Source organism: Bacteroides graminisolvens DSM 19988 = JCM 15093 (genome assembly GCF_000428125.1).
Lineage (GTDB): Bacteria > Bacteroidota > Bacteroidia > Bacteroidales > Bacteroidaceae > Bacteroides > Bacteroides graminisolvens.
This window is the reverse complement of the sequence record NZ_ATZI01000005.1, coordinates 1-57671: the sequence shown is the minus strand read 5'-3', so window position 1 is coordinate 57671 and position 57671 is coordinate 1. Positions and strand designations below refer to the sequence as shown.

Annotated in this window: 56 protein-coding genes, 1 tRNA gene and 5 pseudogenes (1 of these 62 running past the window's edge); 21 read left to right on the top strand and 41 right to left on the bottom strand. The window is 41.5% G+C overall.

From position 1 onward, the window contains the following. Window positions 1-1727, top strand: the 3' portion of a protein-coding gene (locus tag C511_RS0105760; protein WP_024996164.1) for a S46 family peptidase. The gene continues 439 nt to the left of window position 1, outside the view; the window shows 1727 of its 2166 coding nt (coding positions 440-2166); its start codon lies off the left edge, out of view; the stop codon is at window positions 1725-1727. A 23-nt stretch (window positions 1728-1750) separates the two neighbouring features. Further along, entirely contained in the window at window positions 1751-3919 is a 2169-nt protein-coding gene (locus C511_RS0105755) for a S46 family peptidase (protein WP_024996165.1), read from the top strand. A gap of 25 nt (window positions 3920-3944) precedes the next feature. Here the strand turns inward: C511_RS0105755 and C511_RS0105750 are convergent, their stop codons facing one another. From C511_RS0105750 to C511_RS0105740, 3 genes are read right to left on the bottom strand one after another with little or no spacing between them, the layout of a single operon-like run. After that, on the bottom strand, window positions 3945-4127 hold the full coding sequence (locus tag C511_RS0105750) for a type II toxin-antitoxin system HicB family antitoxin (protein WP_024996166.1): 183 nt from the start codon (window positions 4125-4127) through the stop codon (window positions 3945-3947). Then, a complete protein-coding gene (locus C511_RS0105745; protein WP_027317920.1) occupies window positions 4124-5248 on the bottom strand; it encodes a glycosyltransferase family protein in 1125 nt (374 codons plus the stop codon). The genes C511_RS0105750 and C511_RS0105745 overlap by 4 nt, the downstream gene beginning before the upstream one ends. Further along, window positions 5245-6060 carry a UDP-2,3-diacylglucosamine diphosphatase gene (locus C511_RS0105740; RefSeq protein WP_024996167.1) on the bottom strand — a complete coding sequence of 272 codons (816 nt, stop codon included), beginning with the start codon at window positions 6058-6060 and terminating at the stop codon, window positions 5245-5247. The genes C511_RS0105745 and C511_RS0105740 overlap by 4 nt, the downstream gene beginning before the upstream one ends. A 156-nt stretch (window positions 6061-6216) precedes the next feature. Between C511_RS0105740 and trxA the strand changes: the two genes are divergently transcribed. Then, complete coding sequence (gene trxA / locus C511_RS0105735; protein ID WP_024996168.1) at window positions 6217-6513, top strand: thioredoxin; 297 nt, start codon at window positions 6217-6219, stop codon at window positions 6511-6513. Window positions 6514-6522: 9 nt separating this feature from the next. Next, complete coding sequence (locus C511_RS0105730) at window positions 6523-6984, top strand: thioredoxin family protein (RefSeq protein ID WP_027317919.1); 462 nt, start codon at window positions 6523-6525, stop codon at window positions 6982-6984. A gap of 8 nt (window positions 6985-6992) precedes the next feature. Here C511_RS0105730 and C511_RS0105725 read toward each other — a convergent pair whose 3' ends face one another. The 15 genes and pseudogenes from C511_RS0105725 to C511_RS0105665 all read right to left on the bottom strand — a co-directional run bounded on the left by C511_RS0105725 (window position 6993) and on the right by C511_RS0105665 (window position 20343). Beyond that, a complete protein-coding gene (locus tag C511_RS0105725; RefSeq protein WP_024996170.1) occupies window positions 6993-7337 on the bottom strand; it encodes a winged helix-turn-helix transcriptional regulator in 345 nt (114 codons plus the stop codon). A 53-nt stretch (window positions 7338-7390) separates the two neighbouring features. Continuing rightward, complete coding sequence (locus tag C511_RS0105720; protein ID WP_024996171.1) at window positions 7391-8122, bottom strand: HAD family hydrolase; 732 nt, start codon at window positions 8120-8122, stop codon at window positions 7391-7393. A 3-nt stretch (window positions 8123-8125) separates the two neighbouring features. After that, a complete protein-coding gene (locus C511_RS0105715; protein WP_024996172.1) occupies window positions 8126-9124 on the bottom strand; it encodes a lysylphosphatidylglycerol synthase transmembrane domain-containing protein in 999 nt (332 codons plus the stop codon). A 3-nt stretch (window positions 9125-9127) separates the two neighbouring features. Next, window positions 9128-10051 carry a CDP-alcohol phosphatidyltransferase family protein gene (locus C511_RS0105710; protein ID WP_024996173.1) on the bottom strand — a complete coding sequence of 308 codons (924 nt, stop codon included), beginning with the start codon at window positions 10049-10051 and terminating at the stop codon, window positions 9128-9130. Beyond that, a complete protein-coding gene (locus C511_RS0105705; RefSeq protein WP_027317918.1) occupies window positions 10038-10904 on the bottom strand; it encodes an ATP-grasp domain-containing protein in 867 nt (288 codons plus the stop codon). The genes C511_RS0105710 and C511_RS0105705 overlap by 14 nt, the downstream gene beginning before the upstream one ends. A 2-nt stretch (window positions 10905-10906) precedes the next feature. After that, window positions 10907-11614 (bottom strand): sugar phosphate nucleotidyltransferase, encoded by a 708-nt coding sequence (locus tag C511_RS0105700; protein WP_024996174.1) that lies wholly within the window; start codon window positions 11612-11614, stop codon window positions 10907-10909. Window positions 11615-11732: 118 nt separating this feature from the next. Then, on the bottom strand, window positions 11733-13031 hold the full coding sequence (locus tag C511_RS0105695) for an inositol-3-phosphate synthase (RefSeq protein ID WP_024996175.1): 1299 nt from the start codon (window positions 13029-13031) through the stop codon (window positions 11733-11735). A gap of 184 nt (window positions 13032-13215) precedes the next feature. Beyond that, window positions 13216-14652 carry an ATP-binding protein gene (locus C511_RS17460; RefSeq protein ID WP_081698272.1) on the bottom strand — a complete coding sequence of 479 codons (1437 nt, stop codon included), beginning with the start codon at window positions 14650-14652 and terminating at the stop codon, window positions 13216-13218. Window positions 14653-14779: 127 nt separating this feature from the next. Next, the gene (locus C511_RS0105685) at window positions 14780-17386 is read right to left on the bottom strand and encodes a sensor histidine kinase (protein ID WP_024996176.1); all 2607 of its coding nucleotides are present in this window, start codon (window positions 17384-17386) and stop codon (window positions 14780-14782) included. 600 nt (window positions 17387-17986) lie between these two features. Further along, on the bottom strand, window positions 17987-18250 hold the full coding sequence (locus C511_RS17200; RefSeq protein WP_024996177.1) for a hypothetical protein: 264 nt from the start codon (window positions 18248-18250) through the stop codon (window positions 17987-17989). Window positions 18251-18254: 4 nt separating this feature from the next. Beyond that, a complete protein-coding gene (locus C511_RS17815; protein WP_148297706.1) occupies window positions 18255-18509 on the bottom strand; it encodes a hypothetical protein in 255 nt (84 codons plus the stop codon). A gap of 11 nt (window positions 18510-18520) precedes the next feature. Next, window positions 18521-18829: pseudogene (locus tag C511_RS0105675) on the bottom strand (ABC transporter permease); the annotation flags it as partial. Next, window positions 18830-18954 (bottom strand): annotated as a pseudogene (locus tag C511_RS18545) (ABC transporter ATP-binding protein); the annotation flags it as partial. It lies immediately after the preceding pseudogene. A 30-nt stretch (window positions 18955-18984) separates the two neighbouring features. Then, window positions 18985-19152 (bottom strand): annotated as a pseudogene (locus C511_RS17455) (efflux RND transporter periplasmic adaptor subunit); the annotation flags it as partial. Window positions 19153-19431: 279 nt separating this feature from the next. Beyond that, a complete protein-coding gene (locus C511_RS0105665; protein WP_024996180.1) occupies window positions 19432-20343 on the bottom strand; it encodes a glucosaminidase domain-containing protein in 912 nt (303 codons plus the stop codon). Window positions 20344-20440: 97 nt separating this feature from the next. On the opposite strand from C511_RS0105665, the gene cdd reads away from it, so the two are divergent. Next, window positions 20441-20920 carry a cytidine deaminase gene (cdd, locus tag C511_RS0105660; protein WP_024996181.1) on the top strand — a complete coding sequence of 160 codons (480 nt, stop codon included), beginning with the start codon at window positions 20441-20443 and terminating at the stop codon, window positions 20918-20920. A gap of 13 nt (window positions 20921-20933) precedes the next feature. After that, window positions 20934-21719 (top strand): NAD(+) diphosphatase, encoded by a 786-nt coding sequence (gene nudC, locus C511_RS0105655; protein WP_024996182.1) that lies wholly within the window; start codon window positions 20934-20936, stop codon window positions 21717-21719. Window positions 21720-21780: 61 nt separating this feature from the next. On the opposite strand, the gene C511_RS0105650 is transcribed toward nudC, so the two are convergent. The 4 genes from C511_RS0105650 to C511_RS0105635 all read right to left on the bottom strand — a co-directional run bounded on the left by C511_RS0105650 (window position 21781) and on the right by C511_RS0105635 (window position 28462). Next, window positions 21781-23526: a phospho-sugar mutase gene (locus C511_RS0105650; RefSeq protein ID WP_024996183.1), complete on the bottom strand. Its 1746-nt coding sequence runs from the start codon at window positions 23524-23526 to the stop codon at window positions 21781-21783. Between the two features lie 81 nt (window positions 23527-23607). After that, entirely contained in the window at window positions 23608-25248 is a 1641-nt protein-coding gene (locus C511_RS0105645; protein ID WP_024996184.1) for a C69 family dipeptidase, read from the bottom strand. An 88-nt stretch (window positions 25249-25336) separates the two neighbouring features. Beyond that, entirely contained in the window at window positions 25337-26977 is a 1641-nt protein-coding gene (locus tag C511_RS0105640; protein ID WP_027317916.1) for a M23 family metallopeptidase, read from the bottom strand. 138 nt (window positions 26978-27115) lie between these two features. Then, entirely contained in the window at window positions 27116-28462 is a 1347-nt protein-coding gene (locus C511_RS0105635; RefSeq protein WP_024996185.1) for an ammonium transporter, read from the bottom strand. A 336-nt stretch (window positions 28463-28798) separates the two neighbouring features. On the opposite strand from C511_RS0105635, the gene ald reads away from it, so the two are divergent. Next, complete coding sequence (ald, locus tag C511_RS0105630; protein WP_027317915.1) at window positions 28799-29905, top strand: alanine dehydrogenase; 1107 nt, start codon at window positions 28799-28801, stop codon at window positions 29903-29905. A 101-nt stretch (window positions 29906-30006) separates the two neighbouring features. Here the strand turns inward: ald and C511_RS0105625 are convergent, their stop codons facing one another. The 7 genes from C511_RS0105625 to C511_RS0105595 form a co-directional block, all read right to left on the bottom strand. Beyond that, window positions 30007-30945 (bottom strand): NAD(P)H-dependent flavin oxidoreductase, encoded by a 939-nt coding sequence (locus C511_RS0105625; protein WP_027317914.1) that lies wholly within the window; start codon window positions 30943-30945, stop codon window positions 30007-30009. 96 nt (window positions 30946-31041) lie between these two features. Continuing rightward, entirely contained in the window at window positions 31042-31713 is a 672-nt protein-coding gene (locus C511_RS0105620) for a DUF4858 domain-containing protein (RefSeq protein ID WP_024996186.1), read from the bottom strand. A gap of 21 nt (window positions 31714-31734) precedes the next feature. Then, on the bottom strand, window positions 31735-32262 hold the full coding sequence (locus C511_RS0105615; protein WP_034781753.1) for a DUF4943 family protein: 528 nt from the start codon (window positions 32260-32262) through the stop codon (window positions 31735-31737). Window positions 32263-32287: 25 nt separating this feature from the next. Further along, complete coding sequence (locus tag C511_RS0105610; protein WP_024996188.1) at window positions 32288-33343, bottom strand: porin family protein; 1056 nt, start codon at window positions 33341-33343, stop codon at window positions 32288-32290. Further along, window positions 33327-33881: an RNA polymerase sigma factor gene (locus C511_RS0105605; RefSeq protein ID WP_024996189.1), complete on the bottom strand. Its 555-nt coding sequence runs from the start codon at window positions 33879-33881 to the stop codon at window positions 33327-33329. The genes C511_RS0105610 and C511_RS0105605 overlap by 17 nt, the downstream gene beginning before the upstream one ends. A 100-nt stretch (window positions 33882-33981) precedes the next feature. Next, window positions 33982-34821 (bottom strand): carboxylating nicotinate-nucleotide diphosphorylase, encoded by an 840-nt coding sequence (nadC, locus tag C511_RS0105600; protein ID WP_024996190.1) that lies wholly within the window; start codon window positions 34819-34821, stop codon window positions 33982-33984. After that, complete coding sequence (locus C511_RS0105595) at window positions 34814-35206, bottom strand: DUF4783 domain-containing protein (RefSeq protein WP_024996191.1); 393 nt, start codon at window positions 35204-35206, stop codon at window positions 34814-34816. The genes nadC and C511_RS0105595 overlap by 8 nt, the downstream gene beginning before the upstream one ends. 111 nt (window positions 35207-35317) lie before the next feature. Between C511_RS0105595 and rlmH the strand changes: the two genes are divergently transcribed. Further along, a complete protein-coding gene (rlmH, locus tag C511_RS0105590; RefSeq protein WP_024996192.1) occupies window positions 35318-35791 on the top strand; it encodes a 23S rRNA (pseudouridine(1915)-N(3))-methyltransferase RlmH in 474 nt (157 codons plus the stop codon). A 3-nt stretch (window positions 35792-35794) separates the two neighbouring features. On the opposite strand, the gene queF is transcribed toward rlmH, so the two are convergent. The 4 genes from queF to C511_RS0105570 form a co-directional block, all read right to left on the bottom strand. Beyond that, on the bottom strand, window positions 35795-36259 hold the full coding sequence (queF, locus tag C511_RS0105585) for a preQ(1) synthase (protein ID WP_027317912.1): 465 nt from the start codon (window positions 36257-36259) through the stop codon (window positions 35795-35797). 1 nt (window position 36260) lies between these two features. Continuing rightward, window positions 36261-36923 carry a 7-cyano-7-deazaguanine synthase QueC gene (queC, locus tag C511_RS0105580; protein WP_024996194.1) on the bottom strand — a complete coding sequence of 221 codons (663 nt, stop codon included), beginning with the start codon at window positions 36921-36923 and terminating at the stop codon, window positions 36261-36263. Next, a complete protein-coding gene (locus tag C511_RS0105575) occupies window positions 36920-37600 on the bottom strand; it encodes a queuosine precursor transporter (RefSeq protein ID WP_024996195.1) in 681 nt (226 codons plus the stop codon). The genes queC and C511_RS0105575 overlap by 4 nt, the downstream gene beginning before the upstream one ends. A 254-nt stretch (window positions 37601-37854) precedes the next feature. Continuing rightward, window positions 37855-39195 (bottom strand): OmpP1/FadL family transporter, encoded by a 1341-nt coding sequence (locus tag C511_RS0105570; RefSeq protein ID WP_024996196.1) that lies wholly within the window; start codon window positions 39193-39195, stop codon window positions 37855-37857. A 282-nt stretch (window positions 39196-39477) separates the two neighbouring features. Here C511_RS0105570 and C511_RS0105565 point away from each other — a divergent pair, with 282 nt between their 5' ends. From C511_RS0105565 to C511_RS0105540, 6 genes are read left to right on the top strand one after another with little or no spacing between them, the layout of a single operon-like run. Beyond that, window positions 39478-40479, top strand: coding sequence for a 2-hydroxyacid dehydrogenase (locus C511_RS0105565; RefSeq protein WP_024996197.1), 1002 nt, complete (start codon window positions 39478-39480; stop codon window positions 40477-40479). A gap of 4 nt (window positions 40480-40483) precedes the next feature. Further along, on the top strand, window positions 40484-41188 hold the full coding sequence (locus C511_RS0105560; protein ID WP_027317911.1) for a pirin family protein: 705 nt from the start codon (window positions 40484-40486) through the stop codon (window positions 41186-41188). Between the two features lie 11 nt (window positions 41189-41199). Further along, on the top strand, window positions 41200-41847 hold the full coding sequence (gene pdxH, locus C511_RS0105555; RefSeq protein WP_024996198.1) for a pyridoxamine 5'-phosphate oxidase: 648 nt from the start codon (window positions 41200-41202) through the stop codon (window positions 41845-41847). A 12-nt stretch (window positions 41848-41859) separates the two neighbouring features. After that, complete coding sequence (locus tag C511_RS0105550) at window positions 41860-42591, top strand: MBL fold metallo-hydrolase (RefSeq protein ID WP_024996199.1); 732 nt, start codon at window positions 41860-41862, stop codon at window positions 42589-42591. A gap of 8 nt (window positions 42592-42599) precedes the next feature. Beyond that, window positions 42600-43820, top strand: coding sequence for a DUF4468 domain-containing protein (locus tag C511_RS0105545; RefSeq protein ID WP_024996200.1), 1221 nt, complete (start codon window positions 42600-42602; stop codon window positions 43818-43820). A gap of 19 nt (window positions 43821-43839) precedes the next feature. Next, window positions 43840-44217, top strand: coding sequence for a VOC family protein (locus C511_RS0105540; protein WP_024996201.1), 378 nt, complete (start codon window positions 43840-43842; stop codon window positions 44215-44217). A 64-nt stretch (window positions 44218-44281) separates the two neighbouring features. Here C511_RS0105540 and C511_RS0105535 read toward each other — a convergent pair whose 3' ends face one another. Next, window positions 44282-44470 carry a hypothetical protein gene (locus C511_RS0105535; RefSeq protein ID WP_027317910.1) on the bottom strand — a complete coding sequence of 63 codons (189 nt, stop codon included), beginning with the start codon at window positions 44468-44470 and terminating at the stop codon, window positions 44282-44284. Between the two features lie 101 nt (window positions 44471-44571). Here C511_RS0105535 and C511_RS0105530 point away from each other — a divergent pair, with 101 nt between their 5' ends. Beyond that, entirely contained in the window at window positions 44572-45300 is a 729-nt protein-coding gene (locus tag C511_RS0105530; RefSeq protein ID WP_024996202.1) for a class I SAM-dependent methyltransferase, read from the top strand. On the opposite strand, the gene C511_RS0105525 is transcribed toward C511_RS0105530, so the two are convergent. Further along, window positions 45293-45853 (bottom strand): TlpA family protein disulfide reductase, encoded by a 561-nt coding sequence (locus tag C511_RS0105525; RefSeq protein ID WP_024996203.1) that lies wholly within the window; start codon window positions 45851-45853, stop codon window positions 45293-45295. The genes C511_RS0105530 and C511_RS0105525 overlap by 8 nt on opposite strands. Before the next feature lie 130 nt (window positions 45854-45983). Here C511_RS0105525 and C511_RS0105520 point away from each other — a divergent pair. Then, window positions 45984-46057, top strand: a tRNA-Thr gene (locus C511_RS0105520). Between the two features lie 67 nt (window positions 46058-46124). Here C511_RS0105520 and C511_RS0105515 read toward each other — a convergent pair. After that, window positions 46125-48437, bottom strand: a complete 2313-nt coding sequence (locus C511_RS0105515) for a TonB-dependent receptor (RefSeq protein WP_024996204.1) — start codon at window positions 48435-48437, stop codon at window positions 46125-46127. Between the two features lie 1466 nt (window positions 48438-49903). Further along, window positions 49904-50011 (bottom strand): annotated as a pseudogene (locus C511_RS17810) (IS982 family transposase); the annotation flags it as partial. On the opposite strand from C511_RS17810, the gene C511_RS18540 reads away from it, so the two are divergent. The 5 genes from C511_RS18540 (at window position 49961) to C511_RS0105485 (ending at window position 54182) form a co-directional block, all read left to right on the top strand. Then, entirely contained in the window at window positions 49961-50212 is a 252-nt protein-coding gene (locus tag C511_RS18540; protein WP_024996206.1) for a cupin domain-containing protein, read from the top strand. The pseudogene C511_RS17810 and the gene C511_RS18540 overlap by 51 nt on opposite strands. A 75-nt stretch (window positions 50213-50287) precedes the next feature. Beyond that, window positions 50288-50833 carry a D-glycero-alpha-D-manno-heptose-1,7-bisphosphate 7-phosphatase gene (locus C511_RS0105500; RefSeq protein WP_024996207.1) on the top strand — a complete coding sequence of 182 codons (546 nt, stop codon included), beginning with the start codon at window positions 50288-50290 and terminating at the stop codon, window positions 50831-50833. After that, a complete protein-coding gene (locus C511_RS0105495) occupies window positions 50830-52785 on the top strand; it encodes a DUF4914 family protein (RefSeq protein WP_024996208.1) in 1956 nt (651 codons plus the stop codon). The genes C511_RS0105500 and C511_RS0105495 overlap by 4 nt, the downstream gene beginning before the upstream one ends. Beyond that, on the top strand, window positions 52754-53230 hold the full coding sequence (locus tag C511_RS0105490) for an AIR carboxylase family protein (protein WP_024996209.1): 477 nt from the start codon (window positions 52754-52756) through the stop codon (window positions 53228-53230). Before C511_RS0105495 ends, C511_RS0105490 begins: the two co-directional genes overlap by 32 nt. Then, window positions 53220-54182, top strand: coding sequence for an L-threonylcarbamoyladenylate synthase (locus C511_RS0105485; RefSeq protein WP_024996210.1), 963 nt, complete (start codon window positions 53220-53222; stop codon window positions 54180-54182). Before C511_RS0105490 ends, C511_RS0105485 begins: the two co-directional genes overlap by 11 nt. A gap of 275 nt (window positions 54183-54457) precedes the next feature. On the opposite strand, the gene C511_RS16275 is transcribed toward C511_RS0105485, so the two are convergent. The 4 genes and pseudogenes from C511_RS16275 to C511_RS16270 form a co-directional block, all read right to left on the bottom strand. Beyond that, complete coding sequence (locus C511_RS16275) at window positions 54458-55495, bottom strand: reverse transcriptase domain-containing protein (RefSeq protein WP_226992466.1); 1038 nt, start codon at window positions 55493-55495, stop codon at window positions 54458-54460. A 12-nt stretch (window positions 55496-55507) separates the two neighbouring features. Further along, window positions 55508-56284 carry a transposase gene (locus C511_RS17450; protein ID WP_154657481.1) on the bottom strand — a complete coding sequence of 259 codons (777 nt, stop codon included), beginning with the start codon at window positions 56282-56284 and terminating at the stop codon, window positions 55508-55510. A 77-nt stretch (window positions 56285-56361) separates the two neighbouring features. Continuing rightward, window positions 56362-57228, bottom strand: a complete 867-nt coding sequence (locus C511_RS0105470; RefSeq protein WP_027317905.1) for an ISL3 family transposase — start codon at window positions 57226-57228, stop codon at window positions 56362-56364. 151 nt (window positions 57229-57379) lie between these two features. Beyond that, a pseudogene (locus C511_RS16270) lies at window positions 57380-57671 on the bottom strand (transposase); the annotation flags it as partial.

The following is a 57671-nucleotide window of genomic DNA, read 5'->3' as shown; positions in this document are numbered from 1 at the left end:
CTGAAACGGAATCTTTCACAGGGAAATTCCTGACTGCACTCGCTCAAGAGTTGTATGACAAAAGTGATTTGAAAGGGAAAAAAGGGATTGTTCCTCAGGCACTACCCTTTTACGCAGGTAACAAATTCTATATGTTCTACAAGAAAACATATACCGACGTACGTATGGTTGCCGCTCCTCCCTCCTCGGTAGGTAAATTCGGAGGTGAAACCGACAACTGGATGTGGCCTCGCCATACAGGTGATTTCTCTATGTTCCGTATCTACGCAGATGCCAACGGTGAGCCTGCCGATTATAGTGCAAGTAACGCTCCGTTAAAAACCAAGAAACATCTTGCTATCAACATCAAAGGACTTAAAGAAGGTGACTATGCCATGATTATGGGATTCCCCGGCAGCACTAGCCGATACCTGACCGTATCTGAAGTCAAAGAACGTATGGAGGCAACCAACTCACCTCGCATTCGTATTCGTGGAGTGCGTCAGGATGTACTAAAAGCAGAGATGAATAGCAGTGATAAAATCAGGATTCAATATGCCAACAAATATGCAGGATCATCTAACTATTGGAAGAACTCCATTGGTATGAACAAAGCTATTATTGACAATGATGTTTTAGGAACGAAAGCCGAACAAGAGTCTAAGTTTGCACAATTCGCTAAAGAAAAGAGCAACGATGAATACTCAAAAGTAGTAAAACTGATTGATGAAACGGTTGCAAAATCATCTCCATTAAAATACCAGAGAACTTGTTTGACCGAAGCTTTCCTCATGGGAATTGAATACAGCGCACCTTTTACGACATTCGATACCATGCTAAAAGCTATTGAAAATAAAGATAAGGCTAAGGTTGATTCATTAAAGGATAATTTCCGAAAGGCTTTTGAAAGGATTCACAATAAAGATTACGATCATGAAGTTGACCGTAAAGTAGCTAAAGCATTATTCCCGCTTTATGCAGAAATGATTCCAGCTGATCAACGTCCTGATATTTACGGATTTATTGAAAAAGAATACAAAGGAGATTTCAATAAATTTGTTGATGATATGTATAGCAACAGCATCATGTCAAGCAAGGAGAACTTGGAGAAGTTCTTAAGCAAACCCAATAAAAAAGCATTGGAATCTGACTTGGCAGCACGTTACTATCGCTCGGCATATAACAAGTTCACAGAAATCAATAAACAGCTCAATCCATTGGCCGATGAACTTGAGCTTTTGCATAAAACATACGTTAGAGGCTTAGGAGAAATGAAAGCTCCTGTTCCTTCTTATCCTGATGCAAACTTCACCATTCGTTTGACTTATGGTAATGTGAAATCATACAGTCCAAGAGACGGTGTACACTATAAGTATTACACTACAGCAAACGGAATTCTAGAGAAAGAAAATCCCGAAGATCGAGAGTTTGTTGTTCCGGCTAAATTAAAAGAGCTAATTCTAAAGAAAGATTTTGGTCGTTATGCTCTTCCTAACGGTGATATGCCCGTATGTTTCCTAACAACCAATGACATTACAGGCGGTAACTCAGGCAGTCCGGTAATCAATGAGAACGGAGAGTTAATAGGGTGTGCTTTTGATGGTAACTGGGAATCATTGAGTGGAGATATCAATTTCAACAACGAATTGCAAAGATGTATCAATCTGGATATTCGTTATGTTCTTTTCATCGTTGAAAAGCTTGGAAACTGTGGTCACTTGATTAACGAAATGACCATTATTGAGTAACTACAATTATTTAATATAATAACATGATCAAAAGAATTCTATATATCCTTATTCTGTCGGGCAGTACATTACTTCAAGCGAATGCTGATGAAGGAATGTGGATGCTAACTGATCTCAAGCAACAGAATGCGGTTGCTATGATGGAACTAGGACTTGAAATTCCGATCGACCAAGTGTATAACCCCAACGGCATCTCGTTAAAAGATGCCGTTGTACACTTTGGCGGAGGATGTACCGGAGAAGTTATATCGTCTGAAGGCCTTGTTCTCACCAACCATCATTGTGGTTATGGAGCTATTCAGCAACAGAGCAGCGTGGAGCACGATTACCTGACCGATGGTTTCTGGGCCATGAACCGTAACGAGGAATTGCCGTGCAAAGACCTAACCATTACCTTTATTGATCGTATTCTTGATGTAACAGCTTATGTAAATGAGCAATTAACAAAAGATGAAGATCCTAACGGAACCAATTATTTATCACCCAAATACTTGGAAACGGTAGCCGACAGATTCGCAAAAAAAGAAAATATTGAGATAACTCCAGCCACTAAGCTAGAGCTAAAAGCTTTTTATGGAGGAAACAAATATTATCTGTTTATTAAAACCGTATACAGTGACATACGTATGGTAGGTGCACCTCCTTCTTCTATCGGGAAGTTTGGAGCAGATACCGACAACTGGATGTGGCCCAGACATACGGGAGATTTCTCTATATTCCGAATTTATGCTGATAAAAACGGTAAACCTGCTTCATACTCCAAAGACAACGTTCCTTTGAAAGTAAAAAAGCATCTAACAATCAGTTTGGCCGGAATTCAGGAAGGTGATTTTGCTTTTGTGATGGGCTTTCCGGGACGCAACTGGCGGTACATGATTTCCGACGAAGTAGAAGAACGCATGCAAACAACCAACTTCATGCGTCATCACGTTCGTGAAGCACGTCAGGAAGTACTCATGGAACAGATGCAGAAAGACCCTGCCGTTCGCATTCATTATGCTAGTAAATATGCTTCATCGGCTAACTATTGGAAAAATGCCATCGGCATGAATGAAGGACTGGTTCGACTGAAAGTATTGGATACCAAAAAGCAACAACAAGAGCAATTATTGGCAAAGGGAAGAGAGAAAGGCGACGATTCGTATCAAAAAGCTTTTGACGAAATACGCAGCATCGTAGCCCATCGCAAAGATGCCATGTATCATCAACAAGCTCTGGGCGAAGCATTGGTTACGGCACTCGACTTTATGAAAATACCTTCTACTTCAGCTTTGCAGGAAGCCTTGCACAAGAAAGACAAGGTTCAAATTGCTGAAGCAAAAGCTAAACTTCAAGAAGAAGCGAAAAAGTATTTCGAGTCAGTACCCTACCCCCAAGTTGAAAACTTAGTAGGAAAACGAATGCTCGCAACTTATGCTGGATATATTCCGGCTCAACAACGTATCAGCATTTTCAATGTCATCAATGACCGTTTTAAAGGGAATACAGATGCCTTTGTTGATGCATGTTTTCGTTATTCCATATTCGGTTCAGAAGCAAACTTCAATAAATTCATAGCCAAACCTTCGGAAAAAGTTTTGGAGGGAGACTGGATGATTCTCTTTAAAAACTCCATTACCAACGGACTTTATCAAACAGCCTTGGACATGAAAGATGCCAATCAGAATTATGATGCTGCCCATAAAGTATGGGTCAAAGGTATGATGGATTTAAAACTTGAGCAAGGAAAACCCATCTATCCGGATGCAAATTCAACTTTAAGGCTCACTTATGGTAAAGTAGCCTCGTATGAACCGTCAGATGGAGTGGTATATGAATACTATACTACATTAAAAGGAGCGATGGAAAAAGAAGATCCTGCCAATTGGGAGTTCGTTGTTCCTGAGAAATTAAAATCCTTGTATACAGCCAAAGACTTTGGCCGATATGCCATGAAGAATGGAGAAATGCCTGTTTGCTTCATTATCGACACCGATAATACAGGAGGGAATTCAGGTAGTCCGGTTTTCAACAGTAAAGGAGAACTTATTGGAACCGGTTTTGATAGAAACTACGAAGGATTAACCGGCGATATAGCCTTCCGACCTTCATCACAAAGAGCCGCTTGTGTAGACATCCGATACACTTTATTCATTATTGAAAAGTATGCCGGAGCCTCACATCTCATCAATGAACTGACTATCAAAGAATAGTCACAGCACATGTTCTGGTTGAAGATTATACAAAATCTTCAACCAGATACATGTCATTTACCAATTCTTCCATAACCTGTTGCAGGTTAAGAACAGCTTCTTCGGGTGAATCACCGTAAGCGTTGCATTGCATATTAAAAGACAGCCAGGCAAAATAACCTCCGTCTGACGTACGTTCAAGTACGTAATCTTCTCTCTTCAGTCTCATATTGATACGTATTTAGAAAATTCTGGAAAAGTAATAATGGATTGAGGGTTCATCAGCTCCTCAAGCTCGTTGACTATAACTCGCTCGCTACTACGAACCCAATAAATAAATTCAGAGTTTGGCCGATAACTTGAAGCAAAACGTTGCAAGGCCTCCAAGTCGAAAGAATCAGAAACAATTCCGGCTCCAGCCATAGCGGCATCGTGTGCATTACAATCTTGTTCGATATGAGCCGGCACCATCAGTACCGGTTTCCCTAAATACATGGCTTCGCAAACTGATTCAAACCCCGCTGTAGTAGCATAGGCTTTACAACCTGCCATTGAATTCATAAATTTAGTATCGTCAATCTGATGAAAAGTCAGCGTTTCATCCATTCGGGTTGTCTCATCAGCATCGGCTTTGTCCCAGAAAAAATGTAAAGGTACATCGGGATACTCCTCATGAAAAGCCATAACACTATCTGCAAAGCCCGCATTTACCATATATCCGTGTATGTAGTCCCCATTATCAGCCTGTACAGATGTAATCTCTTTGCGTAATAAAGGAGGCACCACCGTTATTCTCTGTTCCTCATCTTCAGGCATATCTTGAAAAGAAAGAGCCAGTCGCTTCATGCTGCCTATACTGGTTATTCTCGTAAAAAGACGCAGCATAGCCAATTGAGACATACTTTTTTGAGGGAACTCAAAATCTTTATGTAAAAACAGGTATTGATGACCGATACAAATATAAGGGGCAGAAGGTTTGAAAAGAGCATAAGTTAATCCGGTTAGAAGTTCGTAGAAGTTTATAATTACTTCTGCCCCACTCTGTTTGATACGTTTTTGTATGTAGTACATGCTTCGTAAATATTCGGGCACTTTCATTGCATTGTAAAGTGCACTCCGTCCTATACTAGCACGTTTATTTTCTGCTGTCGGCAGGAAATTGGGACTAATAAATCGTTTGACCGGCGCTTTAACGTTGCGGTTAAAGAACCCCGGTAATCGGCGACTATTGCTTTTACCAACCAGAATTTCTACCACCTCGTGTCCGTTACGCAACAGCATTTCCTCCATTGCAAGAGCCTGAGTGAAGTGTCCTCTTCCTTCACCTTGAACTATAAATAAGAATTTCATGACGCAATTGTTATTAATTTATCGATGACAGCCAGCTCCTCCTGAAAAGCAGTTATCCGGTAATCGGCCCTATCGAAATACTTCACTTCCCAATTACCATTCTCATCTTCAGTCAGCGCCGATAACGTTTCAACCCAATCACCCGAGTTTAAATAGTGAATACCATCATAATAACAGTTTTCAGGATGGTGTATGTGCCCGCAAATAACTCCATTGCACTTCTTTGATTTGGCCAGATTAACCAATTCCTTCTCAAAGTCGGACACATAAGAAACGGCAGATTTCACTTTATGCTTAATCTTCTGTGAAAGAGAATAATAAGGTTTACCTTGCTTCATACGGTAAGCATTGTATACTTTATTGACCCACAACAGAAAAGAATAGCCCGTGTCACCTAACATTGCCAACCATTTCATCTGAGTGGTGACAGTATCAAATATATCTCCATGCGTAATATAGTATCGTTTTCCTTTGCTTTCATAAATGCAATCTTTTACAATCTTCACATTATAGAAATTAAGCGGAGCAAGGGCGTCGAGAAAGTCGTCGTGGTTACCACGCACGTAAATGACTTCAGTTCCAAAGTTCTCCATCATTTTCATGATAACCTTGAAAAACTCTGTATGCTTAGCCTTCCATCTGTGTAATCCGCTTTTTTTGAGATGCCAGCCGTCAATAATATCTCCATTCAAAATCAGTTTGTCACAGTTAACTGATTTCAGGAAAGCAGTCACTTCTTCCGTTTTTGCATGTGGGCTTCCCAAATGAATATCTGAAAGAACCACTGTTGGATAATAAGTTCGTGAATACATACGTTTTATATTTTACTTATGCAAAAATCACACATATAAATTACAAGATGATGACTGTGGCGTTACTATCACGTGAACATTCTCTTTGATGAAACGTTTTTATACTAAAATAACTTGATTGCAGTCTCGGCTGCCTAACAATTAAAATAAATAGAAATGGAAAAGTTCGATGCACTCATAAAATCAGAGAGTCCTGTCTTAGTAGATTTCTTTGCTGAATGGTGTGGGCCGTGTAAGTCTATGAAGCCCATTCTTGAAGAAGTAAAAGCTGACATTGGTGAAAAGGCCAGAATCATAAAGATAGACGTAGATAAATTTGGAGAGTTGGCCGACAAATATCGTATTCAGTCAGTGCCAACCTTTATACTCTTTAAAAACGGCGAATCATTATGGAGACATTCCGGTGTCATTCAAGCAAAAGAATTGAAAGAAATTATCAAACAACACATATAATAACGAAGAATGAAAAAAGTAATTATGGCATTTGCCCTGGTATTGATTTCGGCTCTTTGTTTTGCCGGCAATCAGCAGACAAAAGCAAGTAAAGACAGTACTAACAGCGGGCAAGTAGTTGTTATGGACAAGAATATGTTCATCAACGATGTATTCGATTACCAGAATACACCCGATTGGAAATACAAAGGTAAGCTTCCGGCTATCATTGACCTGTATGCCGATTGGTGTGGCCCTTGCCGCATGGTTGCCCCTATCATGAAAGAATTGGCAAAAGAATATAAAGACAAAATAACCATTTATAAAGTAAATGTAGATAAAGAAAAAGAGCTGGCCGCTTTGTTTCAAGCAACCAGCATTCCTCTTTTTGTCTTTATACCTATGGAAGGAGAACCTCAACTATTCAAAGGTGCTGCCGATAAAGCAACCTACAAGAAAGCTATTGACGAGTTTTTGCTCAAGAATAAATAGGAACTTTTTCAAGAGTTACTACCTGCCACATCATCAAAATGCTCCACTGCCCATGCCGTCAGGCCAAGTATGTGGGGCATTAATGATTTACCTACCTCTGTTAACGCATATTCCACACGAGGAGGTACTTCCGGGTAAACCGTTCTGGTTATTAAGCGATCCTCCTCCAGACGTTTTAAAGTCGTAGACAGCATTTTCTGTGAAATATCAACCATTTCACGCTGAATTTCACTAAAGCGAAGAGTTCCTCCCTTATCTAATATATATAATATCAGCATAGACCATTTATTTCCAAAACGGTCAATTACGTTGCGTATAGGACATGCTGAGTATTCTTTAGGTACTATTTTCATTGCTTTATCTATTATAACTTTTAGTCAACAACAAAGAGAATCCACCAAAGAAACTATCCCAATAATAATGGAAGCAACTCCTCAATGGAGAAAATATAATCACGAGAAAGGTCAATCTTCTCCGGTTTTATATTCTCCGGATAACCTTGCACAGTATGGCATCCCAGGCTCAAAGCCGGTAAGATATCATTCTTAGTAGAATCACCAATCACCATTACCTCTTCGGGACGAAAACCGGCCCGTTGAATAGCCAATTCCCATAATTTAGGATCGGGTTTGCGAACCCCTTCAATGGTCGAATCGGTAATTGACCGGAAACAATCGGCAATGTGCAGGTCGGTTGCAATGCGACGAATGTTACCATAGTAATTGGAAACAAGTAGTAAAGTGTATTTCTCAGACAGTTTACGCAGTACCGGTTCATTCCGTCTTACGTATCCTGCCGAATAATTGGTAACCCACTCTGCCACATGTTTAGGAAGTTCCTCTCTGTTATAAAGAGTGTCATCCAAAACCTTCCGTTCAATTAAATGAGCCGTTTGCAAGTGTGTTTTAAACAGCTGAGTTTCCAACAATGAATGCTCCTTATTTACCAACTGCTGAGATTCCATCTGGCGTTCGCCGTAAACATACGACTCATAAAAGACATCTCTGTCCAAAGGTTTACCCAGTGTTTCAGCGTACGCCATTAAATAGATATCCAACCAATGCAGGAAAGGCGCATCCAGTGTACCGCCAAAATCAAATGCCAAAGCTTTTATCGTCGATAAGTTTTCTGCAATCATATTTTAATTATCCGTTTTTTTAATATTACCAATCTTCATAAGCGCTAAGCCTATCACGATCCAGAAAAGCTCACGAACCCGTGTTATAAGCGCAGTATAAACGCCATAAGCACCCGAAAGAGACAAACCTCCTACGGCTAGCGCAAAGCCACCTTCGCGTCCTCCCAATTGCATGGGCATAAAAAAGAGAAGGTTAGCCAACAAAGAAGAAAAAGCAACGATTAAGATACAGCCTAAGAAACTAACGTCGGTTGTGAGCACGTTGAGAATTAGCCATACCTCCACACACGATACAATGCGCGCTAAAAACTCCAGTGACAAAGCTCCGTAAAACGAACTTTTTCGCTGGCTATGCAGCAAAGCAACCTGCTTGTCAATCGTTTCAAGTTTATCTTTGTGTTTATCGGCGATACGGGCTGCATATTTTTTCAGATACGGGATGTGACTGCACAAACGCACAAAAGCCACAGCCATTCCATGCCTATATCCTTTAACAAAAACCATAATCAGAAACAAACAAAGAGCAGAAATCAGTCCCAATATAATAGCCATGAACATATTAACCGGAAACATGAATAAGTAAAGAAACACAGAAGCCAGCCAAAAGCAAAAATGAGAAAAGATGTGCATCATCACATATAGAATAACCGATGACGTAGCCCTTTCCACTCCCAAATAAGGAGTCAACTCCATGATTCGATAAGGCTCACCTCCCATCAGTCCCACAGGCGTGACATAATTGAGCGCAAAGCCCGATACGGTAAACTTATAAACCCTTAAAAAAGAAACCGGACTTGGTTTTCCGCCTCTGATAATAACAAACCAAGAAAGCGCATTAATGAAATAAACGACCAGCCACAACAACAATACAAGCGGCAAATAGCCTCCTGCCCGCTTCAGATTATTCCAAAGCTCGTCATACTTCATATCGAATGAAAAGAGCATGATAACCACTACCAAAACTCCGAACACCAAAAATACATTTCTAAATTTACTGCTCATCGTTCAATCAACCGTTTCTATTTTCTTCAATAAACGACTACACAATGATTCGTGACGTACCACCATGTAAACCAACAAGATGTTCAGCACAGTGAGTTCAAATACAAAATAAACCCACGGCATACCCATAAACAAAGAGATGAAAAGAACAATGACACGGGTGTTGAAAGACAAAATATTAGTGTACTTCATCAAAGGCAAACTACCGTTTCTAAATTCCTGTCTGATGTTTTTGGGAATAGTCTCACCGTACTTCTGACGCAATACGGCAAAGAGTTGCTGAAAACAAGGAGAACTTTTCTCCTGTCCGGCAGTGTAATTACCATAAAACCAAAGAAAAGTCTTCTTCACAAAGTGGTTACTCCAAGACAAAGAACGAAACAGTTCGCGCTGCTGCTGAGAGTTATCCAGTTCACTACCACTCTTCCCTTTCAAGAAAAACAAATGAATGTTTCTATAATAATCGGCCATAGCCGCTTGCTTACTATGAAAATACCCCGTTATGGCAGCCAATGCCCAAATGTACCATGAATGCTCCGGAGTTAATCGCAAACAAATGGCAGCGTAAATGGAGATAAACCAAAAATCGCCCGATACCCCATCGAGGATACGGCCAATTTCAGACTTCTGTCCGGTCATGCGCGCAAGCTGCCCGTCGGCACTATCATACATATTGGCCCAAATGAGCAAGCCCATGCCCAAAACATTGTACCACAGATTATCAAAATAAAACATAATACCCGCTGCCACACCCAAGAAGATGGAGAACAACGTTACCTGATTGGGCGAAATACGCATTCTGTTAAACAAAAGCGCCCACTGATAACCTACCGGACGGTAAAACACCAAGTCGATAAACTCTTCCGTATCAGTCGATTTCAGTGAAGACTCAATAGAAGGTTTTTTCTTTGAATTATCTGTACTCATCAATCATTTGAATTACACGGTTAGCGATTTCTCGTGATGCCTCTTCGCGACAAGGAGCAAAACTAGGCCAATCGTTGAAATCAATAATACGCATCTCTCCATCGGGAGATACAATGCAATCGCCTCCATAGACCACCACCTTCAATACGTCGGCGGCTCTATTGCAAATATCTTGCAGCTCATCCGCTCTAAACGGAATGCCCTTGGGGTGTCCGTTAATAGCTTCGTGCCCAAATTTACTATGATTTTCATTAAAAGGATAAAACCAATGAAAGAAATTTGTTCCCGCCACACCGTAGAACTTAACCAAATCACCCTTCAGGTGTTCGTTAACCACAGCACGCTGTATTCCTCTTAAAGCATATTCAGAAAGCAAACCGATAAGTTCTTCCCGTGTGCGAACATAAGAAACATCCTCACGGTGTATGGCATGAAAATCGCCCCTTTTCACCCAGCACGGCATAAAAGATTCCCCTTCGGGTATGTAGTCAGACACATCATCGTGCGTGTTCATAATGTAACTTTTCGGATGTGGCACCTCGTGCTCCATCAGCAAGCGCGTCATCTTTTCGCGCGTACAATTCTCTATACCGAAAGCCGAATTGATAGCCAGACAACCTTTGGATTCAAAATCCTGTAATTTCTTCATCGATTGAAGATTGCGAAGCATGGTCATTGCCACTTTCTCTTCAATACCATTACTAAGGAACTCCTGTTCCGTATACATATTTACTTGATAGCCGGCTTTCTCCAGCCAACGGGCCGTAGCCGAAAAAATAGCAGCATCGTTCCCTACATGATTGGGAGAATAGACCGTTGCACGCTGAATACCGGCAATAGATACTAACTTCATTTTTACTTCATTTCATTTAAAAACAACTCAGCCTTTTGAATATCGCTCGCATGATCAACATCAATGATTTTAGAGAAAGGGTGCGCCTGCACCTTTAATCCGCTATAAACGATTTTGCGTTGAAAATTACGCATACGCGATACACCTTCGTCAACAGCTTCCTGAAGCAAATTGAGCACTTTGTTATTGAAACAATACACACCTCCCGAAACATAACGACAGCCTTCGTAAGCTGTGTCAACAAAATCAAGAACTTTCAGATCATCGTCTGTTTTCACATATAGCGGTTTCTCATCATCAATGTAATCAGTCACCGCCATCAGTGCATCATGTTCGTTATCTGCTTCAAAGGCGCGAATATACGCAGAAAATTCCAACGGAGAAAAAATTGGATCAATTGTTGTGAGGCACAACTTGGTTCTGTTAGGAATCAGCGAAGCCAATTCGTGAAAGCTATGCAAAGAATCGGGGGTCGATTTGATGAGTACATGCAAGGGTACAGGAAGTTTAAGCTGCTTTACATGCTCGTGCACATCGGTCATTTCTTCATTGATGATGATGCTAATTGATTCCGCCCTATTGGCCAGGAAAATAGATATAAGCCTATCGAGCATGGCAGTGCCATTAAGGCGCAACAACGGCTTTGACGTTTCAATGCCTTCGCCAGCTAATCGCGAACCTTGTCCGGCCGCAATAATTGCATATTCCATATAAACGGATTAAGAGTTCAATTATCAATTCAAAAACAAAGGGGAAAAACTCAAAGAAACCGGTTCTTTAGTTCTCCCCTTTATATGTTCAGGTCAGACTCAATTGCCCTACCTTCAATTAATCTAAGTAATCGATTGTTTCTTCACCAATCATTTTGCGAAGAGTGTTCTTCAACTTGGTATACTGAATAAACAAATCGTGTTCGGGAATGTGATCAAAGTCGTGCATAGGACTCTTGAAGTAGAATGACAACCAGCTTTGAATGCCCGACATGTTAGCACGTTGAGCCAAGTCAGCGAACAACACAAGGTCAAGTACCAACGGAGCAGCCAAGATAGAGTCACGGCAAAGGAAATCCACTTTCAGCTGCATGGGGTAACCCATCCATCCTACAAGGTCAATGTTATCCCATCCTTCTTTGTTATCCTTACGTGGAGGATAATAATTGATACGTACTTTGTGGTAAATGCTTCCGTAAAGTTCAGGATACAATTCCGGTTGCAAAATAGTGTCGATAACCGACAGCTTGCTTACCTCTTTTGTCTTGAATGAATCTGGATCATCGAGAACTTCTCCGTCTCTGTTACCCAAGATATTGGTAGAGAACCATCCGTCCAATCCCAGCATACGAGTTTTCAACATCGGAGCAAGAACCGTCTTCAACATAGTCTGGCCGGTTTTGAAGTCCTTACCGCAGATAGGCACATTTTTTTGTGCAGCAAACTCCCACATAGCAGGCATGTCAACACACAAGTTAGGAGCACCCATAATATAAGGAGCACCTTCGGCAATAGCAGCGTAAGCATAACACATACTTGGAGCGATTTTCTCCGTATTGTTTTCTTTCATTGCTTTTTCGAAAGCCGCCAATGACTGATGTTCATCACACAAAGGAATGTATATTTCAGTACTTGCAGCCCAGATAACCACTACACGGTCACAATTGTTAGCAGCTTTAAAGTCGCGTATGTCCTGACGGATCTGTTCAGCCATTTCCCAGCGGGTAGCAGCCTGTTTAACGTGAGTTCCGTGAAGACGTTTCACCCAGTTCTGGTCGAAAGCAGCTTTCATCGGTTTGATAGCCTGCAGTTCTTCTTTCACGCCATCCAGATCTTTTTGCACCAAAACCTCAGCATGCTGAGCAGCTGCATACACATCATCTTCAAAGATATCCCATCCACCAAATACCAAATCATTAAGATCTGCCAATGGAACTACATCTTTAATTTTAGGAAAACGATTTTCATTCCTTTTGCCCAAACGGATGGTTGCAAGTTGAGTGATAGATCCGATAGGTTTTGCAAGTCCTTTGCGAACTGCCAAGGTACCTACAACTGCAGTGGAAGATACAGCACCACCTAATCCGACTAATAATATCCCTAGCCGACCTTTTGCCGGTTGAATTTCCTGTTTCATTTTTCTTATCGTTTTATTATTTGTTGATATAATAGTGACAAAAGTATAGAATCAATATCAGCGCGAAAAGTTCTATATGTAGTCTAAAGTAGCCGAAAACTCTTATTATCAGGAAATTTAATAAAAAGATGTTATATAGCAGCATTACGGAGAAAGCACAAAAAGCCATGCGCTAACATTCATTTTACTGCGAGAAATGAATACGAAAACGAGTGATGCCGTCGTGGTATGTCCTCAATGAAAACGTACAACCGTGGCGGGTAAGTATTTCGCGAATCAATATCAGTCCGATACCCTGCCCATTTGGCTTGGTAGAGAAAAACGGACTAAAAAGTTTATCTTCCACCTCTTTGGATATTCCCTTTCCGTTATCGGCAATCTCTATATCGCCGTTGCCGGATGTAGTAATGGTAATTACCCCTTCCTGCCCGATACTTTCAGCCGCATTCTTTATGATGTTCAGCAATACCTGTTCAAAAAGAGCACCGTCGACCATCAGCAGGGGCATTTTCTCAAATTTAGATAGAATCTGAATGTTTCTTTCGTTACACATTCCCTGCATAAAGCGCACGCACGAAGTCAATATTTCATTTAAATCAGTAGGAGAAAAACTAGGATCGGGTATCTTTACCACATCCGCAAAGCGAGTAATGAAATGACTCATGGAGAAGCAGCGATCAATGCAAACACGCAATACTTCAGTCAGCTCGGCATTGTCTTCCTGAGTAGAGAAAGCCTGCTCTAGTGTGTCGAGCGTGGAAGTTATTCCTGCCGTGGTATTATTTACCTCGTGCGCAATCATTCGAATCACCTTCTCATACGCTTTCTTTTCCGCCTTGATCACCTCACGGTTACTTTGCGCCACCTTTACCTTGCCCCAGTCGAGTATCGGAATCTTCACTCCAACCTCCACCACACTGTTGTCCTTCAAAACCTTGTAAGCCGATGAAAGCGTATGGTCCAGTCCGCTATAACCCACACTGGCAAAGAGGTCCACACTACGCAAATTTCCTTTTGCAGTAGCTACCTCATAATCGGCTTCCAGCTGACGGCGGCGAATGTTTTGAGCAAACGCATTACGTTCCAATGCCTTTTGAAGCAGGCGGTCGTAATTGATAGACAGATCGGGTACCGATTCGGGCAACACCGGTTGGAGTGTTACCTCCTCGGACGAACCCAAGAAAGCCCTGAGTTGAAACATTTTAGCATTGAGATTACTGTTGGCCGTTGTGACCGCCGCTTTGGCGTTAAGTGAAGAAGTGAGGGAGAGTTTTCCACCGGTCAGCCAGATGTTCTGGTCGACCGAGAAAACGCCCGGAAGCACCATGCTGTTGTTGCGCACAAAAGTATAGGAGCCGTCGGACTGCTGGTAGGTGCTGTACGACTTCTTATAGCTGGGCAACGTGCCGGTGAGGTTTACCTCGGGCAACAAATCGGCTTTGAACGTGCGGTATTCCCAATAAGATGTTTTCAGTTTATTAAGCACCACGGCCGCGTCGACAGATTGTGTGCGCGCCAGTGCAATGGCTTCCGACAAGGTGATTAATTTCTCCGTTTGTGCAACTGCCGGCAAGGAAGCCGCAGTGAACAATAAGGCAATCCATATTTTTTTTGTTCTCATAAGACGTATATTTCTTGAGAATAACTGTTCAAAGCGCATGCCAAAGCGTCAAACGGCTTGTTTACAGGGAATTACAAAAAATACAACTGTCCGTAAACGGACACATCGTTCGCTCACGCAACTGTTATTATGCTTCGGTATCGGGAATGCGGACAGTAAAACAAGTTCCCTTGCCCTGTTGCGAGGTTACCTGAATGGTTCCGTGCATGCGTTCAACAATGTTGTAGCAAATGCTCAGTCCCAAGCCCGTGCCCTGCGCAAAACTGTTCACCTTAAAGAAACGCTCGAATATATGTTTCTGATCATCTTCGGAGATGCCAATGCCCGTATCTTCCACAAAGAACGTAACAAACCCCGGTTCGTTGAGGTGGTACCCCACGGTGATGGAGCCTTCTTTGGTGAACTTCGACGCATTGTTAATGAGGTTGTTGAGTATCTGTTTGAGCCTTACCGGGTCGGCCAGTATTTGTTTCTCCTCATGCAGGGGTACATTTTTAAGCAACGACACCGCCGGTGGTATGTTGAACCGTTGTGACTGGTAAACTTCATCGACCAGCAAGGAGAGGTTGCATTCCGCAATTTGAAAGTCCATGGCACCCGATTCAATGCGCGACATATCGAGAATGTCACTAATCAGCGAAAGCAACAGTTCACAGTTTTGGTTGATTGTATCGACAAACTGCGCCACCTCTTCTTCCGAGAACGAGTGAATTTCCTTCAGCAAGCCCGAGAAGCCCACAATGGAGTTGAGCGGTGTACGTATTTCGTGACTCATATTGGCGAGGAAAGCCGTTTTAAGTCGGTCGGACTGCATGGCTTTGTCGCGTGCTGCAATCAGTTCTGCCTCCACATCTTTGTGGCGTTGTATGCTTTGGCAAACACCTAATATAGAGGAGGGAGAGTGTGGAATGAGAGCATTGAATACCATCATGCGATACTCCCACCACTCGTATTGTCCCTTTTTATTCTTCTGCCTAAAAGCAATGCGGGAATTGTTCTTATCCCCTGCCAATAAAGCATCAAATTCTATCTTTATTCCGGGTAAATCATCCGGATGAATTTTCCTTCTTAATTCACTACGAGATAAACGACCCGATGTGGAGTTAAATCCCATTCGTTCAATAAATCCTTTTGGAAAAGTGTACACCCCATCGGAAACATTAAATTGCCACGGATAAATGGAACTTTCTTCCACCGCCAGGTTAAAGAAGCGCTTCTTCACCTCGTCGGCAGCAATGTTTCTGAATGAAAGGACATAGCCGTTCAACCTTGATTTGGAGTAAAGCGGAATCACCTCTCCCCAAACAGAAAAATAACCGTTTGTTTTCAGTTCCAGCATAAACGAACCTTCGGGAATGGAAACACTGGCGCCCGTTCGCTTCACCTCTTCCAATAACTTATATAATACTTCGTCGCCTTTGTGGTATATCTTCAGGAAACTTCCCGCCGGCAAGTTTTCGTATTGGTTTCGCTCACGGTCATGCTCCAGACTAATCATGGCCGCCGCTGCTTTGTTGACGGAATGAATCTTAAAATCGGCGCCGTAAATGATGACTCCTTCGTGAATGGAATGAAAAACATTATCGAACTCATTGCGCTGGTCAACCATTTTGCTTTGCAGCAACAACCTTGTTTGCGCATAATAACGACGCTTAAACTCACGACGATTGGCACGGAAGAGGGCAATAATGGCTAAAACCAATATAACAACAAGGGCACTGTAGAACAAAAGGAATAAAGGTTGATATTTTTCCCACAGAGGTTCGTTAATAATAATGCTTCCGCGAGGAACATCACTTTTGTCCATCTTGAAGAAGTCGAGCTGTTTGTAATCGAAAATAAGATTGGGCTTGCTGTTCTTCACTATTTTGTTATCCGGCTTTTTGCCCTGCAACACATCTACAGCCATCAGTGCTGCCCTGCGAGCCTCTTCGTAAGGATAAGGAGCCAGGGCGCACAATCCGCCCTGCAACAAAGACTCATCGGCAATCGTAAAACAGGGGGCTTTGGAAACCTTGGCTATGGACGACATAAACAAGCCCCAGTAAGGCATAATCAAAATGCTTTGCCGTGCTTTGGGTGATATTCTTATTTCATAAAGAATATTAGTAGTATGATCATCGTTGATGTTGAAACGGCTCAGCTTATAGTCGGGATTGCTTTGTAAAAAGGCATTCCACTGCACATCAAACTCCTTAAGTGATTTTTGTCCCAGGTAACTGGCATCGCTCACCAGTATCATCTGTTTTCGGGACGGGAACATTTCTTTGATGGTTTCAAGTAACCGGTGAAAGGGCTTGGGCGCCTCCAGACCGTATACGTTGGGGTAATTGGCTAAGACTTCCTGATTGGGATAAACCACATTGAAGAACATCACGGGTACTTTGCGCGGCAAAGAATCGCCACAGGTGAGCAAGTCATACAAAGCCTCATCGTTGGCCGTAATAATCAAATCGTAGTTCTGCTTATTGGCCCGCTGACAAATGCGCCGCATCACCTCCATCTCCGCCTGTCCTAACCAACTGCGCGAATCAAGAAACTCTGTTGTGATGTTCACTTTCACATCGCGTTCATCAAAGCCGGCCTTTAAGCCTTCGTTTAACTCACCTACCCAATTGTTGGAACGCGAATAAGATTGTATGAAAAGAACATCATAAGTTTTTTGCGCAAACGTAGCCATAGAGGAGCCAACTATGATCAGTAAGATCATAGCTAGTCGGTATATCGTATTCATCGGAGTATCAATTATAATGTTTTGTTTATTGCACAAAGATAATTTATAATTTATATTAAAAACAGTTTGCTATCTAAAAAATAAAGGCGGATGAATTTAAAATCAGTATTCATTACAAACAGTCACACCTATCGCCTCATCTTGTCAAGTGCAAGTTTACATATTATTAACTAATCGAGGAATGTTGGGCATGCATCGGGAAGAGTTGGGCAAAACATAACCAACTTTTTGAAAAACATAACCAGCTTTTTCAAAAAGATAACGAGCAATTTGAAAAGAGAAACCGTCTTTTGGTCCGCGAGAAACCGTCTCTCGGCCGTAACACGGTTTCTCGCGGACCTTTTGCTACCGTGCAAACCGGCACGAGCCACCGTGTTAATGCAATAATAAACCGTCAAGACATAAAAAAAGGCAGGAGTTGAAACTCCTGCCTTTGCGCCTATAATAAATTGAACGTACTATAGGATTACATTGACAAAGATAATACATTATACAATCAAAGTCAAGCTTTTAAGAGAAAAACTTTGCCGTACGCAACGATTCTTTTGGAATATTGCACCGCTACTTATTCTTCACGAAGCGCCATTGCCGGTTGTATTTTCATGGCCTGCCTAGCAGAATCCAGATGCCGCCTACAATCAACACACCCTCTTTCATCAAAGAAGCTAATTTTTGGGGTGATTCACCATTGATACCTTCAATCCTGAAAACCCTGAAGAAGTCTGGTGTCACCAAACGGCGGAGACTTCCCGCATTAATCGTATCATATTTTATGCCCGTTCCGCTATTCGATCCGTTATAAGGATATGAATTGATGGAAATACTAACAGCCTCAACACCGTCAAATCGTTTTAAACGATTCACGAGTTCAAGTAAGTCTTGCCCTCCGGTTGTCTTTTTCTTGTCTGTACCTGATAATCAGGATTATTGGGGGCAATGTATTTACCTGAATCATGTATGTATTAGATATATCATGGCCTTTGGGTTCAAAGAAAGTCCTCAAATCAACATAGCACATGTCAATGACAAAACACAAAACCACGTATACAAGAAGCAACTCAATCCAAAGCCATGAGTTAGATCTTCTTTCATTCCATACTTGCGTAAAAAGTATTCTATTCATTATCTGTCGTTTTAATGGTTATTAAGAGCGTTTGTAATTGCAACCCGTGAGACTCTCCAGGCAGGAAAACCGGAACTGAGCAGGTTCATCAGCAAACAAAATAAGAAAGCATACACAAAGGTAAGTACCAGGTTCTCGCAAAACACTTGCCACATAATGTCTCCTCTGGAACAACCAAAAGAACGGCGTATACCGATTTCTGTTATTCGTTGATTTAAGCGGCTTTGAGTCATGGAACTCAGGTTAATGCCCGGAATAAGGAGCAACAAAGCAAAGATCAACATCCTACGGTTATGAACCGATTTCATATCGGGCTCCATGCAACCCGAAGGTCCCTTATGGAAAGGAATTCTCCTTGTTCTACGGTAAGGTTCACGTTTTCAAGTGCTATCGTTTCTATTTCGTCAGTACGATAGATTTTAGAGAGGGAAGTTAGATTAATCATAATTTCTGTATTTATTCTTGTTTCTATTCATCATTTTACTTTTAAGCGGTTCTTGTTCTTATAAGGACTCATGTCAGACACTACCACTTTGTCGCCGGGTTGCAGTCCACTACGCACTTCTACATATTCAAAGTTCGATTCGCCCAGCTGCACTCTCCGCTTCGTTAGTTCGTCCGAGGAGCTGTGAACAAACAAGTCTTTCCGTTTCACTCCCGTACGTGTTAAACTAATCAGCGTGATGACTCCTGCTACACATAAGATGCCGATAACTGAAAACCGAATGATCTTCTTGTTACGCAACTTATTCTTCTCATCTTTTGGTATTTCTCTATCCATTGCCTTGAGCTTATTATGATTCGGATATACTATTATCAACTGCCGTGCCAAATATATAAAGTACTGATAATCAATGGATATAAAAAAAGAAAGGTGTCCGTTAGCGGACACCTTGTACGTTTACACCCCGAAAAGCGGGCGTTAACGAAGCCTTAACCGATCACCCACCTCGGGCACATATTCGGCATCTTTACGATTCATCTTATAAAGGTTCTTCAGACGGATACCGTAAGTCTGCGAAATGCTGTGCATGGAGTCACCGTCTTTCACCACGTGAACGATGTAATTCTTCGAAGCTTTCTTTTTCTTGGCATGCAGGTAGATCACATCACCATCGGCCAGCGTGTAATCTTTGTGCAGGTCATTATACCTTATTAGTTTACGGGCGCTTATATCGAACTCTTTGCCTATAGATTCGAAAGTATCTCCTCTGCGTGCCACCACATAGGCAAGGTCATTGGCCAGGTACACCTGATGCGGATTGATGACTATGTTTTCAACGCGGGGCACATAGGCGCCTCCACGCTGACGGGCACGGTCATACTTATATAGTTCGTAATCTTCAACAATTGTAATCAGACGATTGGCGTACGAAGGGTCAGTTGCATAACCGGCCTTCTTCAATCCGCGTGCCCAGCCTTTGTAATCTGTTATATCAAGGTCAAAAAGGAAAGCATATCGTGCACCTCGTTTCAAAAAGAGCGAGTGGTCTTCATAAGACTCTACCGGATTACCGTATGCACGGAAGCACTCCTGACGGGCATCGTCATCATGACGCACGGAAGGACCGCTCCACCTGCCGCCACACTTTATACCAAAATGGTTGTTGCTTTTACGGGCAAGCTCACTGTAACCGGCCCCGCTTTCAAGAAGTCCTTGTGCTAATGTTATACTTGCAGGTATCTTGTGAACACGCATTTGCTCTACAGCCAGCGGACTATACCTTTCAATATATTCCTCATAGCGCTGGTTTCTTCTTTGTGCCTGTGCGCTAAATGCAAAAGCACAAAGCACAACTAGTAAGATGATACGGATAGATTGTTTTCTATTCATTGGAATGCATATAGGTTATGAGTTCACAAAAATCATAAAAAATATCGGAATTAACAATCTCTTTGCTAACTTTGTGACCCTTATAAAAACATAGATTATGAAAGAACTTACTATTACAGCCGTTCTCAATGTGTATAAATTCGAAGAATTAACCGAGGCCGACCGCACCCTGCTTCAAGCTGCCATGGATGCTACTAAGCGCAGTTACGCGCCTTACTCCAAATTCAGTGTGGGAGCCGCCGCTCGTTTAAATAATGATGTAATAGTAACGGGAACCAATCAGGAGAACGCCGCTTATCCGTCAGGTTTATGTGCCGAACGAACAACCTTGTTCTACGCTAACTCGCAATATCCTGATCAGGCAGTTGCAACACTTGCAGTTGCCGCACGCACAGAAAGAGATTTTCTTGACGCGCCTATTCCTCCTTGCGGTGCATGCCGACAGGTGATATTAGAAACAGAAAAACGTTTCAATCAGCCGATGCGGATTCTTCTTTATGGTAAAGAAGAAGTTTACGAGGTGAAGAGCATTCGTGATTTACTTCCGCTGTCTTTCGACGGATCTGAAATGGAATAAAAATATATTCTTTATGAAAGCTGAAACAGAGCAGGTGCACTGGTTGGTCTTCTTTAACGACCAGCTGTTACTTGAAAAGAAAGATAATAAATGTGTTCTCCCTTTGGGAATTCAACCTCCGGTAAAGCCATTGGCAGATACTACCATACACAGTATTACCACACCCATGGGACAAGTGTGCAAAGCCTTTTCTATTGATGAGGCTGTGCATGAAAATGAAAAGTTCTTCATGACCGGACTTCGTGCATCGTATGATTGTCTGCCTTATTCTCAATACCAAATAGCAGGCAAAGCACACGAAATTTTGCATTGGGATAAGAATAGTAATTTCTGTCCGGCTTGCGGTACTCCCACGGAAAAGAGGGAACCTATTATGAAGAAATGCCCTAATTGTGGCAACGAATTATATCCTGCTATCTCAACGGCCATATTGGCTTTGATTCAAAAGGAAGATTCGCTGTTATTGGTACATGCACGTAATTTCCGTGGCCCCTTCCACAGTCTCGTTGCGGGCTTCCTTGAAACAGGTGAAACGCTCGAAGAGTGTGTTGCCAGAGAAGTGATGGAGGAAACCGGATTGAAAATAAAAAACATAAAGTATTTCGGTAATCAACCCTGGCCCTATCCCAGCGGACTGATGGTAGGCTTTATTGCCGACTACGAAAGTGGAGAGATTAAACTACAGGAGGAAGAGTTGAGCGAGGGACGTTTCTATACGAAAGATCATTTGCCGGAATTACCCCGGCGACTTAGTCTCGCTCGGAAAATGATTGATTGGTGGATTGAGAAACAGAAATAAATAAAAAACCTCCGGTGCCCTAAAAGGATTCCGGAGGTTTTTTATTTAAAGAAGCATATCGTTATACGCCCAAGGACTTCAGTACTGCCTGTATCTTTTCGTCGGCAGCAGCATCGGCTCCTGCATAACAGTTACGGCATCCCATTTCTCCTTGCACTTCTACATAGAACTTAATCTTAGGTTCGGTTCCCGAAGGGCGAACAGACACCTTACTTCCATCTTCAGTGAAATATTGCAGAACGTTCGAAGTATCGGGCATTACCAAATCAGTCACATGACCTGCAGCATCAGTCTGCTTCAAAGTCTGGAAGTCTTTCCATAACACAATCTTTGAACCGGCCATTTCCTTAGGAGGGTTGTTACGGAAGTTGGTCATCATCTGCTTGATTTCTTCGGCTCCGCTCTTTCCTTTTTTCACTACGCTGATACCTTTCTCTTTAGAGAATCCGTATTCCACATAGATATCCTGAAGCAATTGATACAATGTTTTGCCATTGTCTTTTGCCCAAGCAGCAATTTCGGCAATTAAGCAACAAGCTGAAACAGCATCTTTATCACGTACAAAGTCTTCGGCAAGGAAACCATAGCTCTCTTCACCACCACCAATGTACTTCTTCTTACCTTCGTTCAAACGAATCTCGCGGGCAATCCATTTGAAGCCGGTGTAACAGTCAAGCATTTCAATGTTATTCTTGTCGGCTATCTTCTTGATTAACTCCGTAGTCACAATGGTCTTCACGCAAAATTCGTTTCCGGTGATCTTGCCTAAAGCTCTGTATTGAGTAAGAATGTAATAAAGGTACATCATACAGGTCTGGTTACCATTTATAAGTACCCACTCTCCTTTATCATTTTTGCAAGAAATACCTACACGGTCGGCATCGGGGTCACTAGCCATCACTAAGTCGGCATCCATTTCCTTGGCTTTATCAATTGCCATGGAAAGAGCAGCCGGCTCTTCGGGGTTAGGTGATTTTACGGTTGGGAAATCTCCACTGATAACGTTCTGTTCAGGTACATCAATTACATTGGTGAATCCCCAAGATTTCAAAGCTCTGGGAATAAGTGTTATTCCTGTACCGTGAATAGGCGTGTACACAATCTTCATATCATGATGACGCTTGATTACGTCGGGAGCAATAGACACTGTTTTAACCATCTCAAGGAATGCACTGTCTATGTTCTCACCGATTATCTCAATCAAATCGGGGTTTCCTTCAAATTTAATTTCAGCTGCAGAAGAGATTCTCTCCACTTCTTCAATAATGCCTGTATCATGAGGAGCCAGAACTTGCGCTCCATCATCCCAATAAGCTTTATATCCGTTGTACTCTTTAGGATTGTGAGAAGCTGTAATCACAATACCGCTCTGACATCCCAGATGACGAATAGCAAATGAGATCTCGGGTGTTGGACGAAGGGCTTCGAACAAATAAACCTTGATGCCATTGGCCGAGAATATATTCGCAGAGATTTCGGCAAACTTGCGACTGTTGTTACGGCAATCGTGCCCCACAACAACTGAAATCTGCTTTAGTTCTTTGAAGTTTTTATTCAGGTAGTTTGATAGCCCTTGAGTAGCACCACCTACTGTATAGATGTTCATACGGTTGCTTCCCGAACCCATGATGCCGCGTAAGCCTCCCGTACCAAATTCCAAATCTTTATAGAACGATTCAATCAGCTCTGTTTTATCTTCGTTCTCAAGCATTTTTTTCACTTCAGCCTGAGTCTCTGCATCATAAGCCGGTGAGAGCCATTTCTCAGCTTTCTCCGTTACTTGTTTTATTAGTTCCTGATTTTCCATAAGGTAATCTTTTATAAATTAGGTTGTATTCTTCGTCTTAAAAACTGTACAAATGTAAAAGAATAAGTTTACATATCCTATTTATTCTGTCACTTTGTAGCGGTCGCCGGTTTGTTTCACGTACTCTTCAAGAAACTCTTTGGGGTACCCTGAGCGTATCACTGTTGCCGGCTGTCCGTATTCGTTTCGTTCAAACTTACCATTCTTTACACGCTTTACAACTCCGTCGTTGTATTTCACTACCAGAAATTCGCCTAAACGTTTCCAACTGTCAAATGCGCCTTGTGCCATGGCAGAGGTGTAATTAGCAAGGAAAGCCTTTGCCTGCGCAGGATCTTTTTCGTATAGTTTGGCAGCAGTTGCCTCAATGGCTTCTTGGCTTTGAGCATACGTATCTTCCAGATTTCTCTGTACGGCACGCACATCTTCAATCATCAAACTATATCGCGGATATACCATATTAGATACCCAATTGAAAATCCAGAATGCAGAATTCCAGGAGAACGTTGCATAGTCTGCACCGTTTGCCGCGTAACAATCAGGGACTTTATCCGTACAGCAGTAAACTGGCGTGAAGACAGTCATATTAGCATCGTCTGTCCCAAACCAAAGAACTCCTCCAATAGCATCAGGTTTATTAGCACGCATTTGTGATACAAAAACCCATCCGGTTTGTTGGGTAGAGATAGGACGTTCGTTAAAATACTCCTGATCGTTAACCTTAAAAGTCAACGGAGAAAGGCGATAAGGCGTATGGTAAGGGCCGGCGCCAAAATCTTTCGTAATATCTAAAGCAGTGCCTTCATAATGATCACGCATAGCATTCTGTACATCTCTTACCGAGATTTTACGATTTGCTTTCACAAATAAAGGCATAGGCTCGTTGGTTTTACCCTGAATGTAAGGCAAATAGTTAGCCCCTTGATCCGTGAACATATTAAAGTAACTCCAAACACGTGCCTCACAAAAACGGCGGGCTCCAAAATCAAGTGGCGCATAAGCATTGGCAAAGCTAAAATCTTTGTTGATGCCATTGAAATATCCTTTTTCGCGGGCAAAAGAAATCACATCCGGTGCATACATGCAATTGTTTTTATCTTCCATGTCAAATGTATGGATACGGGACTGATTGGCATGAGCCGAAATACAATCATCGGGAACACGCACGGCTACCCAAACAGCACCGCGTATGCCGGGACCTTTGCCTATCATTTCCATAATCCAGATTTCATTCGGATCGGCAATAGTAAAAGACTCTCCACTACTGTAATAGCCATATTGCTGCACCAGTTCGGTCATCACCTTAATGGCTTCACGCGCAGTTCTTGAACGTTGAAGACCTAAATAAATCAAACTGCCATAATCAATAACCGCTGTGGTATCAACCAACTCCGGTCGTCCGCCAAATGTAGTTTCTGCTATAGTAACCTGATACTCGTTAATATTGCCAATTACATTATACGTTTGACGGGCTTGCTCTATCTGACCAAGATATTTGTGTGTGTCCCACTCATATACATCAACCATTGTTCCTTTTTTGTGCGTTCCTGCCGGAAAATGATATAACTCACCAAACAAACCGTATGAGTCAGCAGAATAAGAAACAATGGTTGAACCATCTGCCGATGCGTTTTTACCTACAATTAAATTAGTACACGCGTCTGTTCCTACAAAGGGAACTAACAACATCATCAAACTCAAAAATAAAAATCTACGTAACATTCCATCGTTTGCTTTACGTAAATTTCCTCCTGGCACATTCAAAAGTGTCTTCATCATTCATTTACTTTAATTAAAATATTCTCTCTTATTAATATATATCTTTCAATACCGTTACATTTCCGCAATGGTCCGTCACTGTTAGTTCAACAATGTGTTTACCCGTTTTGCTTACTCTGGCCGGATCTATTTTGCAAATTAAGCGATTAGTCATCATTTCCCATTGGAAAAGTGCATATTTTCCATCAATTGTTCCGCGGTAAGAACGGATTCCCGTCTGCCCGTCTTTTACCCGATAAAGTATTTTTCCGGCCCTTGCCCACGTATTCTTACTCAATGGAGTAACGACCGGGGGAACAGTATCGACTGCTACGACATAAGTTCCCAGCGAAAGGATTTTGGCTTTTACAAATCCATTTTCATAACGTCCGCCAACACTCGATAAACGGCTCCCTGTTTTTCGGGCTATATAGTATTTGGTTGTATCCTGAACAACTCTCCGGCGCACACCGATCGATAACTCGCAACTGGCATGTAACGGAACCCCTTCATCATTCAGCTGATAAATGTACGAAACAGCATTGGAATCCGGATAAACTTTAAATTGTACGGGCAAATCAGTATAAAGCACACCCTTTGGAACGATTAATGTCATACCGGGTTCCTGCAAATAATTGACCTGATCCCATTTAAAAAGATATTTTTCCTTGTGTTCAAAAGGGGGAACAGGTTGTTTCTTCCCACTTATTACAAACCGATATCGAGCCGTATTCCCATAATAATCTTTCAGTTCATACAGGAAATGATAATCTCGCTCCTCATTAATAGTAACTAATCCCCTCTCAGCATTATGGGCACGCAACATACGCAATGTATTACCCGGATCAATAAACGATTTCATGAAATGCCCGTGAGTCCACGAGTTGATCATTCGATTTTCATCGGGTGAATAGCGATCCACCACACTATTATACACTTCAGCACCATCAACATACAGTGTAACAGAGTATACCCCGTATCGGTTTGAAGTTCCCGTCATATAATCATAAGCCTTTATGCCGGTACCAATCACTCCCCAAGCTTCTGTAGGCCCTACGGTATTTAATGCAATGATTTTATTTTGCAGGCTTCCCTGAACAACTCCTTTTCCCGGCTGGGGAAAAATCATAATTGCTTCAGCTCGGGGAGCACGATTGTCCTTTATATATTTACTAAAAAATGGCAAGGGATCCAGTCGATCACCGGTAGAGTCTTCTATCAGGTCCAAGTGAAGATGCGGTCCCATAGAATAGCCCGTATTTCCGCTCCATGCAATTTGCTGACCGGCATGCACGGGATATTGTGTTGCTGAAGGGATCAAATCAACTTCCCATGACTCTTTTTCGTATTGATACGCTTCAATAGCATCGGCCATTGGCTTAACGAACCCGGACAAATGGCGATATATGGCAGTATATCCGTTACTGTAACGAACATGTAGCATATATCCCGAACCATGTGTTACCATAATTCGGGATATGTATCCGTCAGCAATTGCCAATACTCTCTTGCCAATTGTGTTTTGGGTTTTAAAATCAATACCTCCGTGGAAATGATTCGGACGCAATTCGCCGAAGTTCCCGCTGAGTGTCAAAGGAATATCAAGCGGAGGGGTAAAAGTTGTAGTATGATTGGTCTGAGCGTATACTTTAATACTACCTAGCAGTAATAAAGTTACTATATATTTTTTCATCTATATGCAGTTTTAATCGGGAGTGCAAACTTAGCGTTTTTTTTCCTAAAAACATTGGCATCCTTTTGCAAACTAGCCACAGAGCATATACATACAAGAATAATTAACACACATTTTATTCATTTACGCCCCCTAAAATTACTTACTCGAAACTTCTCCCTCGGAATATTCGGCAAGTTCACGTTCCGGCTCAAGCATGCCATATTGTTCATCATGCTGGCTGATATCAAGACCTATTCTTTCACTGTTAGCCGAAACCCGCATGGGTATCATTTTGTTAGTTAGCCAATACAATGCATAAGTCACTACAAACGTATAGACACAAACAATAATCACGGCCAGGATATGAATGAAAAATACATCCCAATGACCGTCTATCAACCCGTGCACAAAAACACCTGTTAGTACAGTACCTAAGATACCTCCTACTCCATGCGTAGGAAAAACATCCAAAGCATCATCTACTGAAGTGTGATTTTTCCAGTAAACCGCCACGTTACAAACAATTGTTGTTACCAGAGCTATAAAAATACTTTCACCCACTGTAACAAAGCCGGCAGACGGGGTTATAGCAACCAATCCCACAACAGCTCCGATAGCCGCACCCATAGCAGACGGTTTACGTCCACGTAAACAATCAAAAACAACCCATGCCATCATAGCTGTTGCCGACGCAGTATTTGTATTTAAGAAGGCTTTTACCGCAACTCCGTTAGCAGCCAACGATGAGCCCGCGTTAAAGCCAAACCAACCCAGCCACAACATAGCAGCACCTAATATAACAAAAGGTATATTGGCAGGTACATGAGTTGAATTTTGTTCTGTTCTTTTGCCTAAAAATATAGCGCCGGCAAGCGCTGCCACACCCGATGAAGCATGAACCACAATACCACCGGCAAAGTCAACAACCCCCATCTGACGAAGAAAACCGTCCGGATGCCACGTCCAATGAGCCAATGGGCAATATACAAAAATACAGAAAAGCATCATGAATACGAGATAGCCTGAGAACCTCACGCGCTCTGCAAAAGAGCCCGTTATCAAAGAAGGAGTTATGATGGCAAACTTCATCTGAAACAAAGCAAAAAGAGCCAATGGTATTGTTGGAGCAAGCAAAGGATCGGTTTTGGCTCCTACACCATCAAACATGAAAAACGTTGCCGGATTACCCACAAAACTGCCGATATCATCGCCGAAAGCCAAACTGAAACCAAAAACAACCCATATAATACTAATAACACCCATTGCTATAAAACTTTGCAATATGGTTGATATTACGTTTTTTTGGCGTACCATTCCTCCATAAAACAGAGATAATCCCGGAGTCATCATCAGCACAAAAATAGTTGCGGTTATCATCCAGGCAACATCCGCGTTATTTACATTTGAATCAACAGTCCACAATTCGGGTTGCTCAGGAGCAAAAAGGCCCATTACACTAATGACTACTAGTATAGCCATCAAAATAATCCATCTTTTCTTCATTTACAAACAGCTTTTATTGGTTAATATATAATTATCATATAGAAATAACAAAACCTATAATACAATCATTTAATAAAATAAAATGCAAATATAGATAACTTTTAGATATAAATAAAACAAATTCAAAGCCATATTGACACAAGTAGCAATAAAAAGACAGAAAAATACATAATATCAGAATAAAGCAGCTTCAACTTACATTTCATTACTTATTAAAAAACAAAAAAAGAAATTAGAAACTTTCACTACGTATGCTGTAAAACAATACAATTCAGAGAATAACGAATGAGGAATATTACTACATTGCGAAATAATTAACCCCCAAAAACGGACATTATGATAATTGGAATTCCCAAAGAAATTAAAAACAACGAAAACCGGGTTGGAATGACGCCGGCCGGAGTTTTTGAGTTATGTAAAAGAGGGCACAAAGTATTTGTGCAACATACCGCAGGTATGGGTAGCGGATTCAGTGATAATGAATACCTCACAGCAGGTGCAGTAATATTACCTACAATTGAGGAGGTCTATGCAACAGCTGAGATGATCATTAAAGTTAAAGAGCCTATAAAACCTGAGTATGAACTGATCAAAGAAGGTCAACTGCTTTTTACTTACTTCCATTTTGCATCAGATGAAGAATTGACTCATGCCATGATTAAAAGTGGAGCTGTTTGTTTGGCTTACGAAACGGTGAGAAAAGAGGATGGCTCACTCCCACTACTTATTCCCATGAGTGAAGTGGCCGGAAGAATGGCCGTACAAGAAGGAGCACGTTTCTTAGAAAAGCCTCAAGGTGGTAAAGGCATTCTTTTAGGTGGCGTACCCGGAGTAAAACCTGCTAAAGTTCTTATTTTGGGAGGAGGAGTAGTGGGCACTCATTCGGCACTTCTTGCTGCGGGTGCAGGTGCAGATGTTACCATTGTAGACATTTCTCTTCCACGTTTACGTTACTTAAGTGAGATACTTCCCAAAAACGTAAAAACGCTCTATTCTTCTGAGCACAACATTAAAGAGGAATTGCCATCAACCAACCTTATCATTGGCTCCGTACTCATACCCGGTGATAAAGCTCCGCATCTCATCACCAAAGAGATGTTAAAGATGATGCAACCCGGAACTGTTATGGTAGATGTTGCAATTGATCAAGGCGGATGTTTTGAAACATCACATGCCACCAGCCACAGTGAACCCGTATACACGGTTGACGGAGTTGTACACTATGCAGTAGCGAATATTCCCGGAGCTGTACCTTATACATCCACACTTGCTCTGACAAATGCAACTCTGCCGTATGCTCTATTTTTAGCAGACAAAGGATGGCAACGGGCATGCAAAGAAAGTTCTGCATTATTTGCTGGGCTTAATGTCGTGGGTGGAAAAGTCACATTCAAGGCAGTGGCAGATGTCTATGGATTAAAATACGAACCGATTACTCTATAATTCTGATTTTAATAAATACGTAAAAGGCTGTCTCAAAAGAATTCTTCTCGAGGCAGCCTTTTTATCTATATCTATTATTATATAGAATAACGCGATGACATTCACCAATTATTTTCTTTCTGACATGCGGCTTTAAAATCCTCAACCAACTCTGCCATAACCTCTGCTACCGTATTTTTTTGATCAATCAAAGTAGTAACCTGACCTATCTCCAGTTCACCTTCATCCAGATCTCCTTCGAAGATACCTTTTTTAGCGCGTCCCTTACCAAGCAAATCACGCATCTCCTCCACTGAAGCCCCTTTATTTTCAGCATCTTCCACCAAGTCACGAAATGCATTTTTGGCAAGTCGCGTAGGCGCCAGTTTCTTTAGCAACAATTTAGTGTCACCCTCTTTCAGAGTCAGGCAATAGTCTTTGAAGTCATTGTGTGCCGAGCTCTCTTCGGTCAACGCAAAGCGGCTACCTATCTGAACCCCGTCGGCACCTAGAACAGAGGCCGCAAGAATCGCTTCGCCTGTTCCTATTCCGCCGGCAGCAATCAGAGGAAGTGAAATAGCCTTACGAACAGCCGGAATTAGACACAAGGTAGTCGTTTCTTCTCTTCCATTATGTCCACCCGCTTCAAAGCCTTCGGCTACAACAGCATCAACACCGGCTTCTTGGCATTTCAAAGCAAACTTAGCAGACGAAACAACATGCACTACCGTTATTCCTTTTTCCTTCAACCAACTCGTCCAGGTTTTAGGGTTTCCGGCTGATGTAAAAACAATCTTAACACCTTCTTCCACAATGATATTCATGATCTCTTCAATCTGCGGATACATCAGCGGCACGTTTACTCCAAAAGGCTTAGTTGTGGCCAGTTTGCATTTTTGAATATGGTCGCGCAAAACATCCGGATGCATAGACCCGGCTCCAAGTAAACCAAGACCACCCGCATTACTAACAGCAGAAGCAAGTCTCCAACCGCTGCACCAAACCATTCCACCTTGTATAATTGGATATTGAATTCCCAAAAGAGAAGTTATTCTATTCATATTACTTTATTTTTAAATATATGCAAATGTAAAGCTCACATATAAAACGACCAAATAAAAAAGCCAAATAGAGCGTCTATGAAGCCAAAAACCTTTTTACTTGATTTTTTGGCGTAGTATAGGTTCATCTATCAAAACCGAAGTAGAATCGCCATAGCTAGCTAACACCTCTAGTGTACGTGCCTTACGTTTATTTCCTTTAATATTCCAGAAGTCTTTTGTGAAAGGCGTCATAAAATCATATCCGGTGGGACCTGCAGCTGACTTCCACGCTCCGACAGCCTTATTGTTAGCCCCTTCTGCCAAGGGATTGTACTTCAAACCCGTAGCTTCTATCTCTTCCAGCGATTTCCTGTAACCACCCTCAAACGGATGTTTGGCCCAATTTGTGGGAATAGACAAGGCATAAAGAGTCTCAAAAGGATTGGATTTATAGGTGTCTGCCTTTACGTCAATTTTCTTTTTATAAATGGGATCATAGTTATATTTTGTTCTCGCCGTATAAGGCATTAGCGTCAAAACCAACTTTTCTTTCTCGGGATACACCTTTGGAAGAGATTCGTCGTACTTTGTAGCAGAAGATTCACGAATGATCAAAGGACTTCCCAGAGCTTGCTGCACCTGTTTTATGGCTTCCTGATTTAATTTTATCTCACCGTCACCCTCTAACAATCTTTTCAGATTGATAGAGTCCTTCCCTGTCCATTGTGCATGAGACAACAGCGACAAGGAAGTGACAAAAACAAATAAAGCTATACGTTTTGTCATTCAACATCTATTTTTAAAAGATTACCACCAACGATATCCGCTACCACAAAGCGGGTCATTATAGCACGGGGTTATGGTCCATTGAGTTTGAGGATATTGAGAGTTTTCCCACCAGAATCGATATCTTTTAGCAGCATCGTGTACTTCCTCATTTGAAAGGAAGTAGATTCCCTCATAATTAGTTGCGTCAGCGTAAACCATCTTGCACCCCAAAGAAGCATATTGCCCTAAGCGTATACTTTCTACAATCCACAACATGCACTCTCCCAACCGAACCTTGGTTCCAAAATAAGTGCATACCGGTGGCAACGGGAATGAAGGAATAATGGTCAGATCATCGGCATAGGTCAATAGTTTGGGAATATCTTCTCTTGCAAATTTAGGAACCTCAACATATCCGTCGGGCCCTTTAGTTTTATAACTACCATCTTTTAACTGCTTCACGAAAAGATCCACATCAGGATCATTGTAATCGATCACCTCATCGGTACATCCGCAAAAGCCCAACAGTAAAAGCGTCATCGTTATTATGAATACAATGTTTTTCATACCATTTAATTTAGGGATTACCGAATCAATATGTCATTCTTACTCCGCAAAGAAGGTTCAAATTGGTAGACTTTCTGGAACGAGCAGTTTCCCATTGCCTATCCGCATCGAAGTGGCGAACCAGAGTGGGTTCGGCAAACACAGCAAACTTATCATTCAGTTTGTAATTCACTCCTAAACCAGCTGTCATAGCCAACTGTATCGGTTCACTGCCAAACCCGTTGCGAGGTGCTCCCCCGATACATTTGTCGGCAATTCCGCCTATCGAAGCATAAACATCCAACTTGTCATTGGTAGCAATTAACAAATTCGCTTTAACCGGAACACCTATGTAATGCAGGTTTCCTTCATCAACACTCTGTTCGCACGAGTAATTGATCCCAGCCTCCACAGAAAAACGCTTACTGAGTTTTTTCTCAAGCGTAACGCTAGCCCCTATAGGCGCGCGTAATCCTTTCGCTGAAACAGGAGCTATACTTGCCCCTATCTTCAATGCTGTGGTTGCTTTTTTCGTACTTTCGGAAGAATTGTCGTTTGAATTATTCACGCTTTGAGCCTCTGTTCTATCAGAGACTGCCTGTTCGCTAACCATTGCTGTTTGTTGCTGGCGTTTGTTTCTGTTGCGGCTGGTATAAGAAGAGGAAGAAGAAAACGAAAAAGACATGGATACTGTTACAGAAACAGAATCGGATGCATTTTCAGAAAGATTAGTTGAAGAAGAAGGTAGATCGCCTGAGCCCGATGATTTACTCAAAACAGTAGCCGGATGAATGGAAGGAAAGTCCTCTTTTACAGCATCATCCTCCAAAGTAGCATTGGCACCGGCAGTACGCTCTGCCTGAACAAATGCGTTGGCTATTTCTTCTTTGGGAGAGAAATACCAAAATGCCGCAGAGGCAGCCATAAGTACAAGCAATACCGAAGCTGCTGCACTGAAACGATAAATCATCAGTTTGCGATGACGAACAGCAACAGGCAAATCTTTTTCAAGCTTCTCCCAGCATGTTTCCCTGACAGGAAGCTCTGCTTCTGTCAATCGCGAACGAAACAAGTCCGTTAATTCATCATTTTCTTTCTTCATGATTCAAATATTCTTTAATTTTTTTTGCAAGCAAACTTTTAGCGCGATGCAATTGGGAAGTCGAAGAATGCTCTTTTATACGAAGCAAATCTGCAATTTCCTTGTGCGATTTATCTTCAAAAACATATAAGTTGAACACGGTACGGCACCCATCGGGTAACTCGGCAACAAACGCCAGTAATTGCTCTTCTGAAATCCGGTTCGCGTTCTCCCTGTCTTGAAGTTCATCGGGAATATCAGGAATCTGTTCCTCTCTCACCATTGTCTGACTAATCTTCTTTTGCTTTCTCAGATAATCGAGTGATTGAGTGACCATAATTCTGGTAATCCATGTACTAAGCGATGCTTCACCCCGGAAATTAAACCCGGTAAATATTTTAATGAAAGCATCGTGTAGTACATCATGCGCTGCATCCATATCGCCAGTATAACGGTAGCACACCGCCAGCATCTTGTTGGAATAGAGGGTGTAAAGTTTCTTGCGGGCTACATTGTCACCTGCCTTACAGCCTTTAATTAATTCAATTTCGTTTTCCAACTTAAATGCCTTTTTGCCTAACGTTATGTTTGCGCCGTTTGCAAGTTAGACGCAGTAAACGAAAGAATGCTGCAAACAAAAATATTAAAGAATATTAAAATCAACAAGCCTTGAAACTCATATCAAGACCTTTCACCGAGTGGGTCAACGCCCCAACCGATATATAATCCACCCCGCACAATGCGTAGTCGCGCAGTGTATCAAAAGTAATACCTCCCGAAGACTCCGTTTCATACTTACCAGCAATCAACTCTACCGCTTTGCGTGTGTTTTCGGGCGTGAAATTATCAAGCATGATTCGGTCAACTCCACCAATGGCAAGCACTTGATTTAATTCATCAAAGTTACGGACTTCAATTTCAATCTTCAGGTCTTTTCCTTTTTCCTTGCAATAGTTTTGTGCTCGCTGAATGGCTTTATCAATACCACCGGCAAAGTCAACATGATTATCTTTTAGAAGAATCATATCAAAGAGTCCAATACGGTGATTCACTCCACCACCTATCTTGACTGCCGCTTTCTCGAGCATACGCATGCCCGGAGTCGTTTTACGAGTATCGAGAACGCGCGTTTTCGTCCCTTCAAGCTGTTTCACGTAACGACGTGTCATGGTGGCAATACCACTCATGCGCTGCATCACGTTTAGCATCAATCTTTCCGTTTGTAAAAGAGACTGCACCCTGCCTTCCACAATCATGGCAACATCACCGGGTTTAACCTCCGTTCCATCATTTATAAATACTTCCACTTTCATCTCCGAATCAAAACGATGAAATATTTCTTTGGCAATCTCAATTCCGGCCAATACTCCTGCCTCTTTAATCAGCAGTTTTGATTTCCCCATAGCTGTGTCAGGAATACACGAAAGCGTTGTATGATCGCCATCGCCTATATCCTCGGCAAAAGCCAGATCAATCAGTCTGTCTATCAACTCATTCATTGGTTTTGTCTATTCTTATTTGATAAATTAAAAATCTATTGTCTACTCGTTTGAAAAAGCAATTCACACGGAAGCTGCCATTATCTGTAGTAAGCGTTCCGATGACAAAGCCCGACTCATCTCGTCGACCCTGGTGGTTCACGCTGAAACCAATCACCTTGTTTTTTGAGAAAAAATCAGCCATCATAGTTTGTGCAGTCTGATTATTCACGTCAGATGAACGATTCTGAATAATCAAGTTGACTTTACTTCCAAGGTAGTTGCTTAATTCTTGTGAATTCCCTTTTTTAAAAGCTATTGATAATCCGGCCGGTATATCCTGTGCCAGTGAAACCGACACAAAAAGAAATAAGGCACTCATCCATAAAAACACTCTTTTTCTCATAAACAAAAGCATTAAAAGATAAGCAAAGGTAAGCATTTATATAAGAAAACAACAAAAAAGCATTATTTTTGTCGGTTCAAAGGGCACATCAATCAATCCCTGACAGAGAAAATGAAAACAATATTATTAGTAGTAGGACGCACCGTTGAGCAACATTACATAACAGCCATCAACGATTACATCGAACGAACCAAACGTTATATTTCGTTTGATATGGAAGTTATACCTGAGCTTAAAAACACGAAAAGCCTTACGGAAGAGCAACAAAAAGAGAAAGAAGGCGAATTGATTTGCAAATTCCTTCAGTCGGGAGATGTTGTGGTGCTGCTCGATGAGAACGGCAAAGAGTTTCGCTCGGTTGAATTTGCTTCATGGATGGAGAAAAAGATGGCTAACGTAAACAAGCGTCTCATCTTCATCATTGGAGGTCCTTACGGATTTTCACCGAAAGTATATCAAACTGCCCATGAAAAGATTTCTATGTCAAAAATGACATTCTCTCATCAAATGATCAGACTAATCTTCACTGAGCAGCTTTACAGAGCCATGAACATACTTCACGGAGGTCCTTACCACCATGAATAACGACTATCCGTTCAAATCGTGATGCATCATGCGGAAACGTGCCATCTCTTCGTAAGATGTACCCGGACGGCCATAATTAGCAAAAGGATAAATAGATATACCTCCCCGCGGGGTAAAAATGCCTGTTACCTCAATATATTTGGGATTCATCAGTTGTATGAGATCTTTCATAATGATATTCACACAATCTTCATGAAAGGCTCCGTGATTGCGGAAGCTAAAAAGATAAAGTTTTAAGCTTTTGCTCTCAACCATTTTCACATCGGGCAGATAAGCAATGCGTATCTCCGCGAAATCGGGCTGACCGGTAATAGGACACAAACTCGTAAATTCGGGACAATTAAATCTTACCCAATAATCATTTCCGGGATGTTTATTATCAAAAGCCTCCAAAACGTCGGGAGCATAGTCCTGTTTATACTCCGTGTGCCTTCCCAACAAAGAGAGTTGATCTTTTAGTTCCGCCATATTATTTTTTTGTTTTTAAATATTCATCCAGCCCTTGCCCACGAAGTTTGCACGCCGGGCAATGACCGCACCCATCTGCAGGTACTCCGTTATAACAAGTCAATGTTTCATTACGAACTACATCAAGCACTCCCAGCTCATCTGCCAAAGCCCATGTTTGAGCTTTGTTTATCCACATCAGTGGGGTATGCAATATAAACTGTTCATCCATGGCCAGATTCAGTGTCACATTCAACGACTTGATAAACGAATCCCGGCAATCCGGATAGCCGCTATAATCCGTCTGAGAAACTCCGGTAACAATGTCACGTACTCCTCTTTCTCGGGCAAAAACCGCAGCAATGCTTAAAAAGAAAAGGTTTCGGCCCGGCACAAATGTATTAGGGAAAGAATCTGCCGGCTTCTCTTCGTCCATCAACAAAGACGTATCCGTCAAGGAATTACGTCCCAGCTGACTGATAAAAGAAACATCCATCACATGAAACTCCACTCCTGCCCTTGCGGCAATACCTTTTGCCAATTCCACTTCGTGCACGTGTTTTTGTCCGTAAACGAAGCTCAGCGCATATACCGTTTCAAATTGTTTTTTCGCCCAAAACAGGCAAGTTGTGGAATCTTGTCCGCCACTGAACAAAACTACCGCCGCATCTTCTACATCCGTCATACCTCTTTGACTTTAAGGATGTTGTACGAAATGTTTTCGTCATACACATCACTGCCATCAACCTTCTTGATGTATTTAACAACACGGATAGTAACCGGCAGTACCAATACCTCATACAGAGACTTCAATACAATTTGCACACCCATCATCAAAACCAGTTCATTCCAAGGAATTATTCCAGCAAAAGCAATGGGAAAGAAAATAATAGAATCACCCGTCTCGCCCACAACCGTTGACCAAATAGCCCGTGCCGAGAAGTTCTTTCCCTTACTGGCTATTTTCATTTTACTCATCACATAAGCATTTAGAAAAGAGCCAACCAAGAAAGCCGACAAGCTGGCTACTACGATGCGAGGAGCCATACCAAAGACAAAGTTAAAAGACTCTTCACCCTCCCAGAAAGGAGCTGCGGGGAGTGCAACTGCTACTTGCCCTAAAGCAACAACAAAGAAGTTCATGACAAAGCCACTCCAAATAATCAGTCGAGCTTTTTTAAAACCCCATACTTCAGCAATGCAATCATTAATAATGTAAGAGATGGGAAAAACAATCAGGCCGGCAGTTACAGTTATACCAAAAACCTGAATAACTTTGGTTTCAAGAAGATTAGCCGCAATAAGGCACACATTAAATAAAATGCCAAGCAGCATGAAAGGCACAGAAACTTTACTGTTCATAAATCTTGTTTTTTACGTGGTATTCAAGCACACGACCGCAAACTTCCCGTTTCAGTATCTTTCACTGAAAGCATGCGGTGCCACAAATTATTAACTCTATGCAAAGAGTAAATGCTATTGCATACTCTTTTGCGGTGCAAAGGTAAACATATTATTTAAATTAACCGATTTGATAACCCATAAAAAAAAGTTCGGCTGCACACAACACCCTTTGTGGCAGCCGAACATTGCTGTTAAACAGCAAGAGAGAAAACCTAAAATTTATAGTCTACACCCAACCCGAATACTTTGTTAGTACGTGAATAAACATCAGTTCCTCCTAATGGAAGTCCGTTGTAATTATCCATTTTCTTTGTGTAGTCGCTGTAGGTGGTCCAAAAATAAGCCACGTTTAGTTTTAGTTTTGATGAAAGTTTAATTCCGGCACCGAAACCTAATGAATAAGAGTCACAAGAAAAACTTGTATCGCTCTGAAAACCGTCAGCCAAAGCGTAATCAGTACGTTGATAACCACCGCTAATGCTAACGCGATCATGCACGTCCCATTCAATACCCATTAAGTACTCATTGGTACCACCCTTTAAAGCCTCTTGTTTGTCACCGGCCATACCTGCCTGCTTGTCATCGAAGAAATGATATTCCACAGAAGCGCGAAGAGTAGGAAGAATTTCATAACCTACGGCCGCTGTCAGCAAAGCCGGAATGTCATTTGGCGTATTAACTCCATTCTTATAAGCAGCCAATGCACCATCAGGATCGCTGTTCTTCTTTGTCTGGTTTTCAATGTTCAGACTTGTCATAAACTCATATTTCAATCCCATGTTCCATTTGCCAAGCTTCACGTCAGCACCGATAATAGGAGTCAGCCCCCATCCGGTTTGATCCAGATCAAGTTCCAGACTATACAGTGTTGGATTGGAAACATACCCCTTATACTGATCCTTTATATTCGCAGTAAGATAGCCGGTATATCCGCCCGAGAAGTAGTTCATACGACCACCGCCAAACACAGACAACCAATCATTTACTTTATACGTAATACCAAATTGCGCTGCATAAATAAACTGACGACCTTCCATAGCGGAAGCAATTGTATATAGATCTGTTGCAGCATTGGCACCTGTCGCAGCCACCAACGGTTGTAACTGCTGAGCCATTCCGGCCATTACCTTCGAATCAAACATCGGCAAACCTGTATCAAAAGAGGCCTTTCCTCCTCCTCCACCTACAGCAAAACTACCAGAAAACACCCAATTTCCGTTTTTATAAGCTGCCTGCACACTGGGTATGAACGGAGCGGATGCCGTACCTTTATAGTTGCGTGTATGTCCTTCTTCCGGGAACAAAGGGAAAGTGGCATCAATTACACGTGTCTGGTAAGCACTCTGACCATTCAAAGAAAGGTAAAGGCCATCCGTTGGCAGAAATCCCAGACCGGCCGGGTTATAATATACACCGTCGATATCAACAGAAGCCCCACGGGCTATCATACGAAGAAAACTAACATGCTGATTTGTATTTGTCAGGAGACCTCCTGCAAAAGTTGAAACTGAAACGATCAGCGACAAGGCGCTCATCAGAAATACTTTTCTCATTAAGTTCGCTATTTAAGTTAATCAGGGCGCAAAGATAGCACAAAATTGCACACCTCAAATATATTTGTGCATATTATTTCTCTAAACGGCAAAATTAATTAAAGAAACAAACTGTTCGCAATGAAACTAACCGCTCAGAATCAGTGCCATCCTGTTTTCAAAAGCTGTTATCTTTTAATAACTCGGCAAGAGCTTTTTAGTCTTTTTAGAAACAATTCTGGCTAACGGAACGTTAACTTATATTAGAACAAAATACCAAACAACAATAAAACAATTATAATCATGGCTTTTAATATCGCTTTTTTCGGTACGCAACCTTATGACGAATCATCATTCAAACACAAGAATGCTGAATTTGGCTTTGAACTGAAGTTTTTCAAAGGGCATCTGAACATGAACAATGTTATTCTGACTCAGGGGGTTGACGTGGTATGTATTTTTGTGAATGACATTGCCGACGCACAAGTGATTCGTGCCATGGCTGCCAATGGTGTCAAACTGATTGCCTTGCGCTGTGCCGGATACAACAACGTAGATCTTAACGCTGCTCAAGAGAACGGAATTAAAGTGGTGCGCGTGCCCGCTTATTCTCCTTACGCCGTAGCCGAACATACCGTGGCACTCATGTTAGCCCTCAACAGAAGAATTCCCCGGGCAACCTGGCGCACACGCGACGGCAATTTTTCTCTGAACGGATTGCTGGGATTCGATATGCACGGCAAAACGGCGGGAATTATCGGCACCGGTAAAATAGCCAAGATATTAATTCAAATTCTAAAGGGATTCGGTATGAATATTCTGGCATACGATTTATATCCTGACAACAACTTTGCACGAGAACACCAGGTGGTTTACACTTCACTGGATGAATTATACCACAGTTCCGACATCATTTCTCTGCACTGTCCGCTTACGGAACAAACCAAATATCTCATCAATGACTATTCCATCAGTAAGATGAAAGACGGGGTGATGATTATCAACACTGGGCGCGGACAGCTCATTCATACCAACGCATTGATTGAAGGATTAAAAAACAAAAAAATAGGTTCAGCCGGACTAGATGTATACGAAGAAGAAGGCGACTATTTTTATGAAGATAAGTCGGATCGCATCATTGATGATGATGTATTGGCTCGCCTGTTATCATTCAACAACGTAATCGTTACATCGCATCAGGCATTCTTCACGCACGAAGCGCTTGAAAATATAGCTAGCACTACGTTGCAAAATATTAAAGATTTTGCCGAGAACAAATCTTTGGCAAACGAAGTAAAAGTATAAACGTATGAAAACAATTATAGACAGGAGTAACAAACGGGGCCATTCACTTTACGAATGGCTCGATAGTTATCATAGCTTTAGCTTTGGCAACTATTACAATCCCGAGAAAATGGGATTTGGTGCGCTGCGGGTATTGAATGATGACATCATTGCCCCCGAAACGGGCTTTGATACTCATCCCCACAAAAACATGGAGATTGTAACCATTCCTCTGAAAGGAGAGTTGAAACATGGCGACAGTAAAATGAACGAGCGGATCATTACCCCCGGAGATATTCAGGTTATGAGTGCCGGAACAGGTATATATCACAGCGAGAGTAATCCTCATGGTTCCGTTAATGCGGAGATTCTTCAGATATGGATATTGCCGCACACCCGCAATACCGAACCCAATTATAATGATTACAACATACGCGAGCTGCTCAAACCCAATGAACTGACTACCCTTGTTGCCCCCGACGGCAGTGCCCCGGGCACACTTTTACAGCAAGCATGGTTCTCCATGGGGACATTTGATGCCGGACAAGACTTCAGCTATTCATTGCACAATAAACAGAACGGTATTTATGTGTTCGTTATTGAAGGTGAAGCACAAATAGAGAATACCACGCTGAACCGCAGAGATGCCATGGGAATATATGATGTCGATCAAGTGAAGATTGCTTCTAAAAAGAAAAGTCATCTTCTGGTTATTGAAGTTCCACTCTAAAAGACAGAACAATGAAGATCAATCTGGCGAACATCCGTCAAGAATATGCAAAAGGAGGATTAAAGGTCAGCGACATGCCCGATAATCCTCTTCCTTTATTTGAAAAATGGCTCAATGAAGCCATTGAAGCCCAAACAGCAGAACCTACTGCTGTGCTGGTAGGAACCGTATCGCCGGAGGGTACTCCTTCTACCCGCACTGTTTTGTTGAAAGCTCTGCGCGAAGGCAAATTTGTATTTTACACCAACTACGAAAGTCGTAAAGGAACTCATTTGGCCAACAATCCGCACATTTCTCTTTCCTTTGTGTGGCATGAACTCGAACGCCAGGTGCATGTAGAAGGAATAGCCTCTAAAGTGAGTGCGCAAGAATCTGATGCTTATTTTCAAACACGGCCCTACAAAAGTCGCATCGGTGCTCGCATCTCTCCGCAAAGTCGCCCCATAGCCAATCGCATGGAAATTATGCGTAAATTTGTAGCCGAAGCAGCCCGCTGGTTGGGAAAAGAAGTTGAACGCCCCTCCAACTGGGGCGGTTACGAGGTAGAGCCGCTCCGCATTGAGTTTTGGCAGGGACGCCCCAGCAGACTGCACGATCGTTTTCTTTATACCTTTTCGGCTCAGGACAACAGTTGGAAACTAGAACGGCTTGCGCCATAAAACTTATAAGAAATGAAACTTACCTATATTTATCACAGTGGCTTCGCCATTGAAGCCGAAGAAGTAACCATTATCATTGATTACTACCAAGACTCGTCGGAAACACACCCCGATCAGGGAGTGGTGCACGACTACCTGCTACAGCGTCCGGGGAAAATCTATGTATTGTCAACCCACTTCCATGCCGACCATTTTAATCGCGACATACTGGCTTGGAAAGAAAAACGGCCCGACATCATTTACCTTTTTTCGAGAGACATATTGGCACAAAAAAAGGCCTCGAAAGCAGAGGGCAACTACATCCGCAAATCGCAAGTTTACAAAGACGACCAACTGCGAATAGAGGCTTTCGGCTCAACCGACGCCGGCATATCTTATCTCATCGATGTGCAAGGAATGCGTATTTTTCATGCCGGCGACCTGAACAATTGGCACTGGAGTGAAGAATCGACTGAAAAAGAAGTACGTAAAGCCGAAGGCGATTTTCTGGCAGAAGTCAAGCTTTTGCAGGCCAAAGCCCCTGCTATTGATGTTGTTATGTTTCCCGTTGACTCTAGATTGGGAAAAGATTATTTTAGAGGAGCCACACAGTTCGTAGAACGAATAAAAACTTCTATATTTGTGCCCATGCACTTTGGTGAAGATTATAAAGGCGGGAATGCCTTTGCAGAAACTGCCGGTAAGCACGGTTGTCGTTTTATAACCATCACACAGCGCGGAGAAACATTCGACATCAATAAATAAATACCAATATGAATCGATTAACACACCTGCTGGTCATTACACTACTGCTTTGTATACCCGTATTAACGTATGCACAAGATGATAATGACGATGAAAAAGAAAACCCGAGTAAATACCTGGTTGGCGCTGTTCCTGAGAAAGACGGCAAAGTAGTTTTCTCTCAAGAGATGTTATTGCCCGGTCTCTCTAAAGATCAGGTTTACGACCAAATGCTTTCGTGGATGGAAAAGCGTTTGAAAAAGAATAAAAACAAAAGTCGCGTAGTATATGCCGACAAAAGCAAAGGTATGATAGCCGGTACAGGTGAAGAGTATATTGTTTTTAAATCAACTTCCCTTTCACTTGATCGTACCCTAGTAAACTACCAGCTTACTGCCACCTGCGAAACCGGCAAATGCCTGCTGGAAATAGAAAAGATACGTTACGTATATCAGGAGAAAGAAAAGTTCACAGCCGAAGAATGGATTACCGATCAAAATGCGTTGAACAAAGACAAGAGCAAACTGGTACGCGGGTTATCAAAGTTCCGCATTAAAACAGTTGATTTTGCCGATGCTCTGTTAACCAACGCGCAAACGGCCATGGGTGCTGCACCGACAGTTGCACAAACAGCAGCTCCCGCAGCAACAGCAGCAGCCGTACAGGTTGCAACCGCAAAGCCCGATGTCAGTTCTATTCCGGCAGTAACGACGAACACCCCTGCTGCATCGGGAACCACAAGCCTCAACGGTTACAAAGCCATAGCGCCCGATAAGATACCCGGAAACATCATAAAGATGCTTTCCGAGGACTGGATGCTTATCACTGCAGGCAATAACAGCCAGTTCAACATGATGACAGCCAGCTGGGGCGGACTGGGCTTCCTTTATGAGAAACCGGTTACTTACTGTTTCATCAACCCCACCCGCTACACCTATCAGCTGATGGAAAAGAATGACACGTACACCCTTTCTTTCTATACGGAAGCATATCGCAATGCCTTGCAATACTGTGGTAGTAACTCCGGTAAAGATACAGACAAGGTAAAAGGCGCCGGACTCACGCCAATCACCACTCCACTGGGAAGTAAAGCATTCTCAGAGGCATGGTTAATCATTGAATGCCGCAAATTAGTATCTCAATCGCTCACCCCCGAAGCAATCAACAACAATGAGTTGCAGCAAAAATGGATGGGTAAGCAATTACATAAAATGTACATTGGTGAAATCATCAATGTATGGGTTAAATAACTAGCAATATTTACGAATAATGGAAATTAAAAGCAGATTCGACCACTTTAACATCAACGTGACTGATTTGGAACGCAGCATAGCCTTTTACGAAAAGGCGCTGGGTTTGAAAGAACACCGCCGCAAAGAAGCGAAAGATGGCTCATTTATATTGGTTTACCTAACCGACAGCACCACAGGTTTCCTGTTGGAACTTACTTGGTTGCGTGACCATACACAGCCTTACGAACTGGGCGAAAACGAAAGCCATTTGTGCTTCCGCACCGAAGGTGATTACGATGAAGTACGCCAGTTTCACAAAGAGATGAACTGCGTTTGTTACGAAAACCATGACATGGGGCTTTATTTTATCAATGACCCCGACGGTTATTGGATTGAAATCTTACCGGTAAAGTAAAGACGCAACCGGCAGATAAAAAAAAGAGGCAGCTTTATCGAAATAAAAGTTGCCTCTTTTTATATTACTTTTTATGCCGGTTGGCACGCTTAGTTCTAATTTCGGCCTTCATTTTAGCAGCTCCCGAGCCGTGAAGCCCACGAATATAAGTCGCCTTTTTGGCCTTAGTCTTTACTTTGGGCTTGTTCTCATTGGAAGATTCCTTCTTTCCTTTGAAAACCAAACCACCTACTATTACATCTTCGATGCCCATACTTTTCTTCACTTAAGTTATTGAGGCAACAAAGATAAGCATTTTTTGCTTACCCGCATATAAATCTCTATCTTTGCCGCAAATAACCAGATTATATCAACATGAATTTTTCTTTGCCATCTGCTGATAAGGACCCCATGGGTGCTGCCATAGCCGACTATTACAACCTGCATAAAGCGGGACGTCTGCGTGTTTTTTCTTCTCTTTTTGATGAAGATGAAATACCGGTAAAGGATTTGTTTCGCGGACTGAAACAGATGCCTGTCATAGAACAAACGGCATTGCAAATGGCCGAAGGCAAAATATTGGATGTAGGAGCAGGCAGCGGTTGCCACTCACTCGCCTTGCAAGAGATGAACAAAGAGGTATGTGCCATTGACATATCGGCCTTATCTGTTGAAGTGATGAAAAAGAGAGGCGTAAAAGATGCCCGCCTGGTTAATCTTTTCGACGCAACCTTTCACGAACAGTTTGACACCATCTTATTATTGATGAACGGATCGGGTATCATCGGTAAAATAGAAAACCTCCCTATCTTTTTTCAGACAATGAAAAGACTGCTTCGCCCGGGCGGTTGCATTCTGATGGATTCCAGTGACCTCCGCTATCTTTTTGAGGAAGAAGACGGCAGTTACGTCATTGATCTGGCCGGCGATTATTACGGTGAAATAGACTTCCAGATGCAATACAAGGACATCAAGGGTGATACGTTCGACTGGTTGTACATCGACTTTCAGACACTAAGTCTGTACGCCTCCGAATTTGGCTTTCAAACAGAATTGATCAAAGAAGGAAAACATTACGATTACTTGGCCAAGCTGACTATTTAGTCAGCATGGCATCAATGTGAGCAACCAGCGAAGCAAACTCCTCTTCGTTATACAAGCGAGTCAGTTTCACAATGCGTCCGTCGCGGTCAATCAGTACGTTGCGCGTAATGCCCGATTCCCTCAAAGCATATTTAGCAAAAATATCCGCACCGGGATCCAGTCCTAACGGATAAGTAACACCTACCGCCTTTCCAAATGCAATAACCTTATCAAGCGGTTCGTCACGGTCGATGCCTATCAATACAAAACGATCGTTCGCTTGATGTTTCTGCCATATATCCTTTTCAATAAAAGGCATCTCTTTACGACACACCCCGCACCAACTGGCAGTAAACTGTAACATGACCACCTTGCCACGCAAAGAAGAAAGAGTAACCTGCTTCCCATCGGTCAGCGTCACCGTAAAATCGGGAGCCTCATCACCTACCCTAACAATATACCCGGTACTGTCGGCTTTTGCCTCAACACCTTGCTGATTCTTCTGCTGACCCGACACACAACCCAGGGCAGAAAGCAGAAAAAAGCCACAAATAAAAAATAATTTTGTTCTCATTGATATATCTAACTAATTGATTTGCAAATGTAAGCAAAGAAAACAGCAGATCAAATAGCTAACCTGTGGTATATGCACTATTGCAAGATCAAAAAATAGTTTGTACCTTCGCACCCGCAAAACAGAAAACGCCTCTTTAGCTCAGTTGGCCAGAGCACGTGATTTGTAATCTCGGGGTCGTTGGTTCGAATCCGACAAGAGGCTCATAAAAAAACTCTTCAATCAAAAATGGTTGAAGAGTTTTTTGTTGTTAACTGTTGCCTGAAACAATTTATTTACCTGCATCTAATACTCCCGAGTCCTTATCCTCGTTATTCAATCTTTTCTCTACAGAGCTAAACTTACGGCCAAAATTAAAGTTATAAGAGACTGAGAACACCATCATTCTTGAAAGATTTCCGATGTAAATACGTTCTTTGGAAGGAGCCAAGGCACTGTAGTTATCGTCTCCACCTTTCCAAGTCTTTGTAAACGGATTCAGCGTCATCATACCCAACGTCAGACTCTTGTGGCGATAGTTCATGCCAATGGAATGGAAATTCTCATTGCGACTCATTGTTTCGCCATAAAAATTGTTGCGCCCTTTCTTGATATTGCCATATAAAGACCAATCTTTATACGTAGCATTGATAGTTCCGTTGTAATACCAGTTGGTATACGTGTGGTGATAGTTCAGTCCCCTGCTGTCAAAATGAGCCATACCTCCGCTAAACTTCATGGTGAGCAGATCCTTAAAAGGCTTCACCGAGATAGAAACCTCCGTATTCAACCGTTGCCAGCTCTTTTGATTCTCCATGCTGCGAACAAACTTCCCATTTTCCAGCGTAGTACTTTCCATGATGGGATTATCAGAATACCTGTGCCCCACATACACACCACCGTTAAAGATGCCTTTACTCATTTCATAATTCAACGAATGCGCATACACCATGTAAGGTTTCAGCTGACTATTTCCGCGACGAATCTGCATGGAGTCAACTATTTGCTCCACATTCTCAAGATCAGAAAGAGACGGAGAAGAGCTATACAAATTGGCAGTATACTTGATAGACGACTTGTCGGTCAGGTTATACTTCAAACTAATGGTGGGGCGTAACGTATAGTCCTGATACCCGTTACCCTGAGCACTCATCCAAGAACGTGTTCCGCCTATTCCCAACGAATAATTGAAACGTTTTACCTTTCCTTTAAACTCAGCATACAAGTATGTCTCCGCTTGCTTCATCGTACTCTCCGCATTGGTTGAACCGGTATACGTATTGTCCGTATAGCTTTGCGTATGCTTTATTCCCGCACTGAGGCTGCCACTTTTAAAACCTTTCTCATAGATACCCTCACCAATCACCGAATACTTATTACCATCTATGTCAGAAAGCAATTCGGTTAAAGTTTCATTGCCCGTCATTTCGGAATAATATCTTTTCTTGTCCGTGTCAATGTACGTTCCCACCAAATTGAACATTAAAAATTGCTGATTCTTGAGATTTGACTGAAAATACAAGTCCACAGAAGGAATGTGCGTTTCGGATGACGATTTCTCGATCATGTTCATTGCTTCGTTTGAGCGATGAAGCCAATACAGCTTACTGGTATGATTTTCGCGGGGAACGTCATTGATCTGATTGCGGACAGTTGCATTAAAAAACCATTTATCAGGTTCCTGATAACTATAATTCAAATGCATGTATTGCCAGTTCATCTTCCACCAGTCGGGTGATCCCTCCTCGATGCGATTCAACACTCGGCCGTCGGCCATGTGAAACTCCTCCGAATTATTTCGGTACATCTCGTCAATGCCACGGTAACTGCCGCTGTAGAATACGCCAAATTCAGATTTGTTGTGATTCAGTTTGGCATTAAAATTATTGTCGCCGAAAGGAAACTGAAAAGAGTTTCTCAGGTCGGCAGATACATATCCCCCACTGTTGCGACGACGCACAATGTAATCAATCACCGCTTCGGCGTTTTGGTACCGCGCTCCCGGTTCTTCATAATGTTCAATGCGGACAATGTCTTCCGGACGGATCGATTTAATCTCTTCCACACTAGCCTTCACGCCGTTGATGCGAAGTTGCACTTCGCCACCACCTGCACCCGACACCGCATTGCGTAACAAGTCAATGTCGATGCGATTCAAATTAAGCCGTTGCAGCAAATCAAATCCGTTGGTCGATGATTTAAGTTGAGAGGCACTGGGAAGTACCACCTTGCGATCAACTTTATTAATCACGTTGGCACCCGTTACCACCACCTCATTTAAAGCGATTGAAGTACTGTCAATCTCAATACGCCCCAAATCAATATTTTTGGTAAAGTCTTTCAGTTCCAGTGTTCTGGTTTCGTATCCCAGACAAGAAATTTGTAATTTATAGGCTCCTCTGCGAAGGTTATTCATATTAAAACGACCTTTATCATCGGTAATACCCCCCGTCACAAAAACCGAGTCGTTATTTCTGAGAACCACATTGGCAAATTCAACAGGTTGTTTGGATGATGACATGATCAATCCCTTTAATTGCAGTGCCTGGCCCAACACACATTGACATGCGAATACGGTGACAAGCAAACTTAGTATCTTTTTCATTAAAATCAGGCTATTCCAGTTAATACTCTATTTTTATTTTTGTGCGCGCTACAAATGTTAGACGTAACAAGCCCGCGGGAAGTTGCACGCAAATAAAAAAAACCTGATTTTTGTGATAACAGTTACCTCAGAACGTTTTAATAAAGACTTACTATTTCCGTCTTATTCATCAGATAAAGTTCAGGAAAAACAGTTTTCAGCTCCTCTTTTTTTTCGTTTTTCCTCATAAAAAGTATGAAATAAAGTATCACCAAGTATCACCAACCTTGCAACGGATTGATTATCAGTTTTTTATGTGTGACACTTGGCTAAAAAAAAGCCTCACCAAGTATCACCAAGTATCACCAACATTTTTGGTGATTTTTCCTTATATAATATAGCTTTTTATTATTTTTGTATAAGGCTTTTCGTTGGTTCCTTTATGTATTTATTTTGCGGATTGGCTATTTTCGTTACATTCGAAACACCACGGTTTGTGCCCTAATAATAACCTGATAAAAGAACCACAATGATTTGGAATTGACAGTATAATGTATTATCTTTGTACTTATAAGCTTATAGTATATTCAAATTATTATAGGCGCAAAGGCAGGAGTTCGTACTCTTGCCTTTTTTTATGTCTTGCCGGCTTGTGATTGCATTAACACGGTGTCTCGCGCCGGTTTGCACGGTAGCAAAAGGTTCCTGAGCAACCGTGTTACGGTCATAAGACGGTTTATCATGACCCAAAAGACGGTTTACGATTTAAAATTGCTGGTTATCTTTTTGAAAAAGTTGGTTATGTTTTTCAAAAAGTTGGTTATGTTTTACCAAAGTCTTGCTGCTCCTTGTTGCTTCCCTGTTTACCCGTTAATAATATATAAATCTGCTCTTGACAAGATTCGTCTGATTCATGATCTCAAGGGGTGAATTTGTAAAATTAGTTCTACTCGTTTAAATATATAATAATAAGAAGGATATTTAATATGATTTAGAAATTCAAGATTCCCCTCACAAAGGTTCGTTTGGTCTATTTTTAGGAGCTCTGTTTTTATAACTTATGGTAGATGAATGGTGGCTGTTGTTCAAAGCATTTGGATAAAAAACTATGTTAATTTCGGGTGATACAGTGGAAAGTATTAGCAAAAAAACATATATTTGTAACAATGAATCACCCCTTTAAGAGTAGCCCTTGGCGAAAATGAAAGTATTCGCTGCTTATGTTTATTAGAAATTGCTATATAATGAAAAATACAATAATCTAAGGTTTCGTTTCACTCAGCCTTATAAAAAACAACGAAGTCAAGATTATTACTTTTTACACAAATCTTTTTCTTATCCGAGCTTCAACTTTTAGTTACAGGAACTTATCGGTTTTGCTTTCAGAATAAAATGCTGGAGATTTAAGAATAAAATAAAAACGAGAAAACTAAATGTCTCAGCAGTTAAACTGCTATAATCGTATTTTTAAAAACCCGTTGGCGGAATTAAATTAGTGCATATTTAATTTGTCCAATGGGTTTGTTATTAATCTTGTTTATATATTGAAGGATTGTAAGTGCACTAATTTTCCCCGTAATTCTGGTAAACAATCCTTTTCAATTGTTATATACACCTTTGGTCAGATATTCTCTTATGTACTTTCAGGCGAAGTGCGGTTTGATTTGGACGGAAAAAGTTTTGTTCTTAAGCCCGGTGATAATATCTACTTTAATGCTAAATCTCAGTTTAATGCCATTAATTACTTCGATGGTGTAAGCGAAATTATTTGGGTGCAATCTCCTCCATCTTATTAATCCAAAAATAAAATTAAGTAGCACTTTATTTATTAAGTAAAAAGTATTATCTTTGCCAATGAAATAATTGAAGCAATGGCTAAGCATCCTGCGGTTTTTTTAGACAGAGACGGAACATTGATTGATGATGTAGGTTATATTAAACATTCATCTGAAGTAAGCTTTTATTCGTTTACTTTTGAAGCATTATCATTATTACTGGAGCATTTTTTATTGTTCATTATTACTAACCAATCAGGTATAGCCAAAGGAATTACCACAGAAAAGGAGGTTTCAGAGGTAAACAAACACATCATAAAAAAATTGAAAGAGCAGGATATAGTTATTTCTGATACTTTTTGTTGTCCGCATAATACAGAGGATAATTGTGAATGTAAGAAACCCAGAACGTATTTTATTGACAAGGCTAACCTATTGTACAATATTGATTTAAGTCGTTCTTTTATTATTGGCGACCATCCTTCAGACATTCAGTGTGGATTAAATGCCGGAATTACACCAATTTATTTGTTAACCGGTCATGGTAAAAAACATCAGAATGAAATAAACAAAGAGACTGTTATTTGTTCTAATCTTTTAGAAGCTTCAAAGCATATAATTTTAAAAAATAATCAGATATGAGTAATTTATTGACTGTTTTAAATGGGAAAAATATTATTGTTCCTGAAAACATTGCTAAGTTGTTAACTGAATGCAAGAGTTTTAAAGTGTTCAATACATCCGAAGAATTGGCAGATGCAGCCACCAACGGCAAAGAAAATGTACAATATGAAGTGCAATACGATGTACCAGGGAAAGGAAATTATACAGAGGCAATTGTACAGCGTGTTAAAAATGGAATTTCGGCTAATTATACCGAAGCATACATGCGCCGTAGAGACCCTGATACCATGGTTATTGCCGACAATAATCCAACAGATAAAAAGCGTTTTATTGATAAATACGGGTATGAATTTTCAGGTCTGCAAACCGAAACTTTCGATTGGCTGAAAAAACAAGACCTTGCGGTTTTCTTCTATTTTGCCGGAAGAGAAAATATTGGCTCTTTAGGTATTGCTATTGCTCCTGCCAATGCAGCATTCTTTGCATTGGGTTTGTCGATGTTGCAGGAAATGGTTGCGGTTGACGAATTAAAGATAGGTGCAAAACTGAAATCTGTAATATTTGTGGCTCCCATATTCAGGCATACCCATTTTAATGGGAAACAGGTGGTTGTCCATAACCGCACCGAATCAATTCACGAGCTATATTCCTATAATTTATATCCGGGGCCGAGTGCAAAAAAAGGTCTTTACGGTGTTATGCTGAACCATGCCGAAAAAGAAGACTGGATAATTGCGCATTGTTCGGCAGTTCAATCAATAAGCCCCTACGACAATTTAACCACATTCATGCACGAAGGTGCCAGTGGTGGAGGAAAAAGTGAAATGCACCAGCATATTCTGCGGGAATCTGACGGACGGGTACTATTAGGCCGTAATCTGGTAACCTCAGAAGATAGGTTTATTACAATTCCCCGTTTTTGTTCGTTCAACGCTGTGGCCGATGATATGGCTTTTTGTCATCCTTCGGTACAGAAAAAAGATGGAAAACTCCGTATTATAGATGCCGAAAACGCCTGGTTTGTTCGTGTCGATAGTGTTAAACAATATGGTGATGACCCAACTTTGGAAAAAACAACGATTAATCCATCTTCTCCGCTATTGTTTTTAAATATTGAAACTACTCCCGGGTCAACTGCTCTGATTTGGGATCATATACAGGATGAACCCGGAAAATCGTGCCCCAATCCAAGGGTTATTATACCCCGAAAAACGGTACCAAATGTTGTCAACAGACCTGTTTCGGTCGACATCAGGAGTTTCGGGATACGCACTCCTGTTTGCTCAAAAGAAAACCCTTCATACGGAATTATCGGGTTGTTTCATGTTTTACCCCCGGCATTGGCATGGTTGTGGCGTTTAGTTGCGCCACGGGGTCACAATAACCCAAGTATTGTGAGTTCGGGCGGTATGGAAAGCGAAGGTATTGGTTCTTATTGGCCTTTCGCTACCGGGAAACGAGTACCTCAAGCCAATATGATGCTCAAACAAATCATTGATACGCCCCGTACAACTTTCACCCTGGTTCCCAATCAAAACATTGGAGTTTGGCAGGTTGGTTTCAAACCGCAGCTTCTCATGCGTGAGTACCTGACACGAAGAGGTGCTGCCCAACTGAAGACCGATCAATATCAGGCCGCCCGCTGCCCGCTGTTAGGTTATGAGTTAAATTACCTTACCCTGGAAGGTTCAAAAATTCCTTCGCGATTTTTGAAAGTGTACAATCAACCTGAAGTTGGTTTCGAGGGTTACGATGCCGGCGCCGAAATGCTTCGTGATTTTTTCAGAACAGAATTACAAAAATACTTAAAGGAAGACTTATTACATACAGGCAAACGAATAATTGATGCTTGTTTGTCAAATGCAAGCATTGAGGAATACAATGAGATTATCCCAATGAGCTACCAATATGAGTATTCATTTAATAAAATAGAAGACTATGAGCAAAGTGGTGATAATAATGGGTTCTAAAGCCGACATTGAGTGGGCTAAGCAAATAAGCAACGTGCTGGAAAGTTTTGATATAAAAACAGTATCCAGAATAGCTTCGGCCCATAAAGTGCCATTAAAATGTTATAATCTGATAAAGGAATATGAAAAGGAAAATGTTGTTTTTATAACCATAGCCGGCATGAGTAATGCGTTAAGCGGCTTTACCGATGCTCAAACGTACTGTCCCGTTATCGCCTGTCCGCCCTATAGCGATAAATTTGGTGGAGCCGATTTGTATTCAAGTATCCGTATGCCATCGGGAGTTGCTCCTATGACCGTTTTAAGTCCCGAAAATGCAGCTCTGGCAGCTGCAAAAATACTGGGCATATCTAACCATGAAATTCAAAAACAAATTATTGATTTTCAGGACAAAAAGAGAAAAGAGTTGGAAGAAGCCGATAATAATCTGGTCAATGAAAAATAACAGCATTAGCCAGGCGGCTCAAATTATCAAAGATGGCGGGCTGGTGGCTTTTCCGACTGAAACAGTATATGGGTTAGGTGCAAATGCACTTAACCCTTTTGCTGTTGCTAAAATATTTGAATTAAAAGAGCGACCATCATTCGATCCATTGATTGTGCACATTGCTTCGTTCGAGGACCTTCACATTTTATCAACAGGTATATGTGAAAATGTAATGCGTTTAGCAAAGCATTTTTGGCCGGGACCTTTGACCATTGTGTTACCCAAATCATCGATTGTTCCGGATATTGTTACTTCCGGGCTCGACACAGTAGGCATTCGCATGCCCAATAATTCCATTGCCCTTGAATTAATAAAACAGTCGAATTGTCCGATAGCCGCACCAAGTGCAAATAAGTTCGGACAGCTTAGTCCGGTAAATGCACATCATGTAAAAAAACAATTACCCAATGTCGATTATGTGTTGGATGGAGGCAATACATCTGTGGGAATAGAATCAACAATTGTTTCGATTGAAGGCGATACCTGTCGCTTATTACGTCCGGGCTTTATTACATTGGAAGATATTGAAAATGCTCTTCCGGATATTTTTATTTTCAACAGTACCAGGCCTGAAAAATTAGTTTCTCCGGGCTTGCTGAAAAGCCACTATTCACCCAAAAAACCTCTTTATATTTTAAATGAGCCATTAAGGTATTTTCCCGAATTCTCCGGGCTGATTTTGCATAGAAATAATAATGCCGATTACACGGCCACGAAAGTTATATACACCTCTCAAACCTGCAATAAAATTGAAATTTCCGCCAATCTGTTTGCCTCACTTCATACAATGGAAGAAGATGAAAGTGTGAAAAGTATTTATATTGAACCTGTTGAAGAAAAAGGACTGGGAATCGCGATAATGGACAGGGTAAAAAAAGCTGCATATCAATATAATAATTCAACAAACTAAAGATTTATGTGGATACATACCAAAGAATCACAAGACAAAATAACATCTCAAAAAGCTTAAGCGTTTTTTTATAGAAGGTAACCTGCGTTTAATAAACAACTTTAAACCGATAGAAATCTGCTCAAACAAGTAAATCAAACTTCAGAAGGACAATTTCCGTTTGCAACAATTCTTAGTTGTATTGATTCCAGAACTTCGGCTGAATTAATCTTCGAACAAGGCTTGGGGGATATTTTAGCATACGGATTGCAGGTAATGTTTTGATTAAAGACAATTTAGGGAGCATGGATTAACATAGACTCGCACCCGCGTTGTTGCAGTCCTTCCACCGTGATGGTGGTTTTCAAAATAGGACTACAAGCTACTGCCCAGGTTCCCATACGGCTTCGGCTGTGACTGTAAGCGTGTTCAAGGTCAACGCCCAAACGCATCAGGTTTTTCCGTCGTCGTTCAGGTTTCTTCCATTGTTTCCAGATACAGCAGCGCAGTCGATTGCGTACCCAGCCGTCCACGTCTTTGAGTTTTCCCTGAATACTTGCCATACGGTAGTATTGAAGCCAGCCTTGCTGTACTTCTTTCAGCTTGATAATGCGCTCATCGAAAGTGGCGGGGGTGGTTTTTCGGGTAATGGCTTTGAGTTTCAGTTTCAGGTTTTTCCATCCTTTGTCGCTTACCACCAACTGGTATTTGCCTTTCTCCCCCTTTTTATAGGTAGGGACAAATGCAAAGCCTAACAGGGTGAAATTTACTGGTCGTCGTATGCCGCTTTTTTCCCTGTTAATAGGCAGGTGAAGCTTATTCTTTAAGAAGAGATAAATTTCGTTGCCTGTTTTTCGGGCTTGCCATTGACTTTTGCAGTAAATGCTGAAGTCATCAGCATAACGGACATACTTTAACCCTCGCCTTGCCAGTTCCTTGTCCAGTTCATCCAACATGATATTGGAGAGTATCGGACTTAGTGGACTGCCCTGTGGTACTCCTTTGCGGCGTTTGACTAATTTCCCGTTGATTAAAATCGGAGCTCTCAGCCATTTGCGGATAAGGCGTAAGGTAAGCGGGCATTTTACCCTGCGATACAGCAATTGAAGCAGAACGCAGTGGTCAACTTCATCGAAGAAGCTTTTCAGGTCAATATCTACAATGTCCTGATAACCGCTGTTGATGTAATCCAGTGCTTTGAGTACTGCTTGTTGGGCATTTTTGTTCGGACGGAAACCATAACTGTAATCCTCAAAATCCATTTCGAACCGGTTGCCCAGCACCTGCCCTACGGCTTGTTTGTTTATTTCACCCCAAAAGTGGTTCTTCGTCAAATTTGGTGCAGGTTATCCTAAGTTGGAAAGCACGACCTTTCGTCTTAACAGTTCAAATCCAGCCCTGCCATACATCTCTCTTTTCTTGTTTTTTAATCTGTTTACATGCCCCTCCACAACTCCATTACTCCAAGGGTATTTAATGGCGTTTTTTACTGCTTCCAAATCATGAATAATGCCATTTATAAAACTTTTAATCCTCCGTATTTGGGTCGACTTATACTTCTCGAGCCATTGGTCTAATCTAAGTTCATCTTTACTGTTCAAAACCTCTCTAAAAGTGTTGTATACCTCTCTCATGCTTTTTAATAACATAGAGGAGTTAATAATATCCTCTGCCAGTATGTGAGACTTGCTACACTCGCCTGTTTCCTTTGAAACACCCCATTCACTATTTGTTAAATGTATAGCAAGTCTGTTGGGTGACATTCCGCTAAATCGAGTTTCTTCATAAACTATCGGAGAGGTATTTAATGCTACTGGTAATCTTTTCTTATTCTGATATTCCGGGAAGTGCCTGTTGAACCACTGATAAAAAGATGTTTGATTACCCTTGAATCCCTGTTTTTTCAGAGACACAAATATATTTCTTACATTTAACCCCTGATTACAACACTCCTTAATCAGATCCATAAAATCTCCATAATTATTATAATAGATGGTTGCTCGTGGCAACAACTCTTCCATTTCAAAATAATATCTTACAGTATTACGGCTAATGTTTAAAGCCTTGGCAATTGCTCTTTGAGAGTAGTTGTTGTTTTTAAGCTCATGAATCCTGTTAAACAACTCCTGTTTTCTATGGTTAACACTATTGGTGTGTTTGTTATATTGTGAATCGCTGGTATTTTCGTTATCTCCACTACTTAAGCAGATGTTATTTTTTTGCTTTTATAAAGACTCTTCCTGTGAGCCAACCAACTATTTTTAATGGTTTTATACTCCATTCGTATTTCATGTGCTATGTGATCTCCCAGATTTTTCACTAAATGAAACCTGTCTGCTATTTGTGACGCCTTGGATGCCCCAGACTTTATAGCATTAGAGTAGCTGCTTGATCGATCCCTGGTTACATACAGTATGGAGTTATGTCTTATAAGCCAATCTGCAACCTCCTCCTTGTCTCTACTCTTTAGTAGTTCTACGGGACGGTGATTAATCGCATTTACAATAATAGTACCATACGATTTGCCTTTCCTGTATGCCCAGTCATCTATGCCTATGGTAGTTAGTTCCTGAAAATGGGGCATTTCTATAGACTTAACGATTCTAAGACAGGTAGAACTGCTCTGCTTTATTGATAGGAGCTCACTTATATACTCACCTTTACGAGAAGAGACCTCAATGAGCAGTTTTTGCAAAAAGTGACTTGTGCGATCTGTCAGTCGTGAGTGTTTCCGCGTTAAGGGCAGATGTTGCTCAGAGAAAACTGTTTGAGTGCAATTACTGTAACGGCATCTAAACTTTCTGACTTTCAGTATAATTTTAACAGCTCTGCCAACTACAGCTAGATCTGTTAATTTGCGCATATAGGATGAATGGACACTTTTACTCCTTTTACCGCAACAGATACATTTTGCTGTCTTGTCTTTAAGACGGGCAGATAGAAGAATCAAATTATCACTTATAACGGAATCATAGAATACAACACCTGGGATTCCAAAAATAGCTTGGAGCGAATGTTTGTTTATAAAAAAGTTATTATCTTTGGGTTGGCTAGTGTTGTCAATCATCTTTAAATCCTTTAGTGTCAGACCTTTAAAGATAATAAAAATAATTCTATTATACTAGCTTTTTGTTATTTATTTGCCTGTATATCAACACAATAAGTCAATTATACTGGTTGTTTAAGAACCGTTATTTTGCACCAAATTTGACGAAGAACCACAATCCTTCTGTTTGTTTTGCGTAATTTCTGATTATCATAAATTGATCGCATAATTGTGCAAAAAGCGTTTCAACCCTTTTCCTTGCTTTAGCAAATGGACTAAATACAGGTTTCCAATCTTTTTGATTCGACCGATATGGAACTTCCAACTTGATATTAGCTTTTTCAAATAAATCAAGTTGTATGGCTGCTCCAATATATCCACGATCACCGATGATGGTGCAATTCTGAAAGTTACACTTTACGTCTTTCAAATAATGAATGTCGTGAACACTCGCCTTTGTCAGG

Coding starts and splice junctions, on each gene's coding strand:
- C511_RS0105755 (WP_024996165.1), top strand. CDS start 1,751: ATGATCAAAAGAATTCTATATATCCTTATTCTGTCGGGCAGTACATTA.
- C511_RS0105750 (WP_024996166.1), bottom strand. CDS start 4,127: ATGAGACTGAAGAGAGAAGATTACGTACTTGAACGTACGTCAGACGGA.
- C511_RS0105745 (WP_027317920.1), bottom strand. CDS start 5,248: ATGAAATTCTTATTTATAGTTCAAGGTGAAGGAAGAGGACACTTCACT.
- C511_RS0105740 (WP_024996167.1), bottom strand. CDS start 6,060: ATGTATTCACGAACTTATTATCCAACAGTGGTTCTTTCAGATATTCAT.
- trxA (WP_024996168.1), top strand. CDS start 6,217: ATGGAAAAGTTCGATGCACTCATAAAATCAGAGAGTCCTGTCTTAGTA.
- C511_RS0105730 (WP_027317919.1), top strand. CDS start 6,523: ATGAAAAAAGTAATTATGGCATTTGCCCTGGTATTGATTTCGGCTCTT.
- C511_RS0105725 (WP_024996170.1), bottom strand. CDS start 7,337: ATGAAAATAGTACCTAAAGAATACTCAGCATGTCCTATACGCAACGTA.
- C511_RS0105720 (WP_024996171.1), bottom strand. CDS start 8,122: ATGATTGCAGAAAACTTATCGACGATAAAAGCTTTGGCATTTGATTTT.
- C511_RS0105715 (WP_024996172.1), bottom strand. CDS start 9,124: ATGAGCAGTAAATTTAGAAATGTATTTTTGGTGTTCGGAGTTTTGGTA.
- C511_RS0105710 (WP_024996173.1), bottom strand. CDS start 10,051: ATGAGTACAGATAATTCAAAGAAAAAACCTTCTATTGAGTCTTCACTG.
- C511_RS0105705 (WP_027317918.1), bottom strand. CDS start 10,904: ATGAAGTTAGTATCTATTGCCGGTATTCAGCGTGCAACGGTCTATTCT.
- C511_RS0105700 (WP_024996174.1), bottom strand. CDS start 11,614: ATGGAATATGCAATTATTGCGGCCGGACAAGGTTCGCGATTAGCTGGC.
- C511_RS0105695 (WP_024996175.1), bottom strand. CDS start 13,031: ATGAAACAGGAAATTCAACCGGCAAAAGGTCGGCTAGGGATATTATTA.
- C511_RS17460 (WP_081698272.1), bottom strand. CDS start 14,652: ATGAGAACAAAAAAAATATGGATTGCCTTATTGTTCACTGCGGCTTCC.
- C511_RS0105685 (WP_024996176.1), bottom strand. CDS start 17,386: ATGAATACGATATACCGACTAGCTATGATCTTACTGATCATAGTTGGC.
- C511_RS17815 (WP_148297706.1), bottom strand. CDS start 18,509: ATGAATAGAATACTTTTTACGCAAGTATGGAATGAAAGAAGATCTAAC.
- C511_RS0105665 (WP_024996180.1), bottom strand. CDS start 20,343: ATGAATAGAAAACAATCTATCCGTATCATCTTACTAGTTGTGCTTTGT.
- cdd (WP_024996181.1), top strand. CDS start 20,441: ATGAAAGAACTTACTATTACAGCCGTTCTCAATGTGTATAAATTCGAA.
- nudC (WP_024996182.1), top strand. CDS start 20,934: ATGAAAGCTGAAACAGAGCAGGTGCACTGGTTGGTCTTCTTTAACGAC.
- C511_RS0105650 (WP_024996183.1), bottom strand. CDS start 23,526: ATGGAAAATCAGGAACTAATAAAACAAGTAACGGAGAAAGCTGAGAAA.
- C511_RS0105645 (WP_024996184.1), bottom strand. CDS start 25,248: ATGTTACGTAGATTTTTATTTTTGAGTTTGATGATGTTGTTAGTTCCC.
- C511_RS0105640 (WP_027317916.1), bottom strand. CDS start 26,977: ATGAAAAAATATATAGTAACTTTATTACTGCTAGGTAGTATTAAAGTA.
- C511_RS0105635 (WP_024996185.1), bottom strand. CDS start 28,462: ATGAAGAAAAGATGGATTATTTTGATGGCTATACTAGTAGTCATTAGT.
- ald (WP_027317915.1), top strand. CDS start 28,799: ATGATAATTGGAATTCCCAAAGAAATTAAAAACAACGAAAACCGGGTT.
- C511_RS0105625 (WP_027317914.1), bottom strand. CDS start 30,945: ATGAATAGAATAACTTCTCTTTTGGGAATTCAATATCCAATTATACAA.
- C511_RS0105620 (WP_024996186.1), bottom strand. CDS start 31,713: ATGACAAAACGTATAGCTTTATTTGTTTTTGTCACTTCCTTGTCGCTG.
- C511_RS0105615 (WP_034781753.1), bottom strand. CDS start 32,262: ATGAAAAACATTGTATTCATAATAACGATGACGCTTTTACTGTTGGGC.
- C511_RS0105610 (WP_024996188.1), bottom strand. CDS start 33,343: ATGAAGAAAGAAAATGATGAATTAACGGACTTGTTTCGTTCGCGATTG.
- nadC (WP_024996190.1), bottom strand. CDS start 34,821: ATGAATGAGTTGATAGACAGACTGATTGATCTGGCTTTTGCCGAGGAT.
- C511_RS0105595 (WP_024996191.1), bottom strand. CDS start 35,206: ATGAGAAAAAGAGTGTTTTTATGGATGAGTGCCTTATTTCTTTTTGTG.
- rlmH (WP_024996192.1), top strand. CDS start 35,318: ATGAAAACAATATTATTAGTAGTAGGACGCACCGTTGAGCAACATTAC.
- queF (WP_027317912.1), bottom strand. CDS start 36,259: ATGGCGGAACTAAAAGATCAACTCTCTTTGTTGGGAAGGCACACGGAG.
- queC (WP_024996194.1), bottom strand. CDS start 36,923: ATGACGGATGTAGAAGATGCGGCGGTAGTTTTGTTCAGTGGCGGACAA.
- C511_RS0105575 (WP_024996195.1), bottom strand. CDS start 37,600: ATGAACAGTAAAGTTTCTGTGCCTTTCATGCTGCTTGGCATTTTATTT.
- C511_RS0105570 (WP_024996196.1), bottom strand. CDS start 39,195: ATGAGAAAAGTATTTCTGATGAGCGCCTTGTCGCTGATCGTTTCAGTT.
- C511_RS0105565 (WP_024996197.1), top strand. CDS start 39,478: ATGGCTTTTAATATCGCTTTTTTCGGTACGCAACCTTATGACGAATCA.
- C511_RS0105560 (WP_027317911.1), top strand. CDS start 40,484: ATGAAAACAATTATAGACAGGAGTAACAAACGGGGCCATTCACTTTAC.
- pdxH (WP_024996198.1), top strand. CDS start 41,200: ATGAAGATCAATCTGGCGAACATCCGTCAAGAATATGCAAAAGGAGGA.
- C511_RS0105550 (WP_024996199.1), top strand. CDS start 41,860: ATGAAACTTACCTATATTTATCACAGTGGCTTCGCCATTGAAGCCGAA.
- C511_RS0105545 (WP_024996200.1), top strand. CDS start 42,600: ATGAATCGATTAACACACCTGCTGGTCATTACACTACTGCTTTGTATA.
- C511_RS0105540 (WP_024996201.1), top strand. CDS start 43,840: ATGGAAATTAAAAGCAGATTCGACCACTTTAACATCAACGTGACTGAT.
- C511_RS0105535 (WP_027317910.1), bottom strand. CDS start 44,470: ATGGGCATCGAAGATGTAATAGTAGGTGGTTTGGTTTTCAAAGGAAAG.
- C511_RS0105530 (WP_024996202.1), top strand. CDS start 44,572: ATGAATTTTTCTTTGCCATCTGCTGATAAGGACCCCATGGGTGCTGCC.
- C511_RS0105525 (WP_024996203.1), bottom strand. CDS start 45,853: ATGAGAACAAAATTATTTTTTATTTGTGGCTTTTTTCTGCTTTCTGCC.
- C511_RS0105515 (WP_024996204.1), bottom strand. CDS start 48,437: ATGAAAAAGATACTAAGTTTGCTTGTCACCGTATTCGCATGTCAATGT.
- C511_RS0105500 (WP_024996207.1), top strand. CDS start 50,288: ATGGCTAAGCATCCTGCGGTTTTTTTAGACAGAGACGGAACATTGATT.
- C511_RS0105495 (WP_024996208.1), top strand. CDS start 50,830: ATGAGTAATTTATTGACTGTTTTAAATGGGAAAAATATTATTGTTCCT.
- C511_RS0105490 (WP_024996209.1), top strand. CDS start 52,754: ATGAGCAAAGTGGTGATAATAATGGGTTCTAAAGCCGACATTGAGTGG.
- C511_RS0105485 (WP_024996210.1), top strand. CDS start 53,220: ATGAAAAATAACAGCATTAGCCAGGCGGCTCAAATTATCAAAGATGGC.
- C511_RS0105470 (WP_027317905.1), bottom strand. CDS start 57,228: ATGATTGACAACACTAGCCAACCCAAAGATAATAACTTTTTTATAAAC.